Genomic DNA, 57,051 nt, shown 5'->3' on the forward strand with positions numbered 1-57,051 from the left:
TGCGCTTTGGTGGCATCCATGAATATCGACTGGGAGAAGCTCCGCCACAAGTAACGGAGCTAACAGGAGACCAGCAGATCATTTTGGAGGTATTGGGTGAGCGCTATCGGCAAATTTATTCCTAAATCAGGTGCGGAATGTCGGATTCATGCCAAGCTCCCGTGCCACCAGCATGGCGATGAAGGCCACGCTCAGGCTGTGTTGCAGCAGGGTATCCGTGTTCTGGCTGCGGATGAGGTGCAGACCGAGCGGCCCCTGGTGTTCTGCCAGACGGGCGGCGGTGCTGCGCACTATCTGCGCAGTATTGGCCAGGCCTTCGTCCGGTTTGAGGTTGAGGGCGCCAAGGGCGTCGCGAAGATCTGACAGGGATTGACCGAACGCCTTGTCCGCGATGCGAAGGGAGCGCCTGAACGCCTTTTCGTCGAAGGTGGGGCCCTCAGAAGAGGGGGCGGTATCCCCGGTGTCGCTCATCTCAAGAGAGGGAACGGGTTCGGCCCGCAGCAGGGGCTCTACCGGCAGATCGCTCTTGTCGGGATCCACCATCAGCAGGGTCAGGTCGAGGTGGCGGATGATGTCGAGCTGCTGCTGGTCCTTGATTTTGAAGGCGTTGAACATGAAAGGGTGGCTCGTCCATCCCGTGGGAAGATGGATGTAGTGGCCGACTCTCAACTGCTCGATGGAGGCCTGTATCAGCGCCATGGACTAGCTCTTCTGTCGAATTTGCCTATCAACAAGCTAGCAAAATTAAACAGATAGACAAACAAAAAAGCCCGCGCATGTGCGCGGGCTCTTGTCATCCGTGGCGTTTATCAGGCCTTGGATTTTTTCTTGTTGTCCACCTTGGTGTCGACCTTGGCTGCAACCGGGGCGGCAGCAGGGGCTTCCTCGATGAAGGGACGGCCGTAGTAGGTGTCCATCAGGATGGCTTTCAGCTCGGTGATCAGCGGGTAGCGCGGGTTGGCGCCGGTGCACTGGTCATCGAAGGCTTCCAGGGCCAGCTGGTCTACCTTGGCCAGGAAGTCCGCTTCGTTCACGCCGGCTTCGCGGATGGAGGCCGGGATCCCCAGGGTGGCCTTCAGCTCGTCCAGCCAGGTCAGCAGCTTCTCGATCTTGGCGGCGGTACGGTCACCGGCAGCGGTCAGGCCCAGGTGGTCAGCCACTTCGGCGTAGCGACGGCGAGCCTGCGGACGGTCGTACTGGGAGAACGCGGTCTGCTTGGTCGGGTTGTCGTTCGCGTTGTAGCGGATGACGTTGCTGATCAGCAGGGCGTTGGCCAGACCGTGGGGGATGTGGAACTCCGCACCCAGTTTGTGGGCCATGGAGTGGCACACACCCAGGAAGGCGTTGGCAAACGCGATACCAGCGATGGTGGCGGCGTTGTGCACCTTCTCGCGGGCAACCGGGTCGTTGGCGCCGTTGATGTAGCTGGAGGGCAGGTAGTCCTTCAGCAGTTTCAGGGCTTGTAGCGCCTGACCGTCGGAGTATTCGTTGGCCAGCACGGAGACATAGGCTTCCATGGCGTGGGTCACTGCGTCGATACCACCGAAGGCACACAGGGATTTGGGCATGCCCATCACCAGGTTGGCATCCACGATGGCCATGTTCGGGGTCAGCTCGTAGTCGGCCAGCGGGTACTTCATGCCGGTGGCGTCGTCGGTCACGACCGCAAACGGGGTCACTTCAGAACCGGTACCGGACGTGGTGGTGATACAGACCAGTTCGGCCTTCACGCCCATTTTCGGGAACTTGTAGATACGCTTGCGGATGTCCATGAAGCGCATGGCCAGGTCTTCGAACGCGGTGTCCGGGTGCTCGTACATGACCCACATGATCTTGGCGGCATCCATGGGTGAACCACCACCCAGGGCGACGATCACGTCCGGCTTGAAGGAGTTGGCCATCTCGGCGCCCTTGCGGACCACGGACAGGGTGGGGTCGGCTTCCACTTCGTAGAAGATCTCCACTTCCATGTTCAGCTTCTTGAGCAGGCGAACCACTTCATCGGCATAGCCGTTGTTGAACAGGAAGCGGTCGGTCACCACCATGGCGCGCTTCTTGCCTTCCAGGTCGCCCAGGGCGATCGGCAGGGAACCACGACGGAAGTAGATGGATTTCGGAAGTTTGTGCCACAGCATATTTTCTGCCCGTTTTGCGACTGTCTTCTTGTTGATCAAGTGCTTGGGTCCGACGTTCTCGGAGATGGAGTTACCACTCCAGGAGCCGCAACCCAGGGTCAGGGACGGGGCCAGCGCGAAGTTGTACAGGTCACCGATACCACCCTGGGTGGAGGGGGTGTTGATGAGGATACGGGCGGTCTTCATCTTGTCGCCGAAGTACTTGATGCGGTCGGCATTGCGATCCTGGTCGGTATAGAGACCGGAGGTGTGGCCGATACCACCGATGTTGACCATGTCGCAGGCCATTTCGACGGCTTCTTCGAAGTTCTTGGCACGGAACATACCCAGCGTCGGGGAGAGTTTCTCGTGAGCGAACTCGTCTTCTGCGCAGAGTTCCAGACCTTCACCGATGAGGATCTTGGTGGTGGCAGGCACGGTCACACCGGCCATGGCGGCGATCTTGGTGGCCGGCTGGCCCACGATGTCGGCGTTCAGGGCGCCGTTGATCAGCAGCACTTTACGCACCTTGTCCGCTTCGTCCTTGGAGAGGATGTAGCCGGCGTGGGTCGCGAAACGCTCCTTGACCTGGTTGTAGATGGAGTCGACCACGATGACAGCCTGCTCGGAGGCACAGACCACGCCGTTGTCGAAGGTCTTGGACATCAGGATGGAGGCGACGGCACGCTTCACGTCGGCGGTTTCGTCGATGACGATGGGCACGTTGCCCGCACCCACGCCGATGGCGGGTTTGCCGGAGGAGTAGGCGGCCTTCACCATGCCCGGGCCACCAGTGGCCAGGATCAGGTTGATGTCGTCGTGACGCATCAGGGCATTGGAGAGTTCGACGGAGGGTTGATCAATCCAGCCGATGATGTCTTTCGGCGCACCGGCAGCCACGGCTGCATCCAGTACCAGCTTGGCAGCGGTATTGGTGGAGTTCTTGGCGCGGGGGTGCGGGGAGAAGATGATGGCATTGCGGGTCTTCAGGGAGATGAGGGCCTTGAAGATCGCAGTGGAAGTCGGGTTGGTGGTCGGTACGATACCGCAGATGATGCCTACCGGCTCGGCGATGGTGATGGTGCCCATCTCGTCGTCCTGGCTCAGGATGCCGCAGGTCTTTTCATCTTTATAGGCGTTGTAGATGTATTCGGAGGCGAAGTGGTTCTTGATAACCTTGTCTTCGATGATACCCATACCGGATTCAGCCACGGCCATCTGGGCCAGGGGGATACGGGCGTTGCTGGCGGCCAGGGCGGCGGCACGGAAGACCTTGTCTACCTGCTCTTGCGAGAAGCTGGCGAATTGACGCTGTGCTTCTTTGACGCGGGCAACCAGTGCATCCAGTTCAGCCAAATTGGTTACTGCCATGTTTATCTCCTGATGATTTGAAAACTGTTTAGTAAGACCTTGGCAATGCCCGGCAATTATAGCCACCTTGTCAAGGCGAGAATCACCATAACGGGGTATTTACATGCCTTAGTAAACTGTTTTCTGGCTCGATTATAGGGTCGGGATGTGTCAGAAAAGATTGATCTGGATCATATGTAACAAAAGAACAAAAGAAATTTTGTTTCACCCCTTGTCGCACCACTATGTTACGGGAGTGTGTCATCCTTTCTTGGCATCACGAGCTGCTGTCACGCGCCCTTGGAATATCTGCTCTGGGAAGGGGATCCGATGAATTCTCGCCTTGACCGGGATGGGGGGAGGTGGCATTGCCGTGATGGCGGCAGAACGCCCAGCCCCCTGACGTTTCATTTATGTTGAGAAAGGGGTTGTTGTTTTCATCCAGTCGCCCTGGCGAAACAGCACATCTGGCGGTGGCAGGGAGCTTGTCACCTCTTCACAGCCGGCCCCACTGGCGCCGCACCAGGGTGAGAAAGGCCAAAATCGGGGTCACAGGAGCGGGTGGGGGCGGCAAGCAGGCGTGGTGAGAAGCAAGGGTGCCATTTGCCGAAAATATCGTTTCTTGGCTGAGGGTTGATATAACGCGATGCCATGGCACCCGGCGATGTTAATGGCGGCCTCTCTCCCTTAACAACCCGATATGTTGAATTTTGTCGCTACATTAGCGGAACTAACTGAAAAGCCCCGGTAAGGGTGAGATTATTTGATTGGAGAAGGGAAAAGCTATGGTGTAAATTTACGCGCAGTTTGGGGGCTGGCCCCTTGTGGCTCGTATTGGTTCTGGATGGCGCCTATGGCAGCAATAGACTTCTCTTTATACCTGAAATTTTTCGTCGGCCTGTTTGCGATCATCAACCCGCTGGGTCTGTTGCCGGTCTTTGTGAGCCTGACGGGCCACATGTCGCCGGAGGAGCGACGCAAGACCAACACCACCGCCCACATTGCCGTGATGATCATCCTGATGGTCTCCATGTGCATGGGACAGCTCATCCTCGACAGTTTCGGCATCTCCCTGGCATCGTTTCGCATTGCCGGTGGCTCGCTGATCACCCTGATCGCCTGGTCGATGCTGCAGGGCAAGCTGGGGGAGGTGAAGCACAACAAGCAGGAGAAGGGTGAACTGGCTGCGCGTGAATCCATTGCCGTGGTGCCCCTGGCACTGCCGCTGATGGCCGGACCCGGTGCCATCTCCTCTTCCATCGTCTATGCCAGCCAGAAGACCCTGCCCCAGATGGCCGGCATGTTCGTGGTGGTGGTGGCGTTTGCCTGCTGCTCCTGGCTCATCTTCCGCGCCGCTCCCCTGCTGTTCAAGCTGATGGGCAACACCGGCATCAACGTGGTGACCCGTATCATGGGTCTCATCATGATGTCCCTTGGCATCGAGATCATCGTGGCGGGCATCAAGGGAGTCTTCCCCGGTCTGGTGTGAGCCAGGTCCGTTTTTGTCGGAGCCGGTCCTTGTGACCGGCTTTTTATTGTTTCTTTTTTGTTGGTCATTTCCTAGAATCGAGCGGCATTGTACGAAAAATGACCGCTGCGGGATATTTAAATGCTGAATAAATGGTTTTAAGTTGTTTTTTTGACCATGAAAGCGGCCTGTTCCTGATGATATCTATTGCATTATCAGAATTGTCAGGGAATTATGCGGGCAGCGAGGTGTTTGTCTCGTGGATAACAAATGCATGGAATGTTCTTGTTGGAGTATGGAAATGACTCATAGAAAAACAATTATTAATACCCTTTTATTGACTGCACTTTTCGGTGGCGCCACCCTGGCTCACGCCGCCGATGTCCCCGCCGGTACCAAGCTTGCTCCCGAGCAAACCCTGGTGAAAGGCAATGGTTCCGAACCCGCCACCCTGGATCCCCAGAAAGTGGAAGGTACCCCCGAATCCAACGTATTGCGTGACCTGTTCGAAGGTCTCGTCTCCTCCGGCCCCAAGGGCGAAACCCTGCCCGGCGTCGCCGAGTCCTGGGAAACCAAGGACAACAAACACTACGTGTTCCACCTGCGCAAGGATGCCAAGTGGTCCAACGGGGATCCCGTCACCGCTCATGACTTCGTCTTTGCCTTCCAGCGCGCGGTGGATCCCAAGACGGCCTCTCCCTACTCCTGGTACATGGAGATCCCGACCATCATCAATGCCTCCGACATCATCGCGGGCAAGAAGCCGGCCGACACCCTGGGCGTGAAGGCGGTGGACGATCACACCTTCGAGGTGCAGCTGGAGAAGGCGGTGCCTTACTTCGTCAGCATGCTCTCCCACACCACCACCTATCCGGTCCCGAAGAAGGTGATCGAGAAGTTCGGTGACAAGTGGACCCAGCCCGGCAACATGGTATCCAACGGCGCCTACGTGCTGAAGGACTGGGTGGTCAACGAGCGCGTCGACGTCGAGCGCAACCCCAACTACTGGAACAACGGCAAGACCGTCATCAACAAGGTGACCTACCTGCCCATCCAGTCCACCAACGCCGAGCTGAACCGCTATCTGGCTGGCGAAGTGGATCTGACCTACAACATGCCCATCGAACGCTTCAAGCAGATGAAGAAAGAGCTGCCGGACGAAGTAAAGGTCAGCGGCTATGTGGGCACCTACTACTACCAGTACAACTTCAAGCACAAGCCGTTTGACGACGTGCGGGTGCGTACCGCCCTCTCCTATGCCATCGATCGCAACGTGATCGCCGACAAGGTGATGGGCAAGGGTGAAACCCCGGGCTACACGCTCGTGCCTGATTTTGTAGATGGCTTCAAGCCGGTGGCGCCGGCCTGGTCCAAGCTGACCCAGGCAGAGCGCGATACCAAGGCGAAAGAGCTGCTGACCGAAGCCGGTTACGGCCCGGGCAAGCCGCTCAAGTTCGAGCTGCTCTACAACACCGACGACAACCACAAAAAGGTGGCCGTGGCCGTCGCCTCCATGTGGAAGAAGCTCGGCGTGCAGGTGAGCCTGGTGAACCAGGAGTGGAAGACCTACCTGGAGACCAAGAAGCAGGGTAACTTCGACGTGGGCCGCGCCGGCTGGATTGCGGACTACAACGAAGCCTCCTCCATGCTGGATCTGATGCAGACCACCCACGGCAACAACGACGGCAAATACTCCAACCCGACGTTCGACAAGCTGATGAGCGAGTCCCGCAACCAGGTGGATGCCGAGGCGCGCAACAAGCTCTATGTCCAGGCCGAAGAGATCCTGGCCAAGGACATGCCGATCGCCCCCATCTATCAGTACGTGACCTCCCGCATGGTCAAGCCCTACGTGGGCGGCTACCCGGCCAACCCGCTGGACAACATCTACAGCAAAGACATGTACATCGTTGCTCACTGAGTAAAGAAACAAGTCGCATAACAAGCAGGGCCCGCCAGACGGCGGGCCTTTATTACAACCGCGACCCTTTGGAAGCAGTACAGGACAGGAAATGTCTATGTTGAAATTCATCCTTAAACGTCTACTGGAAGCGATCCCGACTCTGCTGGTCTTGATCACCGTCTCCTTCTTCATGATGCGCTTCGCCCCGGGTAACCCCTTCACCAGCGAACGCGCCCTGCCGCCGGAAGTCCTGGCCAACATCGAAGCCAAATATGGCCTGGACAAGCCCATCGGCATGCAATACCTCACTTACCTCGGCAACCTGGTCCAGGGGGATCTGGGGCCTTCCTTCAAATACAAGGACTTCACCGTCAATGATCTGGTGAGCCAGGCCCTGCCTGTCTCCGCCAAGATAGGCTCGGTCGCCTTCCTGCTGGCAGTGACCCTGGGGGTCACCTTCGGCACCATTGCTGCCCTGAAACAGAACACCCTCATCGACTACCTGTTGATGTCGTCGGCCATGGCCGGGGTGGTGATACCCGGCTTCGTGCTGGCACCGCTGCTGGTGCTCTTCTTCAGTATCTATCTGGGCTGGTTCCCGGCGGGAGGCTGGCAGGGGGGCGGCGCCCAGTTCATGGTACTGCCGGTATTCGGCATGATGATGTACTACATCTCGGCCATCTCCCGCATCATGCGCGGCAGCATGATCGAGACCATGAACTCCAACTTCATCCGTACCGCCCGCGCCAAGGGGCTGCCCCTGCGCCACATCATCCTCAAGCACGCGCTGCGCCCGGCCATGCTGCCGGTGGTCTCCTACCTGGGACCGGCCTTCGTGGGCATCATCACCGGCTCCGTGGTCATCGAGACCATCTTCGGCCTGCCGGGGATCGGCCAGCTGTTCGTCAACGGTGCCCTCAACCGTGATTACTCCATGGTGCTCGGTCTGACCATTCTGGTCGGCGCCCTCACCATCACCTTTAACGCCGTGGTCGATATTCTCTATGCCGTCATCGATCCCAAGATCCGTTACTAAGCCGGGAGTTCATCATGGTAGTCACAACTGAAAAGCGCGAAGCCGTCGAGGCGTTCGCCCAGAAAGTGGAAGTGGTGGAAGGACGCTCCCTGTGGAAGGATGCCCGTCGACGTTTCCTGCGCAACAAGGCGGCCCTGACCAGCCTCATCATCCTGACCATCATCGGTCTGGCGGTGATCGTGGGGCCACATCTGTCCCAATACACCTTCGATGACCCGGACTGGGGGGCCATGCAGAGTGCCCCGGACATGGAGACCGGCCACTGGTTCGGCACCGACAGCCTGGGGCGCGACCTGTTCGTGCGTACCCTGCTCGGCGGACGCATCTCCCTGATGGTCGGCATCATGGGGGCCCTGGTGGCCGTCATCATCGGCACCCTCTACGGCGCCGCGTCCGGCTTCATCGGTGGTCGCGTCGACAGCCTGATGATGCGCGTGCTTGAGATCCTCAACGCCTTCCCCTTCATGTTCTTCGTGATCATGCTGGTGACCTTCTTCGGTCGCAACCTGGCCCTCATTTTCCTCGCCATCGGGGCGGTGAGCTGGCTCGACATGGCGCGGATCGTGCGCGGCCAGACCCTGAGTCTCAAGAGCAAGGAGTTCATCGAGGCGGCCCACGTCTGCGGCGTCTCCAAGTGGAAGATCATCACCCGTCATATCGTGCCCAACGTGCTCGGCATAGTGGCGGTTTACGCCACCCTGCTGGTGCCGGGGATGATCATGTTCGAATCCTTCCTGAGCTTCCTGGGTCTGGGCGTGCAAGAGCCCATGACCAGCTGGGGCGCCCTGCTGGATGAAGGCTCCAAGTCGATGGAAGTGGCCATCTGGCAACTCCTGTTCCCCGCCGGTTTCATGGTGGTGACCCTGTTCTGCTTCAACTTCCTCGGGGATGGTCTGCGTGATGCCCTGGATCCCAAGGATCGCTGATACCCAGGGACCGGCAAGACGCCAAGGGGCCATCAGACCCGTTCAGGGAACGCACCGCGTTCACCACGGGCAGGCCCCCATCACGACAGCGCGATAAGGAGTACTGAGATGAAATTACTGGATGTGAAAGATCTGCGGGTCGAGTTCAAGACCCCGGACGGCAATGTGGTGGCCGTCAACGACCTCAACTTTTCTCTTTCTGCCGGCGAAACCCTGGGGATCGTCGGGGAGTCAGGCTCAGGCAAGTCCCAGACTGCCTTTGCCATCATGGGGCTGCTGGCCAAGAACGGTGTCATCACCGGCTCGGCCAAATTTCAGGGGGACGAGATCCTCAATCTGCCGGAGCACAAGCTCAACAAGATCCGCTCCGAGAAGATCGCCATGATCTTCCAGGACCCCATGACGTCGCTGAACCCCTACATGAAGGTCAAGGATCAGCTGATGGAAGTGCTGATGCTGCACAAGGGGATGACCAAGGCTGCCGCCTTCGAGGAGTCGGTGCGCATGCTGGACGCGGTGAAGATCCCCGAGTCGCGCAAGCGGATGAACATGTACCCCCACGAGTTCTCCGGCGGCATGCGCCAGCGGGTGATGATCGCCATGGCGCTCCTGTGCCGGCCGCAGCTACTCATCGCCGACGAGCCGACCACGGCGCTGGACGTGACGGTACAGGCCCAGATCATGACCCTGATGAACGAGCTCAAGCGCGAGTTCAACACCGCCATCATCATGATCACCCATGATCTTGGCGTCGTGGCCGGCATCTGCGACAAGGTGCTGGTGATGTACGCAGGCCGGACCATGGAGTACGGCCGGGTCAACGATATCTTCTATCGCCCGAGCCACCCCTATACCGAAGGCTTGCTGCGCGCCATTCCCCGCCTCGACACCGAGGGGGAAGAGCTACCCACCATTCCGGGCAATCCGCCCAACCTGCTGCGTTTGCCCACCGGCTGCCCCTTCCAGGAGCGTTGCCACCGGGTGAGCGAGATTTGTGGCCAGCAATCGCCGATCCTGACGCCGTTCAACGACGGCCGGGAGCGGGCGTGCCACTGGGTATCGGATGCCATGATCAAGGGAGTGAACTAAATGGGTACTGACAAGAAACTGCTGCTGGAAGTGTCCGACCTCAAGGTTCACTTCCATATCAAGAGTGACAAGGCCTGGCCCTGGGCCAAGCCCTCCGCCCTGAAGGCGGTGGACGGGGTGACCCTGCGCCTCTACGAAGGGGAGACCCTGGGCGTAGTGGGGGAGTCCGGTTGCGGCAAATCCACCTTCGCCCGTGCCCTCATCGGCCTGGTACCGGCCACTGACGGCAAGGTGGTGTGGCTTGGGCAGGACTTGACCAAGCTCGAGCAGAACGCCCTGCGGGAGAAGCGCAAGGAGATCCAGATGATCTTCCAGGACCCGCTGGCCTCCCTGAACCCCCGCATGACCATAGGGGACATCATCGCCGAGCCCCTCATCACCTTCTACCCTACCCTGCCAAGGGAAGAGGTGAAGGAGAAGGTGCGCGCCATGATGACCAAGGTGGGTCTGTTGCCGAACCTGGTGAACCGTTATCCCCATGAGTTCTCCGGCGGCCAGTGCCAGCGCATCGGCATCGCCCGGGCGCTCATCCTCGAGCCCAAGATGATCATCTGTGACGAGCCGGTCTCGGCGCTGGATGTCTCCATCCAGGCTCAGGTGGTGAACCTGCTCAAATCCCTGCAAAAGGAGATGGGTCTCTCCCTCATCTTCATCGCCCACGACCTCTCCGTGGTCAAACACATCTCCGATCGGGTGCTGGTGATGTACCTGGGCAACGCGGTGGAGCTGGGGACCGGCAAGGAGATCTTCGCCAATCCCCTGCACCCCTATACCAAGGCGCTGATGTCGGCGGTCCCCATCCCGGATCCGGATCTGGAGCGCAGCAAGGTCATCCAGATCCTAGAAGGGGACCTGCCATCCCCCATGAATCCGCCCTCCGGTTGCGTGTTCCGTACCCGCTGCCCGGTGGCAGGTCCGGAGTGCGCCAAGACCCGGCCCCAGCTCGAGGGCAACTTCGACCATGCGGTCTCCTGTCTCAAGGTGGATCCGCTCTGAGAACCTGTTAACGATCTTGCTGCGAGGCCGTGATCAAGGCTCATGCGCTGTTCGGAATCCTCATGTATTCATATACCTTCCGGTTCCTGCGCTGCTCTTTACCTTGTTGACGACCTCTCGCGACAGCTCGTAAACAGGTTTTAAGGAGAACCGTATCGAGAAGGGCGCGTGCTGGCGCCCTTTTTATTGCATGGGGGATAAGATGCCTCTTGGCGCCAGCGGTTGTCGCTGCTACTATCCGCCGCACAAGGGGAGTAACTTCTCGCCGGTTTGTCGTCATTACGGTGCACCCATATCCTGCAGTGCACCCGGCAGCCGGGCAGTCGATGTCAATCGGCTGTAAGTGAGACCTTGCCGAGAGGCAAGGTGTATCTGCTCCAAACGCGAACCCACTGCCTCCCGGCCGTGGGTTTTGTCGTTTTGGGAGAAGTGAACATGGGTGAATGGTGGATGTGGACCGGTTTCTTCAGCATAGTGCTGGTCCTGTTGTGGATTGATATCCGCTTTGTCGGTGGCGGCAAGGCGCACAAGGTGTCCCTGAAAGAGGCGGGCATCTGGTCTCTCATCTGGGTCAGCGTGGCGCTCCTGTTCAACCTGGCCATCTGGCTCTGGCTGGATCACAGTGCCGGGCGCGAGATCGCGAACCAGAAGGGGCTGGAGTTTCTCACCGGCTACCTCATCGAAAAGGCACTAGCGGTGGACAACGTCTTCGTCTGGCTGATGCTGTTCGGCTACTTCGCCATCCCGGCGGAGCTGCAGCGCCGGGTCCTGCTCTACGGGGTGCTGGGGGCCATCGTGATGCGCGCCGGCATGGTGTTCGCGGGCAGCTGGCTCATCGAGCAGTTCCACTGGATCCTCTACCTGTTCGGGGCCTTCCTGCTGCTGACCGGTGCCAAGATGCTGTGGGCGGCCGACAAGGAGCCGGATCTCGAGAACAATGCCCTGCTCGGTTGGATGCGTCGTCGCTTCAAGGTGACCGAGACGCTGGAGGGGGAGAAGTTCTTCGTCTGGCGTGACGGTGTGCGCTACGCGACCCCGCTGCTGCTCATCCTGGTGCTGGTGGAGGTGAGCGACCTCATCTTCGCGGTGGACAGTATCCCGGCCATCTTCGCGGTGACCACGGATCCCTTCATCGTGCTCACCTCCAACATCTTCGCCATCATGGGGCTGCGCGCCATGTACTTCCTGCTGGCCGGGGTGGCCGATCGCTTCGCCCTGCTCAAATACGGCCTGGCGCTGATCCTGATGTTCATCGGGGTCAAGATGTTGCTGCTCGATATCTTCAAGATACCGACCGGCATCGCCCTTGGCGTGGTGGCGCTGATCCTGCTGGCCTCCATGGGGCTGAGTCTGCTGATGACCCGCAAAAAGACGGCGTGAACGGCGCAGTAAAAAGGGCTCCCGAGGGAGCCCTTTTTCATGTCAGCAATTTGCTTAGCGCTTGATCTTCTTGGGGTTGGTGTAGCCCCAGACGGTGTACATGTCCGCCAAGAGGGCACCGTTGTACTCCTCCAGATCAGATTGTTTCACTTCGGCATCACCCTGGCGTCCGAACAGGACCACCTCGTCACCGGGTTTGATCCCCTTGATGTCGGTGACGTCCACCATGGTGGTGTTCATGGAAGTCTTGCCCACGACGGGGGCCTTCTGGCCATGGATCAGCACATAGGCCTTGTTGCTCATGGCGCGGCGGTAGCCGTCGGAGTAGCCCATCGGCAGGTTGGCCAGCAGGGAGTCGCGCTTGAGGGTGAAGGTGCGGTCATAGCCGACGGTGTTGCCCGCCGGGTAGTGGTTGACGGAGGCGACCTGGGTCTTGAACGCCATCACCTTCTTGTACTCGGTGTAGGAGGGAATGGTGTCGCCATAGATGATGCCGCCCGGGCGCACCATGTCAAAGTAGGCTTCCGGCACTTCCAGGGTGGCGAAGGAGTTGGCGGCGTGGATGGTGAGCTTGCTGCGATCCAGCTTGCCGGCGTCGATGAGCCACTGGTAGTCCAGCTTGAACTGGGCCAGCCCCAGCTTGACGTCCTCTTTCTCCTCCACCGGGAAGTGGGTCATGATGCCGACCGGGGTGATCCCCTTGAGCTTGAGCATGGCCAGGGCATCGGCCTTGGCATCGTCCTGGCGAAGATCGATGCCGTTGCGGCTCATGCCGGCGGAGTTCAGGCCGATGTGCACCGGGATGTTGGTGTGATGGCGCTGGGCGATGCCGGCGATCCCCTTGGCGCTCTCCAGGCTGCCGATGAGCTCCTCCAGCTTGTAGGGCAGGGCCTGCTCCACTTCATCCGGGGTGGCGGCACGCACCCGCATCAGGCGACCTTCGAAGCCCTTCTCGCGGGCAACACGTGCTTCTTCGTTGCTGGCGATGCCGATGCAGGGGATGCCTGCCTTGACCACCGAGGGGACCAGCAGGTCGATGCCGTGACCGTAGGCGTCCGCCTTCATGATGGCGCAGATCTGCGGGCCCTTGTCACCGAGGCGATTTTTCAGGGTCTGGATGTTGTGCTCGAAGGCACCGAGATCCACTTCCAGCCAGGCGTTGGCGGCGGTCTGTTCCTGACCGTTGCGGTGGTCGTCGGCGAGCGGCAGATAGGGGGCGGCGACCGCCTGGCCGGCCAGCAGGCCAAAGATCAGGGTCGCGAGCAGTGTTTTCTTGTGCATGGGGCAAGTCCTTTCTTATTGTCTTGAGTTGAGGCTGGGCTCATCGCTGAGGCGAGCTGCGGCATGGCTGGTCATAGCATGTTGCTATGCTAATGATATATTTCATTTTTTATCCAGATGCCGACTCTGGGAGTGTATCTCAACGGCGTCAATCGTGGCACGTGTTGCAGGAAGAAAATATGAAGCTGACGTTGCGGATTCCACCGCTGCTGCTGTTCGTCGTCATCGTGCTCGCCATGTGGCTGGGGCGGGGCGAGGGGAGGGCAGCGCCCCTGTGGCTGGTGCTGGTCGCCACGCTGTGGCTGGCGGGAGCCCTGCTGGGAGGCGGTGCGCTTCTGCATTTCTGGCAGCAGCGCACCACCGTGCACCCCCAGCGGCTGGAGAGCAGCCGGGTGCTGGTGACTCGGGGCGTCTATCGCATCAGCCGCAATCCCATGTACCTGGGGCTGCTCTGCTGGACCCTGGCGCTGGCGTGCTATCTGGGAGGCATGGCAGTGTGGCTCGGGCCGCTGCTGCTCTGGGGCTGGCTTACCCGCTTCCAGATCCTGGCTGAGGAGCAGGCGCTGCGGCGACAATTCGGCGATGCCTATGACGACTATTGCCGACAGGTCAGGCGCTGGTGCTGAGGCGGGCGTGCCCCATCAGGCATATGACAACGGCCCGCAGAGGCGGGCCGTTGTCATGGGGGTCAGGGGATCACGCCTTGGCGGTGTCCACCTCGCCGAGGGGGGCGGTCTCCCCCAGGCTGTCTTCGCTCTTGGCCACCACGCTCGCGGCGATGGCGTTGCCCAGCACGTTGGTGGCGGAGCGCCCCATGTCGAGGAAGTGGTCGATGCCGAGCAGCAGCAGGATGCCCGCTTCCGGGATGTGGAACTGGTTGAGGGTGGCGGCAATCACCACCAGGGAGGCGCGGGGCACCCCGGCCATTCCCTTGGAAGTAACCATCAGCAGCAGCAGCATGGTGATCTGCTGGGCCGTGGAGAGCTCGATGCCATAGGCCTGGGCGATGAACATCACCGCGAAGGTGCAGTACATCATGGAGCCGTCCAGGTTGAAGGAGTAGCCCATGGGGAGCACGAAGCTGGCGATGCGCTTGTCACAGCCAAATTTCTCCAGTCTGTCCAGGGTCTTGGGGTAGGCAGCCTCGGAGCTGGCGGTGGAGAAGGCCAGCAGGATGGGCTCGCGGATGAGGGCGAGCAGGGTCAGGATGCGGCGGCGGATGAAGAGGCTGCCCATGGCGATGAGCAGCAGCCAGAGGCAGCCGAGCGCCAGATAGAACTGGGCCATGAAGGTGCCATAGGTGGCGAGGATGCCGAGCCCCTCCTTGGCGACCATGGCGGCGATGGCGCCAAACACCGCGAACGGGGCGAAGTTCATCACGTAGCCGGTCACCTTGAGCATGATCTCGGCGCCGCTGGCCATCAGCTTGACCACGGGCTTGGCGTCGTCCCCCAGGGCGGCGGCGGCCAGCCCGAAGAAGAGGGAGAAGACCACGATCTGCAGGATCTCGTTGGTGGCCATCGCCTCGACCACGCTTTTCGGGATGGCGTGGGTCACGAAATCCTTGAGGGAGATGGCAGTGGCAACCACGCCGGAGCTGGCGCCGTCATCGGGCAGGGAGAGGGAGAGCCCCACCCCAGGTTGCATCAGGTGGACCATGACCAGCCCCAGGGTCAGGGACATCAGGGAGGCGAGCATGAACCAGCCCAGGGTCTTGACGCCGATGCGGCCCACGGTGCGGGTGTCGCCCATCTTGGCGATACCGACCACGAGCGTGGTGAACACCAGGGGGGCGATGATCATCTTGATGAGGCGCAGGAAGATGTCGGTCAGCAGGGTGATGTCATCGGCAAAGCCTGCGGCCTGTGCGGGCGCGAGCAGGCGATAACCCTGCCCGGTCACGATGCCAAGCAACATCGCAATGAGGATGGCAACGGTCAACTTGTTCATTTTCATGGGGGAGTTCCGGTTTCGATAGGTGCAATGCCTGTGCAGGCGGCGAGGGGCCGCCTCAGTCCTTTTTTGTGATCCGGGCGGTGGAATCCAGACAGCCGGTGTGCTGGAGCATGCCTAATCGCGAAGGGGAAATCCAGTGACTTGTTTCGGAGTTTTGCGCTGTTGTTAGCTGCATTTGATATGCATCTTGTGATTTATTTGTATTAATCGCTGTTTATTTTAATTTTTGCGAGATAAACGGCTTCCATGCTCTGTGCGTCCCGGGGGCTGGCCTCCAGGGTGAAGACGAGTAGGGCCGAGGTGCGATGTTCCACCTGCATGTCGTCCATGAAGGTGTCTGGCTCGTACTCGTCGAACCCGAATTGGGGGCGGGTCGGGGTGACCCTGACGGCATCCCGCGACAGGGTCAGCGTCTCGACCCGAATCCAGGGGTATCCCTTTGCCAGTGCCACCTCACCGGCCCGCTTGAGCACGTATTTGCGCGCCGTTTCCCTGTCCACCAGATCGTTGCCCACAAACTCCAGTTGCCAGCGGGCCGGGCCAAGCTGGGTCTGTGAAAAACCGGTCTGGCCATTCCAGAACGATTTTTCACTGTCATAGGCGGTGGCGCAGCCCGCGAGCTGGCCGACCAGCAGGGCGCTGAGGGCAAGGGTGCAGAAAGTACGAAGGGAAGGCAACATGATGCGGGCCGCTTGGCAAAGGGGGTTTTACTACAGCACAAAGGGGTTGGAGAGACAATCGCGGCGGAAGACCATAAAAGAAAAGGCCTTGTCGTCTGACAAGGCCTTTCTCGGGGAATTTGGTCGGTGTGAGAGGATTCGAACCTCCGACCCTCTACACCCCATGCAGATGCGCTACCTGGCTGCGCTACACACCGACGGAGTCAGCTCGGCTGACGGGGAGGGAGTTTATGGAGATGCCCCGACCCTGTCAACAGGGGAAATTCAGGTTCGAGATCGTTTGCCTGCTTTGCGAGCAACTTCGGATCAAAGTGCGACCAGTGGTGCATTTTGTCGGCACCTCACCGCTGTCTTGCAGGAAAAACGGCCACCCGGAGGTGGCCGTTTGGCGTGATGTTCTCAAGCCGAGATCAGCGGTTGAAGGTCAAGCGCTTGCCCAATACCTTGTCGGTGACCTGACCGTTCTGCCAGGCTATTTGCCCGTTGACCTGGGTCATCTCAAGCAGGGCGCGCTGGAAGCGGTCATCATCCAGATCAGCGGTTGAAGGTGAGTCGCTTGCCCAATACCTTGTCGGTGACTTGGCCGTTCTGCCAGGCTATTTGCCCGTTCACCAGGGTCATCTCGATGGTGCTCTGGAAGCGGTAGCCGTTGAACGGGGACCAGCCGCACAGGTAGAGCAGGTTGCTGTCGGTGACCACGTAGGGCTTGCCGAGATCCAGCAGCACCAGGTCGGCGAAGTAGCCTTCCCGAATGTAGCCGCGATCCTGCACCTGGAAGCGCTCGGCCACCGCATGGGAGGTCTTCTTGACGATGGTTTCCAGGCTGAAGACCCCGTTGTGGTAGAGCTCCAGCAGCGCCTGCAGGGAGTGCTGCACCAGGGGCACGCCGGACGGCGCCTTGAAGTAGCTGTTCTGCTTCTCTTCCCAGGTGTGGGGGGCGTGGTCGGTGGCGATGATGTCGAGCACGTCGCTGCGTACCGCATCCAGCAGGGCGTGCTGGTCGGCAGCGCTCTTCACCGCCGGGTTGCACTTGATCTGGCTGCCCAGGGTGTCGTAGTCCGCCTCGTTGAAGAAGAGGTGGTGTACGCACACTTCGGCGGTGATGTTCTTGTCCTTGAGATCCTTCAGATCCGGGGTGGCGGTAAAGAGCGAGAGCTCTTTCGCCGTGGTCAGGTGCAGCACGTGCAGCTTGGCGCCGTACTGCTTGGCCAGGGAGACCGCCATGCTGGAGGATTTGTAGCAGGCGTCCGCGCTGCGGATGCGGCCGTGCTCGCGCATGGGCACGTCTTCGCCCCACTTGGCGCGAGCTTCGTCTTCCAGCACCTTGATGGACGGGGTGTCCTCGCAGTGGGTGACGATCATTACCGGGCTCTCGCGGAAGATGGCTGCCAGGGTCTCCTGGTTGTCCACCAGCATGTTGCCGGTGGAGGCCCCCATGAAGATCTTGATGCCGCAGGACTGCTTGGGATCGAGTTTCTTGATCTCTTCCAGGTTGTCGTTGGTGGCACCCAGGTAGAAGCTGTAGTTGGCGGCGGCGGAGTTGGCGGCGATCTGGTATTTGGCTTCGAGGGCGTCGATGGTGGTGGTCTGGGGATTGACGTTGGGCATTTCCATGAAGCTGGTGGTGCCACCGGCCACGGCGGCCCGGGATTCACTGGCGATGGTTCCCTTGTGGGTCAGGCCGGGTTCCCGGAAGTGGACCTGATCGTCGATCATCCCGGGGATGAGGTGACGGCCTGCGGCATCGATCACCACGGCATCGGGGGCGCTGATGTCCGGGGCGATGCGGGCGATCCGCTCACCCTCAATCAGGACGTCGGAGGCATAGATGCGGCCTTCGTTGACCAGGGTGGCATTCTTGATAAGCAATTTGTTCATGGGGGGTTCCAGTTCCTTTGCCGATAATCCGGGGTCATAATATCGCAAACTGCACTTTCTCTGTAGCAAGGCCTGAGTAATGAAGTTATTTGTTAGAGATTTGACTGTGATCGATTCCAGCTATTTATGCGAGCGCCGCGGCATGGTGGGCGAGAGCTGGCTGGTGGACATCGAGATGAGTGGCGAGCTCAACGAGATGAGCATGTTGCTGGACTTCGGTCGGGTGAAGAAGCTCATCAAGTCGATCATCGATGAAGAGGTGGATCACAAGCTGCTGGTGCCGACGGAATGTCCCCTGGTCCATGTCAACGCGCTGGACAACGACGAGAGCACCGTGGATCTGCTGCGTCCGGGTCGCGCCATTCACCTGCGTTGCCCGACCCAGGGCTTTGCCTTCATTCCCGCCCCCCAGGTGGATAAAGAGTCGGTGACCCGCTATCTGCTGGGGGTACTGGCCAAGCGCCTGCCCAGCAACATCAAGGATCTCTCCCTGACGTTGCGCCAGGAGCGCATCGAGGGCGCCTTCTACCACTACAGCCACGGCCTCAAGAAGCACGACGGCAACTGCCAGCGCATCGCCCACGGCCACCGCTCTCCCGTCGAGATCCTGGTGGACGGGGAGCGTGACGAGGAGCTGGAGTTCAACTGGGCCGAGCGCTGGGCCGACATCTACCTGGGCACCGAAGAGGACAGGGTGGCCCTTGGCGAACTCGCCCTGAGCGAGCGGGCCGAGGCGTCACTGAAAGAAGGGGACGCTCACTACATCGGCTTCAAGTACGTGGCGCCCCAGGGGCTGTTCCAGCTCGCCATGCCGGCGGCGGAGGTGGAGATGATCGACACCGATACCACCATCGAGTTGCTGGCCCACTACATCGCCCGCGAGGTGAAGAAGCAGGTAGGGGACAAGTTCGTCAAGATTGTCGCCTATGAAGGGGTCGGCAAGGGCGCCATCGCCTACGCCTGATCCCGCGCCGCATGCCAGTAAAAAGCAAGGCCCCGCCAATGCGGGGCCTTGTCGTATCGGGTCGTGGCCATCAGGCACTGAGGCGGAAGCGCTGGACCAGCCCCTCCTGCTGCTCGGCAAGGGAGTCGAGCTGCTGGCTGGTCTCGGCGACCCGTTCTATGCCCTGATAATTGAGATCCGAGATGTCGGAGATGCGGTTGAGGTTGGTGGCGATGTCGGCGCTGGTGGCCTGCTGCTGCTCGGCGGCGGAGGCTATCTGGCTCGACATGTCGCTGATGAGCACCACGATGCCCTGCACCTCTTCCATGGCGTTGTTGGCCTGGGAGCTCTGATCCACGCAACTGTCCATCTCGCGGGAGCACTCCTGCATCACGTTGACCGCCCGGGCGACGCCTTGCTGCAGGTTCTCGATCATGGTCTGGATTTCGCTGGTGGACTGGGCGGTGCGACCGGCCAGGTTGCGCACCTCGTCGGCCACCACCGCAAACCCGCGTCCCTGCTCGCCGGCACGGGCCGCCTCGATGGCGGCGTTGAGGGCCAGCAGGTTGGTCTGCTCGGCGATGCCGCGGATGACGTCGAGGATGTTGCCAATCTGGCCGCTCATGGCGCTCACGTCGCCAATCACCTTGCCGGTCTGCTGCAGCTTGCCCGCGAGCTGATGGGTGGTGGTGATGTTGCCTGCCATTACCTTGCGCCCCATCTCGGAGGCCTTCTCCACATCCTGCACCCGCTCCAGGGTCTGGTTGGCGGCCTGGGCCACCTCCCGCACCGAGGCCTCCATCTGGGTCATGGCGGCGGCGACCGAGGCGGTCTCCTGACGCTGTTTTTCCAGATCCGCCCGCACCGATTCGGTGGTGTGGCGGTTGTCGTGGGCGGCGCTGTTGAGCTGGGTCGACGCCTGGGAGAGCTGCTTGAGCACATCCCCCATCTGGTGGATCAGCAGGTTGATCTGGCTGGCGAGCTGGCCGAATTCGTTCTGGCTCTTGAAGCCGACGCGCTGGGTCATGTCACCCTGGGTCACCTCGGTCAGCACCCGCAGCAGCTCTTTCAGGGGGCGGCGGATGGCCTTGCCCAGGGTGAAGGCCACCAGGATGGCGACGAAGATGGCGATGGCGATGCTGATCCCCTGGGTCAGGGTACTCTGGGTCTGCACCCGATCGGAGGCCTGGATGCTGGCGTTCATCAGCTGCTGGCTCTGGGCGGTGATCCCCTCCAGCTTGTTCTGGATGCTGAGGATGAGCTGGCTCGCCTGCTTGCTCTGCTCGCGCATGGCCTGCTGTTGCTTCATCAGGGCCAGGTATTGGGAGAGCACGCCGTCATTACCCGTGGTGTCGCGCACGAAGCCATGGACGTAGTGGCCCATGTTGTTGTCGAAGTCCTTGAGCTCCCCCTGGAGATCCTTGATGGTGCTGTTGAAGCCCTCGATCTGCATCTTGTTGCGCTTGAGCGCCGCCTCGATGGGGGCGGGGATGCTCTGGTTGAGGGCATCCATGGTGGAGAGCTCGATGGCGGAGAGCTTGGTGGTCAGGGTCTCGGAGAGCATCTTGATGAAGCTGTCGTCGATGGTGACCATCATGTCCCCCAGGTTCTTCTTGAACTGGGGCAGGCTGACCTGGAACTGGCCCTTGGCCTGATTGACCTTGTGCAGCCGGGTGAGCAGGGCCTCGTGTTCGCCGGGCAGGGTCTGGGTCAGTTGCAGGTAGTCATCCACCAGCTTGACGAGGGCAGTCATGTCCGCCTGCAACTGGGGATGAACCGCCACCTGCTGCTTGAGGCTGGCGACCATCTTGTCGACCTGGCCCTTGGCCTGTTGCAACTCGGCCACTTCCGCAGGCAGTTGCTTGAGATCCTGCTCGGTCAGCACGTCGGTGAGCCATTTGTTGGCGCTGAGCAGGCTTATCTGGGTCTGGCTGCTGGCGAGTACCAGCGGCATGGACTCCTGGGTCACCTGATCCAGGGCGCCGCTGAGTTCGCTCTGGCCGCGAAAGGTCAGTACCGCACTGGCGACCATGACGGCGACCAGGATGGCAAAGCCCAGATAGACTCTCTGTAGGATCGAGAGGTCTGACATTGTTTGTTTCATTATTGTCCCGCTGTCTGTGCAAAAGTCCCTTGCCTGAGTACCCCGTCCCTTTGATACCCTGCATGCCCCGAAGGGGATGCCGTTGTGGTTCGCGGGACGTCTCCTCGCTATCGGTATTCTTCACAATAACTGAAGCAATTGGGACAACGGCTGTGCCAAATGTCGGCTTGTGTCACACTTGGCGCGTTGCGGCGGCCTGTTTGGGAGCCGCTTGAGCTTTGTATTGAATTTTCTTTTTCCTATAAAGGAGTTACCCATGGCGCAAGAAACCATTTTCAGCAAAATCATCCGCAAGGAGATCCCCGCCGACATCCTTTATCAAGACGATCTGGTGACCGCGTTTCGCGACATCCAGCCCAAGGCCAAGACCCATATTCTGATCATTCCCAACGTGCTCATCCCCACCGTCAACGACGTGGAGCCGGATCACGAGCTGGCGCTGGGCCGGATGTTCACCGTGGCCCGCAAGCTCGCCAGCGACGCGGGCATCGCCGAGGACGGCTACCGCCTCATCATGAACTGCAACCGCCACGGCGGGCAGGAGGTCTATCACATCCACCTGCACCTGGTCGGTGGCGAGCCCCTGGGACCCCTGCTGAGCCTGTGATGCGCCTCGTCCCGTCGACCGGCCTGCTGTTGGCCGGTCTGCTGCTGGGGGGCTGTGCTTCCCAGTGGAAAGACATGTTCGTCTCCTACTCGGATCAGATGGTGCCCCTGCGCAACCAGCTGCTGCTGGGCCATGCCGCCGAGGCCCTACCCGAGGTGCGCGAATCGACCCCGGGGGACGACACCTTCGTGCTCGACCAGCTGGAGAAGGGGCGCATCGCCTGGCTGGCGGGTCAGGACGGCCCCAGCAAGCAGGCCTTTGCCGCCGCCGACAGCCGGCTTGCGTGGGAAGACAGTCAGGCCGAGTACCGCCTGAGCCAGGGACTGGCCCAGGCGGGCAGCCTGCTCACCAACGATCAGACCCTGGCTTACCAGGCGCCCGATTACGAGCGCACCATGCTGCACCACTATCTGGCGCTCAACTACTTGCAGCGCGGGGATGCCGACGGCGCCCTGGTAGAGGTGCGCCGTGCCAACCAGGTGCAGGAGCAGGCCCTTAAACGGCGGGCCGACGAGGTGCGCAAGGCCGCGCAGGAGGGGGAGCAGGAGGACGAAGCCGGGGAGATGCGCCAGCTGATGTCGCGCGGCGCCCCCGAGCTCGATCGCCTGATAGGCCAGGTGAAAAACGGTTTCCAGAACGCCTACACCTTCTATTTCTCCGGCGTGCTCTACGAGGCGGCCGGGGATCTCAACGACGCCTGGGTCGATTACCAGCGCGGCTATCAGATAGCGCCGGACAACCAGAGCCTGCAGGATGCCCTGCTGCGCCTGGCCCGGCTTCGCGGCTCTCCCGAGGAGCTCAAGGAGACCGAGCAACGGATGGGCCGCAAGGCGCCGCCCTTGGCCAAGGATCAGGGCCAGCTGGTGGTGCTGTTTGAAGATGGCCTCATCCCGGCGCGCCGTGAGCTCTTCCTGCCGCTGCCCATCTCCACCTCCAGCGGCGATTTTCGTACCTTTACCGTGGCGGTGCCCTATTACGACAATCGGGCCAGCGACGGCGCCCCGCTCACCCTGTCGGTGGGCAAGGGGGTGGCGCAGACCAGCGAGCTGGTGAGGCTGGAGGCGCTGGCGGCCAAGGATCTGCAGGAGCGGCTGCCTGGCATGCTGACCCGGCAGGCCCTGCGGCTGGTGGCCAAGGAGCAGGTACGGCGCACCGCCGCCAAGGAGGGGGGGGATGTGGGCAACATCCTGGTGGGGATCTTCAACACCCTCTCGGAGCGGGCGGATACCCGCAGCTGGCTGACGCTGCCCGCCAAGGCCTCGAGCTGGCAGGGGATGGTCCCGGCCGGGAACGTCACCCTGACCCTGGGGGCGGGCAGCGCCATGCGCACCCTGCCACTCAGCGTCCACGCCGGGCGCACCACCCTGGTGTGGGTACAGCGCCTGGGGAGCGGTCTCACGACCCGGGTGATGCCCCTCTAGGGGGAACCGGATATGGCAACTCAGATGAATGACCGGTCAGGCCGACGGCCACCGGCAAGGAGAACAAGATGAAAGCACAAGAGTTGGCCCTGGGCCTGGTTCTGCTGCTGACGGGCTGTGCCACCAATACTTCCGGCGTGGCGCTCTATGGCGCGGCCGGTGCGGCGGCGGTGGCCGAGCAGCATCAAAACGTCAACGTCACCCTGACCGAACTCAGCCGGCGCCAGCAGAACGGCCTGTTGCAGGTCAACGTGGCGGCGGCCAGCACCCAGCGTGGTGACCACACGCTGCAATATCTCTTCTACTGGTATGACGACGCGGGGCAGGAGGTGGCCAGCGATGGCCGCGGCTGGACCCCCATCAAGCTGCATGGCTACCAGACCCGCACCTTGTCCGCCCTGGCGCCGAGCCCGGCTGCACGGGGTTACCGGATTTACGTTCGCGAAGTGATGGAGGAATCCTACTGATGAAAATGAATCATGCCCTGCTGATCCTGACCGGCGCCCTGCTGCTGGGCGGCTGCTCCAGCACCACCGTCAGCTATGGCGATCCCACCGAGACCGAGACGGTGACCGTCGATTACGGCTCCTCCGACTTGCAGGCCATCGCCGACAAGATGGCGGATTCCATGCTGGCGTCCCCGGCCACCAGCGAGATCACCGCCGGGGGCCGCCCCGTGATGTTCATGGACTCCATCCGCAACAAGACCTCGGAGCACATCGACACCGAGGCCATCACCGACACCATCCGCACCAAGCTGCTGCGCTCGGGCAAGTTCCGCTTCGTGGACATGAGCAAGGTGGCGGCGGTCAAGCAGCAGCTCGAATACCAGCAGGGCAGCGGCATGGTGGATCCCGCCACCATGGTGCGGCTCGGCAAGCAGACCGGTGCCCGCTACATGGTCTATGGCAACCTCGCCAGCATCGTCAAGGACAACGGCAAGGTGAAGGACGTCTACTACCAGATGACCATGAACCTGATGGATGTGGAGAACGGCGAACTGCTGTGGGCCGATCAGAAAGAGATCCGCAAACAGGCCAAGAAGTCCACCTTTGGCTGGTGAGGACCCGCGGGGGGAGGGGGATCTGGCGGAGCTGGCGCTCCTCGCCAGCCTGCCGGCGCCTTGGGATCAGGGGCGCCTTGAGCCGCTGGGTCAGGGCCTGACCAACGGCAACTACCGGCTTTGCCTCCCCACTGGCGAGCAGGCCTTCCTGCGCCGCGGTCATCCTGATCCGGTGCGCCTTGGCATCGACCGGGCCACCGAGTGGCAGCTCTACCAGGGGGCGGTGGGGCAGGGGCTGGCGTTGCCCTGTCATCACGGCGATCCCGCCACCGGCCTGATGCTGCTGGCGTGGTGCGACGAACCCAACTGGGCCGAGCAGGCGCCACCTCTCGCCGCGCAGCCCCGCCTGATGGCGGAGGTGCTGGTGCGGCTGCACCGCCTGCCGGTGCCGACCGTGGTGATGGCGGTGCGGGCCCACAGCGGCGGTTATCGGCAGCGTCTGGCCCATATCCCTCCCTGGCTGCCCGCCCTGGAGCGGGCCCTGCTCGCGAGCCGGGAGCCGGACGACTGCTGGCTCCCTTGCCATCACGATCTCAATCCGGCTAACTTGTTGGGGTCGCGACCCTGGGTCATCGACTGGGAGTACGGCGCCGCCGGTCATCCTGGGTTCGAGGTCGCCAGCATCCAGCGCACCCACGGCTGGAGCGAAGAGCAGCGGTGCCAGTTGGAGAGCTGCTATCTTGAAGCCATGGACGGGGCACCGACGGGGCTGGGGCCCCGGGGATTCCAGGCCGATGCCTTCCTGCCCTGGGTCGATTACATCGGCCTGCTGTGGGCGCTGCTGATGGCCGAACAGCAACCCGGGCCCGAGTATCAGGCCCTGATCGATATCAACCGCCAGCGCTTGGAGTGATGCCCGGCAACGGCCCGCGCGACGCGTGTATTCAATGAATGGGAGGCATGCATGGTGACCACATTCTCATGGCGTCAACCGCGTAGCTGGAGCCTGCTGCTGCTCTGCCTGCTGCTGACGGGTTGCGCCACCCGGGTGATCTACTACTGGCTCGACTCGGCCATCGTCTGGCAACTGGACGACTACTTCTCCCTGGACCGCAGCCAGAAGAAGCTGCTGGACCAGGAGGTGAAGGGGCTGATGGCCTGGCACCGGCAGCATGAGCTGCCCATCTATGCCCGGGATCTCGACGCCCTGGCCAAGGCGGTGGCCAGCCCCATGAGCCCGGCCCAGGTGACCCTGCATCTGGACAGAACCCAGGCGAGCCTGACCCGTACCCTGGAGAACGCCATTCCCCGCACGGTGCGCCTTGCCAAGACCCTGACTGACGAGCAGGTGGCTCGCTTCATGGCCGATCGGGTGAAGCGCCAGCAGGAGCGCCAGCACGATTTTGCCACCCAGTCGAAGGCCGAGATGATCAAGGGCTTTCGGGAGAAGATGAACGAGCGCCTGGTGTTCTGGATTGGCAAGGTGAAGCCGGCCCAGGAGCCCCTCATCACGCAGTGGGCCGAGTGGCAATACGAGATGATGGCCCCCTGGCTCGACTTCCAGGAGGCCTGGACCAAGGAGCTGGATCGGCTGATGAAACAGCGCCAGAGTCCGGATTTCGGCCAGGAACTGACTCGCTTGCTCCAGCAGGGGGACGGCCTGATGGATGGCCGCTTCACCGGCTACACGGACCAGTCCCGCCAGCGCACCATCCAGTGGCTGAGCGATCTCAGCCACTCCATGGATCTCTCCCAGCGGGCCCACCTCTACACCCTGCTCAAGGACTATGCCGAGGACTTCGAGGGCATGACCCGCAAGCGCTGAGGACGCGGTGAGACAACACAAGGGCGGCGGGCCCCGGGCCTGCCGCCCTTGTTCTTGTGGGGCAGGCTGTGGTAGCTTGCCCTTTCTATTGTGTGGGAATTAACTTTTGAACCTGACCGACAACGTGAAACTGGCGGCGATGACCCTGCTCATCACCCTCGCACTGTTGTTCTCTACCCTCTCGGTGGAGGGGGTCAAGGTACCCGCGTTCCAGCCCTCGGCCCAGCAGGCCCACTCGCTGGCGGAGGGGGCGGCACCTGCCGACGCAAGCCCGGCGGCCCACGGCGTCAGCGGCAGTGACGATGGCATCGTCAAGTTCGTCGGCTCCCACCAGAATCACCTGCTGCGCCTCGAGCACTCCCTGAGCCGCGATCATCAGCCCGGCAGCGTGGTCTACGAGCTGGTGATGAGCTGGTCCCAGCAGGCCATCTTGCTGCTGCTGTGCGGCCTGCTGTTCTATGCCGCCCTCTTCTACCCGGGGACGAGCTTTCGCGATCACTTCGCCGGCATTCACAGGCGCCGCCTGCAGCGCCGGCATCTGCAGTACCGCTTCGCCCAGAGCTTCCTCGCCTGACCCCGATGGGGTCAGCTTGCCACCTGTTGCCTCATCTTCTCTCTGTTGCTGTTCACTTTTAGTGAACGGCTAGGCTGTCTTGTTTCATTTTTTTGCACGGCGCGACCCCGGTGTCGCCCCTTGCCATTGCCTGACAGAGGCCGATTACATGAGAAAAAAGAGTCATACCGTGTTGAACCGCATGAGCCTGTGGCAGTACGCCCTGTTGCTGCTGATGCTGGTCACGTTCGCGTTCTATTCCCTGCCCACCTTCTTCGGTGAGCAGCCCTCCCTCGGTCTGCACGGCCAGTCGCGCCTGAGCGACGCGCAGCGCACCCTGCTGGCCGAGAACCACATCGACCCCCTCAAGCAGATCGCCCAGGGCGACCGGATGGCGCTGGTGTTCGCCAGCCAGGGGGAGCAGCAACTGGCCAAGCAGTTGCTGGAGCAGCAGGGGCTGGACAGCGCCGCCCTGACCCTGGAGTTCTACTCCAACGCCCCGGCCTGGATCAGCCGGCTCGGCGCCGACCCCATCAAGCTCGGGCTGGACCTGCGCGGCGGCTCTCAGCTGCTGATCGGGGTGGACGTGGATTTCGTCATCGACAACCAGACCAAGAACCTGGTGGATACTCTGCGCACCCGTTTTCGCGAGGCCAACCTGCGGGGGGCCAGCGTGATGCGCACCGCCCAGGGGAGCGTGGCCGTCACCCTGCCCGACGTGGCGGGGCAGGAGGCCTGGCTCTCCATCATCAAGGAGAGTGCCGGTACCCGCCAGGATCAGTGGACACTGAGCCGCTCCGGCAATGCACTGACCCTGGTGTTGAGCGACGCCGAGCGCACCCTGCTGGTGAACAACGCCGTGACCCAGAACTTGTCGATCCTGAAAAAGCGGATCAACGAGCTCGGCATCGTCGAGGCCTCGGTGGTGCGTCAGGGGCAGGACGGCATCCGCATCGAGCTGCCGGGGGTGCACAACCCCAAGCAGGCGAAAGAGGTGATCGGCGCCACCGCGTCCCTGGCCTTCTATGAAGCCAAGGCCGACAGCCGCTTCTTCATGGCGGATCGCAGCGGCCAGGCGGTGGGGCTGGCCCGCCAGCCGGTGCTGAGCGGCGAGCACATCGTCGATGCCCGCGCCAACATGGGGGAGATGGGGCAGCCCCAGGTCAACATCGTGCTCGACACCCTGGGGGGGAGCAAGATGAACCAGTTCAGCCGCCAGCACGTGGGCAAGCCCATGGCCACCGTCTTCACCGAGTACAAGACCAACGCCGAAGGCAAGCTGCGCGCCCGAAGCGAGGTGATCAACGTCGCCACCATCCAGACCGCCCTTGGCAACCAGTTCCGCATCACCGGGATTGGCAGCCTGCCCGAGGCCCAGGAGCTCGCCATGCTGCTGCGGGCCGGGGCCCTCACCGCGCCGCTGAAGATCCTGGAAGAGCGCAGCATAGGCCCGACCCTGGGTCTGCAGAACATCGAGGCGGGCTTCACCGCCCTGGCGTTCGGCATGGCGGGCATGATGCTGTTCATGATGGCCTGGTATCGCAAGTTCGGCTGGGTCGCCATCACGGCGCTGGTCGCCAACCTGCTGATGCAGGTGGGGATGCTGGCGGTGCTGCCGGGGGCCGTGCTGACCCTGCCGGGGATCGCCGGTCTGGTGCTCACCGTCGGCATGGCGGTGGATACCCATGTGCTGATTTTTGAGCGGATCAAGGACCGGCTGCGGGAGGGGGGGAGCCTTGCCAACGCCATCGACTTTGGCTATCGCTCGGCGTTTCGCACCATCTTCGATGCCAACATCACCACCCTCATCTGCGCCATGGTGCTCTATGCCATCGGTTCCGGGCCGCTGCAGGGCTTCTCCATCACCCTGATCCTGGGGCTCATCTCCAGCATGGTGACCGGCATCTGGGGCACCCGCGCCATCATCAACCCCCTGTGGGGCAACAGCCGCGCCAAGCTGCTGAGGGTATGACCATGAACCGACTTCATCACCATGACGCCGCGCCCGTGAGTCTGTATGGCCTGCGCACCGACCACTTCCTGCCGGGAAGTCTGAACCACCTGACGTCGAGGGAAGAACAATGCTGAGAATGATCCTGGCCATGGGGCTGACCCGCTGGCGCTATATCGGGCTGTGGGCCTCCGTGCTGCTGACCCTGGCCTGTGTGGCCGTCCTTGCGACAAAAGGGCTCGCCCTCGGGCTCGATTTCACCGGCGGGATCCTGCTGGAGTTTCGCATCCAGACCCTGAAGGAGGCCCATGAGCTCAACGCCCTGCTGACGGCGCCCCTGGCGGGGGTGGTGGAGCTGCACGGCGCCGGTGTGCCCGGCGAGTGGCTCATCAAGCTGCCCCCCCACGCGCTGCCCTGGGCGGCGGAAGATCTGGCGACCATGCTGGGGCAGCAACTCGCCCTGCCGGTGGAGCTCTTGCGCACCACCATCGTCGGGCCCCAGGTGGGCGCGGAGCTGTTCCAGCAGGGGATGTTGGCGGTGCTGGTGGCCTCGCTCGCCATCTCCGCCTACCTGGCGGTGCGCTTCGAGTGGCGCCAGGCCATCGGCATCCTGGTGTCGGTGCTGCACGACGGTCTGGTGGCCATCGGGCTGCTCGCGCTCTTTGACATCGAGTTCGACCTCAACGTCATCGCGGGCCTGATGGCGGTGATAGGCTACTCCCTCAACGACAGCATCGTCATCTCGGACCGGTTGCGGGACTTGCTGGGGTCGCGTACCCGCATGGGGATCCACGAGTGCTCGGACGTGGCCATCAAGGCCACCTTCAGCCGCACCATGATCACCTCGGGCACCACCCTCTTTACCGTGGGGGCCCTGCTCCTGTTCGGCGGCGACGCCCTCTACGGCTTCTCCTTCACCCTGTTCGCCGGCATCCTGGTGGGGACGCTCTCCTCCATCACGGTGGCCTCCACCGTGCAGGAGCTGCTGGGGCTCTCCCCCCAGGCCTACCAGAAAAAAGAGGAGGAGCTGGCCGAGGCGGCGTGACCGCCGAGCGCCCCGTCACGGGGCTCATGGGCGGCCAGTGCGGCCGCCCCGGGCAAAAAAGGAAGGCGAATGCCTTCCTTTTTCCATTCTGCCAGAGGGGGCGGCGGCCCCGAAGGCCGGGTTGGGGCGGCGGGTGTGATGCGGCCGAGCAGAAGTTGAAAAGTGTAATGAAATGCATGTTTTAGGCGCTATTTTCGGGGCCCGCATCGGCTACACTGGCAGGGAGTCTATGGATGGAGTAAGCACTCATGAATATCGCTCGTCGGCTTCAACTCATTGCCCTGCTGGTCATGCTGGCCCTGGGGTGTCTCAGCTGGTTCAGTATCAGCAGACTCTCCTCCGCCCATGCGGATCTCAGCTATGTAACAGACAACACAGTCCCCAGCATTTCCACGATCAAGGAGATACAGACAGACTTCTACGCCCTGCATTCATTGATCCAGGCGCACGTGCTCAACACCGACGACGGCAAGATGAGTCAGATAGAGCATTGCATCCCTTCACACCAAGATGGACGCCCTGCTGAGCCAGTATGAAAGCGGGATGATCTCCAATGAGGAGGACAGGCAGCTCGTCGCCGATGATCGGCGCCTGGTTGCCCAGTACGGCAAGGCCTCGGAAGACGTCCTGCGCCTGTCCCGCGAGAACAAGAATGTGGAGGCCAGAGAGGCGATCGACACGGAGCTTGCCCCCTTGTTTGAGCAGCTTTCCCAGGCCATCGACAAGCACGTCCACTTCAACATCCAGCAAGGTGACGCCGTCAAGCTGCGAGGCGAGCAGAATGCCGATAGCAGCATGCAGGCCCTGTTGTTCATCTCGGTGGGCACGGGTGCCCTGACGCTGGTGCTCTTTCTCTGGCTGTTCAGGCAGGTCGCCAATCCCCTCCGTCTGGCCATGGCGACCCTGTCCGAGATCCAGCGCGACCTGAACTTTACCCTGCGGGCCAATGTGAGCCAGCAGGACGAGATCGGCCAGACGCTGACGGCGGTCAACCGCCTGCTGGACACCTTGCAGCAGACCTTCACCGAGTTCTCGGTGGGCAGCCTGCAGATCAAGAGCACGGCAGAGTCCCTCTCCCAGGCGGCCCAGCACATGGCGGAGTCGGCGAGTCAGGCCAATGACGCCACCAGCCTTATCGCCGCCGGGGTGGAGGAGATGAGCGTGAGCATCACGGACATCTCCCAGCGCACCCAGGAGACCAGCCGCATCACCAATGAATCCGGCAAGCTCGCCAGTGACGGCGGGGCCACCATAGAGCGCACTGTGCTCGCCATCAACGACATCGCCGACGCCATTCGTCAGGCCTCCCGCGATGTGACGGCGTTGGGGGAGGGGATCTCCCGCATCGGTGGGGTGGTGAACGTCATCAACGATGTGGCGGGGCAGACCAACCTGCTGGCGCTCAACGCCGCCATCGAGGCGGCGCGGGCCGGTGAGCAGGGACGCGGCTTTGCGGTGGTCGCCGACGAGGTGCGCAAGCTGGCGGAGCGGACGGCCCAGTCGACCCAGGAGATCTCAAGGACGGTGGAGGCTATCCAGCAAGGGTCCGAGGCCACGGTGGCCAGAATGGTCCTGGTGGAGGAGAAGGTGGCGCAAGGGGTGGCCATGGCGACGGAAAGCGGGGCCATCATCACCCAGATCCGCCAGGCCTCCCATCGCGTCATGGATCAGGTCGGCGAGATCACCCTGGCCATCCGCGAGCAGACCTCGGCGGCGGAATCCATCGCCCTCCAGGTCGAGCAGATAGCCCAGGTGGTGCAGCAGACCAGCAGCACGGCGGAGGAGACCTCCGCCGCCGCAGAGGAGCTGAACGTGACCACGGAGAATATCCACCAGCAGATCTCCCGCTATCGCATCCAGTGAGGTGCGGATCGGTTGTTCTCTCCCCGCCATGCCCATGGCGGGGATTTTTTTATGTCAGAACCCCGAACCGGGCTGTTGCAGGAAGGCGGCCTCTTCCTCCGTGCTCGCCCTGCTCAGGATGGCGTTGCGGTGGGGGAAGCGGCCAAAGCGATCGACGATCACCTGGTGGCGCCGGGCAAAGTCGGCAAAGCCTTCGAAGGTGGCCCGGGCCGGGCCTGTGGCCTGCTCGTCGGCCAGCGCCTCGAACAGGGCGACGCTTCTGGCCTGCTGCTCTTTGGACTCCGCGTGCTCGAGGGGCAGATAGAAGAAGACCCGGGCCAGCGGCGAGAGCCCCTTGTCGACCCCGAGGGTGAGCCCCTTGAGGCACAGCGCCCTGGCCTTGTCGTCCTGGGCGAAGGCGGCGGGGGTGTGGCGGTGAAGGTTTCGCGGCAGCTGGTCCAGCAGCAGGATGAGGGCCAGGCGCCCTGCGGGATCGTCCTCCCAACGGGCGAGCTCGCCCGCTGCGGCACGGGCCGCCAGTTCGCCGAAGCGTGAGGCCAGCAGGGCATCGGTCTCGCTGCTCTTGCCCCACCAGAGGGAGGCCTGACGGGCGGCACGGGGAGCGTCGTCTGCGTCATCGCCAAACCAGAAATCGAGCAGAGGTTGCCAGGGTTGCATGGGAACTCCTTGGGCCGGTGGCCGTGAGGTGAAAACGGAGCAGGGGATCTGCCATGGGGGGCTGCCGCCGTGGCGGCTTCCCGTTACACTGTGCCATCTTTTGCCCCAAAGGGTGATCCCCGGATGGGCCCGTGGTCCCCTGACCCCCTCATCACCCTGACCGGGGCAGCCCGGATGTGTCCCACTCAATAGAAGGAATGCCAGATATGGCCGGAGCCAGTTTGTTGACCCTGCTCGATGATATTGCCAGCGTGCTCGATGATGTCGCCCTGATGACCAAGGTGGCGGCGAAGAAGACGGCCGGGGTGCTGGGGGACGATCTCGCCCTCAATGCAGAGCAAGTCTCCGGGGTGCGGGCCGAGCGTGAGCTGCCGGTGGTGTGGGCGGTGGCCAAGGGGTCGTTTCGCAACAAGCTCATCCTGGTGCCTGCCGCCATCGCCATCAGTGCTCTTATCCCCTGGCTCATCACCCCGCTCCTGATGCTGGGGGGGGCCTACCTCTGTTTCGAGGGGGCGGAGAAGCTGGTCCACAAGTTCCTGCCCCACGAGGAAGAGGCGCATCAGACGGCGCCGGTGCCCGAGGATCTGGCGGCCTATGAGCGCCAGAAGGTAAAGGGGGCCATTCGCACCGATTTCATCCTCTCGGCGGAGATCATCGTCATCGCCCTCGGCACCGTGCAGGGGTCGAGCCTGGGCCTGCAGATCGCCGTGGTGGCGGGCATCGCCCTGCTGATGACCGTCGGGGTCTATGGCCTGGTGGGGCTCATCGTCAAGCTCGACGACATCGGTCTGCACCTGCTGCAAAAGCCCGATGGCGGCGCCGTGCGCCGGGCGGTGGGGCAGGGGCTGCTGGTGACGGCGCCCCGTCTGATGCACCTGCTTGCCCTGGTGGGCACCATCGCCATGTTCATGGTCGGCGGCGGCATTCTGGTCCATGGCTGGCCCTTCCTCCATCATCTCATCGAAGGGACGGCGGACACGGTGGCCGCCCTGCCCGGGGTCGGCGGGGTACTGGCCGTGGTGACGCCCACCCTGCTGAGCGCCTTGGCCGGCGTGGTGGCAGGGCTGGTGCTGGTGGTGGCCATGACCCTGGTGAGCAAGCTTCAGCCCGCCAAATAGGTCGCTTGTCGGGGGAGGGCCGACAGGGGCCGTCGCACCCGGGGGCGCTCTTCTGCCGGTTGCCTCGAATGGGGGCTAGGCAAGTGCCTGGCCCCCTTCGTACTATCCGGTTTCACCCGCCCGCAGAGGCGGGGTGACCCGATATGGACGCAAACAGACAAGGACAACCATGAAACCACCCGTTTGGCGAGATGATCACATCTATGCCGCCCCCGACGATCCTGCCATCGAGGCCGCCTTCCAGGAGGCTGCCCGCGCCCTCACCCGACTTGACGCCCTCCTGGCGGACCTGCCGGATCCCGCCCATCCCGTTGCGGATGCCAATGCCCTGCGCCACCTGTTGCGGGCCATCCGCCGCGAGGCCAACGGGGTGAAGACCCTGGCCTGGAACAGCCAGGTCTATGGTTACAACCGGCTGAGCCAGAACGGGCGCGACGAGGAGGCCCGGGTACTGCTCTCCCGGGGCCAGCAGCTGGAGGCGACCTTGGCCCAGCGCAGCAAGCCGGTGGACCTGTTCTGGGTTCGCGCCCCCGAGTCACTGGTGCGCACCCTGCTGCAAGACCCCGAGCTCTTCGAGCTGGCCTACCAGATCCATCACGACAGAGCGCTGCAGGATCAGTGGCTTTCGCTCGAGAGCGAGCAGCTCATCGAGGGGTTGGCGGTGGACGGCCTGCAGGGGTGGGGGGATCTCTACGACAACCTGGTGGGGCGGCTGCTGCCGGTGGTGGAGGGGGTGCCCATGGGGCTTGCCCAGGCGGACAACCTGCTCGCCCACCCGGACAGGGCGCGGCGCGCCAGTGCCTGGTACGCCATCCAGGGCGCCTGGGAGGCGGAGCAGGAGACGGTGGCCGCCATTCTCAACGCCATCAACGGCTGGCGCAACGAGCTCGGCCGCCAGCGCGGCAAGGAGCGCAGGCTGGATGCCCTCGAGCTCACCTGCCATCAGGAACACATCACGGACGCGACCCTGGAGACCCTGATGGCGGCGGCCGGGGAGCACAGGGAGCTCGGGCGCCGCGCCTTGCGGGCCATGGCCTGTGCCCAGCAGATCACCGACTTCGCCCCCTGGGATCTCTTTGCCCCGGCGCCCCAGGCCGTGCACGGCAAGTTCGGCTTCGAGCAGGCGCTGAATCTGGTGATGGAGGCCTTTGCCGCCTTCGATCCCGAGATGGGGGCGTTTGTCCGCATGATGGCCGACAAGGGGTGGATCGATGCCGCCCCGAGCGAGCACAGGCGAAGTGGCGCCTATTGCACCGAGTATGCCGATCCGCCCGAGCCAAGGGTCTTCCTCACCTTCGAGGGGACCATGGACAACGTCATCACCCTGGCCCATGAGCTCGGCCACGCCTGGCACAGCTGGTTGCTGCGGGATCTTCCCTTCGAACAGCGGGGCTACCCCAAGACGCTGGCGGAGACCGCCTCCCTCTTTGCCGAGATCCTGGTGCGCGATGCCCTGCTGGCCGCCACCGACAAGGTGGAGCAGCGCCGGGCCATCGCCTGGCTGGACGGGGAGCGGGCCGCGAGCCTGCTTCTCGACATCCCCGCCCGCTTTGCCTTCGAGCGCGCCCTGGTGACGGCGCGAGAGGCGGGTTACGTGGGGGCGAGCCAGATGCGGGAGATGATGAAATCGGCGCAGCAGCAGTGCTATGGTGACGCCCTCAGCCAGTATGACGAGCTGTTCTGGGCCAGCAAGGGTCACTTCTCCATCGCCGAGTCCGGGTTCTACAACTACCCCTATCTGTTTGGCTATCTCTTCAGCCTGGGGCTCTATGCCCAGCATGCGCGGGCCGGGGGCGAGTTTGTGCCCGCCTATCGCGCCCTGCTGCGAGATACCGGCCGCATGAGCGCCGAGGCGCTGGTGGAGAAGCACCTGGGGGTCGACATCCGCGAACCCGGGTTCTGGCAGGAGAGCCTGCGCTATGTGGAAGAGGCGGTGGTGCGCCTCGAGCGGCTGGTGTGAAGCCTGCCCGCGAAGGTGGTGGCTCTGGCCTCCTGGATTTCACGACGGGCGATGCCCGTCCCTGACGATGAGCGTTCGATGCAACAACGAGTCTATCCACAGCAGTGGCAAAATGATCACATCTACCCCTCCCTCGACAGCTGTGTCCTCGAGGCGGACATGAGCCTGGCCCGCGCCAGCCTGGCCGAGCTGAGCGGTTTTATCGAGGGACTGGCCCAGGTTCCGCGCACCCCAGGCGCCTTGCAGGACTTCCTCAGGGAGGTACGCCTGCGGGCCCGGCGCATTCGCGACATCGGCTGGAACATCGCCGTGCTGGCCGCCTGCAAGGGGAGCCAGGACGCCCGGGATCCCCTCGCCAAGCAGGTTGCCTCCCGGGCCCGTGCCCTCAATGCGGACCTGTTCAAGACGCTTGCCCCCATCGAAGATCTGATGCTGGGGTTGCCTGCGCCCGAGTTTGAGCAACTGATGGCCGACCCCCTGCTCGGGGAGGAGGGGTACCGGCTGCGCCACGAGCGCCGCCTGCAGGATCAGCGGCTGCCGGTGGAGGCGGAGCAGCTGGTCATCGGCCTTGGCACCGACGGCCTGCACGCCTGGGGCAACCTCTACAACGATCTGGTGGGCAAGATAAGGCTGGTGATCGCGGGTCGCGAGATGGGGCTGGCGGAGGCGAGCAACCTGCTCTCCAGCCCGGATCGGGCCCTGCGCAAAGAGGCCTTCGATGCCATCAGCGCCGGCTGGGAAGGGGAGCAGGAGACGGTGGCAGCCATCCTCAACGCCCTCAACGGCTGGCGCCTGGAGCTCTCGCGCCAGCGCGGCAAACACCGGCGCCTCGATGCCCTGGACGTTTCCTGCCACCAGAGCCACATCGAGCGGGCGACCCTGGATACCCTGATGGCGGAGACCTGGCAGGCCCGCCATCTGGGCCAGCGAGCCCTGGGGCTGATGGCCGGTCACCTCGGCCTCGAGGTGCTGGGGCCGGAGGATCTCTTTGCGCCGCCCCCTGCCGCCAGCCGCCGGGAGATCCCCTTCGAGGAGGCGGTCGACATCATCGCCCAGGCCTTCGCGCGCTTTGACCCCGAGATGGGGGACTTTGCCCGCATGATGGCCGAGCGCGGCTGGATTGATGCCGCCCCCACCCCCAACCGGCGCACCGGGGCCTATTGCACCAAGTTTGCCGAGCCGGTGGAGCCGCGGGTCTTCATCACCTATGCGGGCACCATGGACAACGTCATCACGCTGGCCCACGAGCTCGGTCACGCCTGGCACAACTGGCTCATCCGCGACTTGCCCATGAGCCAGCGCAGCTACCCCATGACGCTGGCGGAGACCGCCTCCATCTTCGCCGAGACCCTGGTGCGCAGCGCCCTCTACGAGCAGGCCCGAAGCGCCGAGGAGCGTCTGGCCATCGCCTGGGCGGATGCCGATGGCGCCGCCACCTTCCTGGTCAACATCCCGGCCCGCTTCGACTTCGAGCGGGCCCTAGTGGCCGAGCGCGAGCAGGGCTATGTGTCGTCGGCCCGGCTCAAGGGGCTCACCGACGAGGCCTGGGGGCGCTGGTACGAGCAGAGCCTCGACCGCTATCACCCCCTGTTCTGGGCCGCCAAGGCGCACTTCTCCATCGCGGGCTTCGGTTTTTACAACTACCCCTACCTCTTTGGCTATCTGTTCAGCCTCGGGGTCTATCAGCAGCTGATGAGCCGCCAGGCCGCAGGGGAGGCGGGGGTGGCGAAGGCCTACCGCGCCCTGCTGCGAGACACAGGTCGCATGAGCGCCGAAGAACTGGTCGAACGGCATTTGGGGCAGGACATTCGAAAACCCGCCTTCTGGCAGGGGAGCCTGGCCCTGGTGGAAGCGGCGGTGGCGCGCTTCGCCCAGTGCGGCAGTTAACCTCGCCAGACCCGGTTTGCGCCATGTCCCGCCGGGGCATGGCGCTGCCACAGCGGCCCCGACGCGCGGTTTGGTGGCCCGAAGGGGCGTGATCCAAAGCAAGAAAGTGGGATGTTTTGGTGGCGCAAGGCCCTGTCGCTGGGGTAGTTTCGATAGAACCGACACAGTTTTTGAGGTCTTGTCCATGATCATCTATCTGCATGGCTTTGATGCCACCAGCCCCGGCAATCATGAAAAAGTGCTGCAGTTGCAGTTTATCGATGATGATGTGCGTTTCGTGCACTACAGCACGGTTCACCCCCGCCACGACATGAGCCATCTGCTCAAGGAAGTGAAGAAGCAGCTCGACATGAGCACCGATCCCAAACCTCTCATCTGCGGCGTGGGCTTGGGTGGCTACTGGAGCGAGCGGATCGGGTTTCTGTGCGGCATCAAGCAGGTGGTCTTCAACCCCAATCTGCACCCGGAAGAGAACATGCAGGGCAAGATCGACAGGCCGGAGGAGTACGAGGACATCGGCACCAAGTGTGTAACCGAATTTCGTAATAAAAATTCAGGAAACTGCCTGTGCATCCTTTCCGTTCAGGATGAAATCCGCGATAATCGGGACACTGAACGTGAATTGAAGAACTATTACGACATCGTATGGGATGAGCGCGAGACCCATAAGTTCAAGAACATCTCGCACCATCTGCAACGGATGAAGGCCTTCAAAGAAGCCTGAGCCATCACGTCAACCGATTTCGTTTTAGGGAGCCAATGGCTCCCTTTCGTTTTGAGGAACCAAGGAAAATCATCATGATGAATATTGTCGTTGTAGGCGGTGGCGCCGGTGGTCTCGAGCTTGCGACCAGCCTGGGCCGCAAGCTGGGCAAGAAGAACAAGGCCAGGATCACCTTGGTGGATCGCAATCGCACCCACCTGTGGAAACCCCTGCTGCACGAAGTGGCCACCGGCTCCATGGATGCGGGCATCGACGCCCTGAGCTACCAGTCCCACGCCAAGAACCACGGCTTCGAATTCCAGCTCGGCAGCCTGACCGACATCAAGCGCGACGAGAAACGCATCGTGCTGGCCCCCATCCACGACGAGAGCGGCGCCCTGGTGGTCAACGAGCGGGAAGTGGCTTACGACATCCTGGTGATGGCCATCGGCTCCGTCTCCAACGACTTCAACACCAAGGGTATCAAGGATCACTGCATCTTCCTGGACAGCCCCTCCCAGGCACACCGCTTCTACAACAGCATGATGAACCGCTTCCTGCAGTTCGCCACCGAATACCAGCCCGGTGACAAGGTGAAGATCGCCATCGTCGGCGGCGGCGCCACCGGCGTCGAACTCTCCGCCGAGCTCTACAACGCGGTGGAGCAGCTCTACGCCTACGGCTTCAAGAACCTCACCACCGACAGCCTCAAGGTGACCCTGGTGGAAGCGGGCCCCCGCATCTTGCCGGCCCTGCCGGAGCGCATCAGCGGCTCCGCCCATCAGGAGCTGGTGAAGCTGGGCGTGGACGTGCGCACCGCCACCATGATCACCGAGGCCACCGCCGAGGGCCTGCACACCAAGGATGGGGAGCTGATTGAAGCAGACCTCATGGTGTGGGCCGCGGGCATCAAGGCGCCGGACTTCATGAAGGAGATCGCGGGCCTGGAAACCAACCGCATCAACCAGCTGGTGGTCCACGAGACCCTGCAGACCACCCGGGACGAGAACATCTTCGTCATCGGCGACTGCGCCGCCTGCCCGCAGCCGGACGGCAAGTTCGTGCCGCCCCGCGCCCAGTCCGCCCACCAGATGGCGACCCAGGCGTTCAAGAACATCCTGGCCAAGATGAACGGCGGCGAGATGAAGCCCTACCGCTACCACGACCACGGCTCCCTGGTCTCCTTGAGCCGCTTCTCCACCGTGGGCAGCCTGATGGGCAACCTGATGCGGGGCTCCATGATGGTGGAGGGCTACATCGCGCGCCTGGTCTACATCTCCCTCTACCGGATGCACCAGGTCGCCCTGCACGGCTACATCAAGACCGGCCTCATCATGCTGGTGGGCCGCATCAACCGGGTGCTGCGCCCGAGCATGAAGCTGCACTGAGTGCATGGCGGCTGCCGCTGCGAACATCAGAAAGGAGAGGCTTGCCTCTCCTTTTTTTATGGCCGACGCGGGGCGCTCCTGGCAGCGCCTGCCGCCGTTCAGGGCGAAGACGCAGAGGGCCGGTGCAGCTGCCGTCGTGTCTGCATCATCAAGGCCCCGCTTTCATCGTGGCCCGGAAGCCCTCTCCCCAGCACCGGAGCCCAAGGTCGCTGTGCGGGGGAAAGTGGCACGACACAGGCCCTATGGATGGCTCCTTGATGAACCTGGCGGACGCTGTGCTTGAAGCCCCTGACCACGCCGGGCTTATGCTTTGGCCAGCGCCTTGCTACCATGACGGCAACGGTGCTTCGCGCACCCAGCCCAACTCACAGGAGACCTCATGATCCTCTCAACCACCCCCACCCTGGAAGGCAAGACCATTCGCGAGTACCGTGGCATCGTCGTGGGCGAAGCCATCCTCGGCGCCAACATCTTCAAGGATCTGTTCGCCGGCATCCGCGACATCATCGGCGGTCGCTCCGGCGCCTACGAAAAAGAGCTGGCCCGGGCCCGGGAGATCGCCTTCGAGGAGCTCAAAGAGCGTGCCCAGGCGCTGGGGGCCAACGCCGTGGTGGGCATCGACATCGACTACGAGGTGGTGGGCCAGAACGGCAGCATGCTGATGGTCAGCATCAGCGGCACCGCCGTGGTGATCTAGCCCGCCAGTGCCCGGCCCTGCATGGCCAAACGCCCCGTCACAAGCCGACCCCGAGGTCGGCTTTTTGCTGGGTGTGACGCGCAAAGGTGGGCGCAAGTGAGTGGGGCTCAAGGCCTGAACGTATCGAACGCTCCGATGGCTCTGGGCTGGCCGGGAATGAGGGAGAAAATGGCCCGGCCCGGAGAAGGTGCGGGAACATGGGGGGGCACAGGGCCTGAAGGTCGGCAAAGTTGTTCAATTTTGCTATTCGATAATGAGTTATCGTTTGATATATCTAAACAAAAAATGACCTGTCAGGGGTCGCAGAGCCCAGGTCGGGACCAACATGGCGAGGTGCAGGCGGCACTGTACTCGCATCCCGCCCATAAATAGAGGTCGCCCGGGCGACCTCTTTGTCGCCTGCTAGTTCGCTGCGGATCAGGGCAGGGCATCGGCCCGGAAGGTGTTGCAAGGATCTGTGTCCCTCGTGTCTCAATCGATCAGGGCAATGCATCGGGCCGGAAGCTGGCGCGGATCTGCGGCACCAGGGGGGAGGGGTCGAAGCCTTTCTCCTCCCCGAGCACCGGGTGGAGCAGGGGTTGGTCACGGATGGGGGTGAGGTCCCCCGCCAGCAGTTGCCTTGTGGCCTGCCCCATCTGGTAGAGCTGGCGCACCGGGCCGAACTGGCGGGCGAGATCCAGCCCGTCCCCGGCCCGGGTGAAGGCCATCATGGGGATCTGGTAGCTGGCATCCCGTGGCGGTTTGGTGCCGTGGATACCCTTGCCCGCCGACATCAGGAAGGGCTGGTGATCCCCGAAGGCCACCACCAGGTAGCGCTTGCCGGAGTTGTCCAGGGTCTTGAGCAGCCGCTCCAGGGAGGCCATGGCATCCACCACCCCGGTGTAGTAGGTGTTGAGCAACTGGGTATCCGCCGGGCTCTGATCCGGGCAGGCGCCGCTGCGCTGCTGGGCCCGGTAGCGATCCCCGTCGAAGGGGCCGTGCCCCTGCATGGTGACCGCGTAGGCGAACAGGGGCTGATCGTCCTGGTTGCTGCGTTTGAGCAGGTGATCGATGAGGGCATCGTCGGAGATGTAGAGCCCCTTGTGCTCGAGGGCGGTGAAGCGGGTATCGAACCAGCGCTCCTGATAGCCGAGGGCCGGGATCGCCTTGGCGCGGCCCCAGAACTTCTCCACATAGGGGTGGGCGAACAGGGTCTGGTAGCCGCTTTGGGCTGCGCTGCGCGCAAGGCCGGGCACCTTGTCCGAGAGGTAGTAGTAGGGCACCACCCCCTGTTTGAGCAGGCCCACCGGCAGGCCGGTGTTCATCTCGAACTCCGCCAGCACCGTCATGCCCCCCGTGGTGGGGGAGTGGATGGTCTTGCGCCATTGGGCCACGCTGGCGGGCAGGCTCAAGATGGGGGCGGGGGCGCAGAGACGGCCCTGCCAGTCAAGCCAGAGCGACTCGTATTGCAGCACGATCACCAGATCGAAGCTGGGAGCCCTGGGCTGGGCGGGCAGGCTCAGCTCCGGGGTGCGCTCGTTGATCTGCAAGGGGTAGCGAAACACGTTGCCGCTTTGCAGCATCTCGTCCACCAGGTTGAACAGGTAGAGGCCGGGGCCGGCGCGGATGATGTCCCTGTGGTAGTTCACCGCCCTGTCCACGTAGCGGATGTTGGCCCCGAGCAGCTTGTTGCCGGTCTGGGTGGCGAACACGCAGAGGGCGAAGAAGGCGGCGGTGGCGGCGGTGGTGCGCAGCAAGCCCCGCAGGATCCAGCGGGAGAGGGCTAAGCGCCACACCAGAAAGAGGAGCCCCAGCACGACGAGCACCGGCACCACAGGGTGCTGATCGAGCAGGATGTGCAGCAGGGCCAGCAGGTTGCCCAGATCGTCCCCCCCCAGCGGCACCCCGTAGATGGCGATCTTCATGAAGTTGGCGAGCAGCCCGATGCCCGAGAGGGCGGTGAAGAGCAGCCCCATATAGAGGCTGAAGCCTGCGAGGGCGCAGAGGCTCCAGCCCAGCACCATGCTGCCCCAGGCGAGGTAGTAGTGCTCGGGCCGAAAGCCCGACCAGAACAGGAATTCCCCCAGCTTGAACACCACGAAGCCGTGGAGCAGCACGAAGGTGAGGTTGCCGAGCAGCAGGCTGCCTGCCACCCGGGCGCGGTAGCTTCGGCGCAGCCGCGGCAGCAGGGTCTTGAGCACGGCGGCGCTCACCAGCAGCACCAGCAGCAGGCTGGTCATCAGGTAGAGGAGGTTGAAACCGCGCTCCGGCAGGGTCTGGAGGATCTGGCTGTATTCGGCGCTCTCCGGCCTGTCTGCCAGCAGCAGCCCGATGCGCAGCTGGTAGCGGCTGTCCAGGGCGTCGTCGGGGGCGCGCAGGGCGCTGTTGAGGCTCAGGGTGCAGCGCTCCTTGCGGCACTTCTGGCGCTTGTCCACCGCCTGGCTCAGCTGATCGATGCGCACCCCTTTGTCGTTGAGCAGCTCCACCCGCACCTTGTCTCCCTCCTGCAGGGGTTTGAGCAGTTGCCACTGGCTGCGCACCACCAGATAGAAGCCCCGGTTGTCACTTTTGTAGAGCAGGCTGTAGCGATTGAGGGTCGCGATGGGCTGATCCGCCGGGCCCAGAATGAGGGGGGCGGCACGCCCGAGCCAGCTGACGGGGTTGAGCAGCGGCAGGGCGAGGGTCAGCAGCAGCAGGGCGGTCAGCAGACCCAGCAACAGCCCGGCCAGGGGCTGGGAGGCGGGGCGGTGGCCGGTGACGGGGGCATTCATAAGGGCTCATCCTTGGAGCGGTCATGGCAGCGACGACTGCCTCTATTTTGACCCGATGGTGCGTGGCTTGTTCCTTGATGTCAATTTGATGACAACAAGATGAATATTCCGTGATGAGCACTGTGAAGCAATTTGTGATCCCGATCCGCCAGGGGCACTCATTCTGTGATGAAAGCGTCATCATGAGCCTTTGCTGCTGGTCTGGGAGGGGGGCGCTGTTTAGTCTCTCAGTAACGGTTGGAGGTACATGTATGAATCCCAAAGTTGCGGCGCGTCAGGCCAGATTGCTCCAGATGCTGGAGAGCAAAGAAGAGATCCGGATCGGGCGGGAGCGGGACTGCCCCCTGCCGCTGCCCCAGCTCGTCCGGCTGACCGAGGATCACCCGGACGTCGTCAAGGTCTACGGTCACGGGCTCACCGCCGAGGTGTTCCATCTCAAGGTGGAGGGGCACCACTGGTGCCTGAAACGCTGCCGCCAGGACTCTCTGGTGGCCAATGTGGACGGCAAGACCGCCTTTCTCACCGAGCTGGAGCGGCGTCGGGAGATAGAGAGCCTGCGGGAGCTGCACCCCACCATCCTCTCCAACGTGGTCTGTACCAGTTTCGGCTCCGCCCGGGCCGGGGTGCTGGTCTCCCCCTGGTTGCGGGGGGAGCCGGTGCGCACGCTCTGCGAGCGCAACCTGGCGCAGATGCTGGCGGTGGAGGCGGAGCTGGCCCGCTGGGGCTGGTTTGACTGGGATCCGAGCCCGGGCAACCTGCTGGATGACGGCCAGCATATCTCGGTGTTCGATTTTGGCTACATGTGGCCCTTCGATCCCCTGCACGAGTTCAACTCCAACGGCCTCACCGATCCCGACTTCCACGTGCCTGAGCGGCTGGAAACCCGCACCCTCTCCGGGCTCTGGCTGGACGAGGCGGATCCCTTGCCGCTGTTTCGCCGCTGGCGCGAGCTCTGCCTCGCCTGGGCCAGGGGAGAGCTGCAATACCTGTCGCGGGAGGGGGCGAGCGCCCCCGTGCTGGCGCGGATGCAGGGACTGGTGGGGGAGTGGAGTGCGGCGCTGGCAAGCGACGAGGCGCTGGCGGCCAACTGGTGGCGCGACATGTACCGCAGCCATCGGCTCGACATCCTGGACGACCTCAGCGGCAAGAGCTGCGGCCCGCTCACCTTGCGCCGTCTCGACTGGCTGGAGCAGGCGGTACGGGAGCACTTCCCGGCCCTGGTGGACAATCTGGCCCCTGACGAAGCGGGGCTCGGTCAGGCCGGGTTGCTGCAACGGCTGGGAGGGCTGCGCGAGCAGAGCCGGGCCAATCTGCTGCCCACCCGGGCCACCCTGGTCACCAGCTGATGGTGAAAGAAGAGTGACAAGAGGGGCGCCGCGGCGCCCCTCTTTGCTGAGTGGGGAAGGCCGCCCCGGGTGATGGGGCGGACGAGGCTTGTGGTGTGCCAGCGCCGGGGCGACTCAGTCGAGCAGTTCCCGGTGCAGGCAGTTGACGATGTGGCCCGCCTCGTCCTCTTTGACCAGGAAGCAGAGGTTGTGGGCGCTGGCGCCGTAGCAGATCATCCGGATGTTGTGCTCGCGGATGGCGTCGAACACCTGGCTGCCCACCCCGGCCGCTTCGCTCATGCGGTTGCCGATGAGCGCCACCAGGGCGAAACCGGTCTCCACTTCCACCTTGCACAGCTGGCCGAGCTCCGCCAGCACCTTGTCGTTCAGGATGGGTTCGCCGTTGCTCTGGCTGCCGGTGTGATCCAGGGTCAGGGAGACGCTCACCTCGGAGGTGGTGATGAGATCCACCGAGATGCGGTGACGGGCCAGGACGCCGAACACCTCGGCCAGGAAGCCGTAGGCGTGGAACATGTTGAGGCTGTGCAGGGTCACCAGCACCTGCTGGCGGCGCAGGGCCACGGCCCGGAACAGCGGGTTGCTGCGGGTGGTGGCGCGGATCCAGGTGCCACCGGCGGCGGGATCCTTGGCGGAGCCCACGAACACCGGGATGTCCTGGCGCAGCGCGGGTTGCAGGGTAGCCGGGTGCAGCACCTTGGCGCCGAAGGTGGCCATCTCCGCCGCCTCCACGAAGCTGATTTCGGGGATGGGGCGGGCGCGGGTAACCAGGCGGGGATCCGTGGTGTAGATGCCGGGCACGTCGGTCCAGATCTCGATGCTGCCAGCGTCCAGTGCCTCGGCCAGGAGGGCCGCGCTGTAGTCGGAGCCGCCACGGCCGAGGGTGGTAGTGCGGCCATCGCCGTCGGCACCGATGAAGCCCTGGGTGATGACCAGGCTGTCACCCAGCAACGGGCCCACCGCCTGCTGGCAGAGGGCGCGAGTCGCCGCGAGATCCACGGTGGCCTTGCCAAAGCGGCTGTCGGTGCGCAGCAGTTGGCGCGCATCCTGCCACTGGGCCTTGACCCCGCGCTGGTGCAGGAGTTCGGTGAAGAGACGGGTGGACATCAGCTCGCCGCAGGCGATGAGGCGATCGGCGAGTTCGGCGTCGGTGTGCTGACTGGCCTGACGGGCCATGGTGCGAATGTCGCCGAGCTGGGCATGGATGAGGGCGCTCACGTCGCTCGGGTTGCCAAGGGCGGCCAGAATGGCCAGCTGGATGTCGGCAAGCCTGGCAAGCTGGGCATCCTGTCCGGCTTCGTCCAGTTCACCCTGAGCCAGGCTCACCAGCAGGTTGGTGACGCCGGCGCTGGCGCTCAGCACCACCACCCGGGTCGCCGGATTGGCCAGCACCACGTCGGCGCAGTGGTTCATGGCCGCGGCATTGGCGACGCTGGTTCCGCCAAACTTGGCGACATTGATCGGGTTCATTGCATACTCCTGTCTCAAGGTGAAAATCCGGTTTCATCGGGCAAATAGAGAGGAGGAGGCAAAAAATGGCAGGAAAACGCGAGGATCCCGGCCAGAAGCACTCCACCTGCAGAGCCCATCCCGTACCCGCCCCAAGTGGGGCGCGGTGTGGGATGACCACTACCGATGACAACCCGGGGGATTCAGCCCCCGCAGCCGACGTGGCGGTGTCCAGTCACTCGCCTCGTCTCGGCGCTGCTCCCCCTGACCCAAGTTCACCGGACACTGGTGTCCTCCCCTGGGCTGCCTGGGCAGCGCTCCTCTTCTGGTGCCACCTGTGACAGGTGGCGTGCATGTACAAATACCTTGGTCTGGATTGCACTGTCAATCGAGTTCGTAAAAAAGAACAAAATTGACGGTAACCAGGCACAAGATCAATCAGTTACGAAATGGTCTTGGACAAAACCTTGGAGCGACGCTGCCAGTTGTAGAAGCGCTGGCGCTCCACCGGCAGATCTTCGACTTCCAGGGGATCGAAGCCCCGCTCCCGGAACCAGTGGATGGAGCGGGTGGTGAGCACGAACAGGCGACGGATGCCGAGCCGCCTGGCCCGTTCGGCCACCTTGGCGATCAGGGTGTCTCCCCGGTTGGAGTTGCGATACTCCGGGTGGATGGCGACGCAGGCCATCTCGGCCATGGCTTCTTCCATGAAGCAATAGAGCGCGGCGCAGCCGATGATGAGGCCGTCCCGCTCGATGATGGTGAACTTGTCTATCTCCATCTCCAGCTGCTCCCGGGAGCGGCGCACCAGGATCCCTTCCTCTTCCAGCGGACGGATGAGATCCAGGATGCCGCCGATGTCCTCAATGGTGGCGGCCCGGGCCCGCTCGGCGCTTTCGCGCACGATCTGGGTACCCAGCCCCTCGCGGCTGAACAGCTCCTGCAGCATGGCGCCGTCGTCCTGATAGCTCACCAGGTGGGAGCGGGGTACGCCACCCCGGCAGGAGGCGATGGCCGCGCGCAGGTAGCGGGCGGTGCCTGACATCTCTTCCCCCGCCTGCTCCAGCGCCACCAGCAGCTCTTCGGCCTGCTCGGGGAAGAGCTCGGAGATGGCCTCCCCGTGCCTGTCCATTACCCCCTGGGTGCTGCTGAAGCAGATGAGCTTGTCGGCTTTGAGATCCACCGCCACCCGGCGGGCTACCTCTTCCGAGCTCAGGTTGAAGCTCTCGCCGGTGACCGAGCAGCCAATGGGGGAGATGAGCACCAGGCCGTGCTGATCCAGCTGGCGGGTGATCCCCTCCACATCGATGCGACGCACCCGGCCGCTGTGGCAGAAGTCGATGCCGTCATCCACACCCAGCGGCTGGGCGGTGACGAAGTTGCCGCTCACCACGCTGATGCGGGCCCCCTGCATGGGTGTGTTGGCGAGCCCCATGGAGAGCTGGGCGGTGATGTCGTATTGCAGACCGCCGCACACCTGCTTGATGATGGCGAAACTGGCATCGTCGGTGACCCGGATCCGCTTGTGATACTGGGCCTGGATGCCGGCGCGGGCCAGGGCCTCGTCATTTTGCGGACGCGAACCAAACACCAGTACCAGGCGGATCCCCAAGGTCTGCAGCAGGGCGATGTCGCTGACGATGTTGGCGAAATTGGGGTGACAAATGGCTTCCCCGCCGATCATCAGGACGAAGGTGGCACCCCGGTGCACATTGACATAAGGGGTGGATTGCCGAAAGGCATGGACCAAGCTGGGTTCGCGTTCACGCACGTGTTTCATTCCATAAAAAAGCAGCAATTTGCCCAATATATGAAAATAAATTCACAAATCAAGACTAAATATCGACTTGGTGTTTTTTTGTCGCCATTTTGACCAGTGCGGGCGGGGAGGGGAAGACGCAGGCGAGGGCGGGAGGGTCGCCCCGGGGGCCGCTCCCTGGTTGATCCGGGCTAATAACCTGATATCTTCGGTGTTCCTTTTCGTCAGCCGCATTGCGCGGGGTTTTATACAAGGACAGGGCATATGGAGCAGATTATTTCACCGGCAGAGGCGCTGCCGGGACGGCGGGAAGCGCTGGAGATTGGCCAGGTGCACGCAGTAAACGGCCACCCGACCCAGGGGCCCTGGCCCGAGGGGATGGAGCTTGCCTGGTTCGGCATGGGCTGTTTCTGGGGTGTGGAGCGTCTGTTCTGGCAGCAGCCCGGGGTCTATTCCACCGCCGCCGGGTATCAGGGGGGGCTGACCCCCAATCCCACCTACAAGGAGGTGTGCAGCGGCCTGACCGGCCACGCCGAGACGGTGCAGGTGGTGTTCGATCCCAAGGTCATCAGCTATGGGGATCTCGTGAAGCTGTTCTGGGAACACCATGATCCGGCCCAGGGGATGCGCCAGGGTGGCGACATCGGCACCCAGTATCGCTCCGTCATCTTCGTCGGGGACGACACCCAGGAGGCGATTGCCCAGCAGAGCCTGGCCGCCTACCAGCAGGCCATGACGGCGAGCGGTGACGGGCGCACCATCACCACCCGCATCCTGCCGCTGGCCCCCTTCTATTACGCCGAGGATTATCACCAGCAATATCTGGAGAAGAATCCCGAGGGGTATTGCGGCCTGGGGGGCATCGGCGTCTGCCTGCCTCCCAGCCTGAATCGCTGAGGCGTCATTGCATACCACGGGGGCCATCAGGCCCCCGTGTCATTGTGATGAAAAATAATTGAAAAAAATGCGTCAGGTGGGGAACTAAACTGAACCCTGGCTGACCAACAGGGTAGCGACCACGGATGGTTGCCAAGACCAGACACATTTTTTTGCCCCGAAATTCATTACTCTGACAAGCGCGATGAATTGACAATGCTAGCAAGCAGGGCTGCCCGATGAGGCGGCCCTTTTCATTGGGCGTCCCGCCTCACTCCTCGCCTCATTGCATCTCGTCCCCTTGCCGTCACGGCAGGGGGGGGTCAGCTGATGGTGCTGTCGAACAGGTTCTTGATGAGGTCGATGAACTCGATGAGGAAGGCTTGCTGGGCTTCGCTGGGGGCGGACAACCAGACGGCGGAGAGCACCTCTTCCAGGTCGGCGACCACGGCATCGGCCTCCTGCATGATCAGGAAGCGCACCTTGGGGTCGAGCTGGGGGTTCTGCTCGCAGATGGCCATCAGGTTGTCGGCCACCCGGCTGCTCACCAGATCCTCGATGGTCTGGGCGCCGCCGCCTTGTTGCTGGCTCTCGAACAGACCCAGACTCTCTACCAGATACTCGATCAGCGCAATGTAACCGTCGCTCTCTACCACCATGATGGCTGCCCTTTCTTCATTGCCTTGGGGAAATGGTGCGTATTTTAGTGGCTGAACCCGTCATGGCAAGCGGCAGTGGAGCCGATGGCGGATAAATTGGACACCGCCGCGCTCCACCGTCTCCAATCCGGTCAGCAGGAAGCCGTGACGCAGGAAGAGAGCGAGGCTGAAGGCGCTCGCCTCCGTGGTGAGGCTGCCAAGTCCCATCTGGCTGGCGGCTGCCAGCACCCGCTCCAGCAGCAGGGTGCCGAGCCCCTGGCGCGGATGATCCGCGCTCACGTAGAGCAGGCTGAGATGACCGTCATCGCTCAGGGTGGCAAAGCCAAGGGGCACATCGTCTTGCTCGATGACCCAGCCATGGTGCTCGCGCAACTGGCTGGCAAGCCCCGGGTGATGGGCGCCCCTGGCCCACTGCTCCACCTGCTCCGGGCTATAGTGTGCAGGCCCCAGGCGGCGTACCGACTGCTCGAACAGATCCAAAAGCCTTGGTATGTGCGCCTCCTCGAGGGGGACGATGCGAGGAGAAGAAAGAGACGGCATGGATCAACCCTCCCTGATGGTCGCGCGGGGGGCCTGGGGCCGCTTCGCCCTGGGCAGACCCGCCACCACCCGCTCATAGGAGTGGACTATCCAGCCCTGCCAGAGATCGTCAGACAGGCCTTCACTCAGGGTCACCGTGTTCCAGTGCTGCTTGTTCATGTGCCAGCCCGGTTTCACCTCGGGGTGGATCTCCCGCAGCAGCAGGGCGAGCTCGGGTTCGCACTTCAGGTTGATGGAGAGGGGCTCCGCCTGCCAGTCCACCAGGGCAAACATCTTGCCGGCGATGCGGTAGACCAGGATCTCCGGGCCGAAGGGGGTGTCCTCGGTGGCGCCGGGCTGGCTGAGCAAAAATTCACGCAATTGAACGAGGGTCATGGGGACTCCAGGCTGGTCCGATCATGGTGGAAGCATGTTCACCGGGGTGAGCCTTCTGTTAATATGCGCGCCGAGTATACCCCCCATCACCCCGGGAGCCCATGAGATGTTGTACCACAAGACCTTTGAACTGGGTCCCGATCGGGATTGGGTGGTGTTCGTGCACGGTGCGGGCGGCAGCTCCTCCATCTGGTTCAAGCAGTTGCGGGCCTACCGGGAGCACTTCAACGTGCTGCTGCTGGACCTTCGCGGTCACGGCCAGTCCAACCAGCTGCAGCAGGTGGTAAAGGGGCACTACAGCTTTCGGGCCGTGACCGAGGATATCCTGCGCCTGCTGGATCACCTGCGCATCCCCCACGCCCATTTTGTCGGCATCTCTCTTGGCACCATCCTCATCCGCCACCTGGCGGAGCTTCGCCCCGAGCGGGTCAAGAGCATGGTGCTCGGCGGCGCCATCCTGCGTCTCGACATCCGCTCCCGGGTGCTGGTGCAGCTTGGTCGCCTCGGCCAGCACTTCCTGCCCTACATGTGGCTCTACCGCCTGTTCGCCTTCATCATCATGCCGCGCCAGCACCATCAGGAGTCCCGCAACCTCTTCGTGCGCGAGGCCAGAAAGCTGTGCCAGAAGGAGTTCAAGCGCTGGTTCCGTCTCGCCACCGAGGTGAACCCCCTGATGCGCTACTTTCGCGAGCGGGCCCTGCCCATTCCCACCCTCTACGTGATGGGGGAGGAGGATCACATGTTCCTCGCCCCGGTGCGCGAGCAGGTGGCCCGCGACCCTTACAGCCGCCTCGAAATCATCGAAAAGTGCGGCCACGTCTGCAACGTGGAGCAGCCGGATCACTTCAACCGCCAGTCCCTGGCGTTTCTCTCCCGTCAGGCGGCGTCATCCGCCCTCTGAGGCCCGACAAGGGCCTCAGAGGAAGTAGTGGCCAATCTCCAGATAGCGCTGGCGGATGTGCTCGATGAGCAGCCTTATCTTGCGCGGCGGCTGGCGGGTGAAGGGGTAGACGGCGTAGATGCCGAGCTTCTTGCCCACCCGGTCGGGAAACAAGTCCACCAGATCCCCCTGCATCAGGTCGTGATAGACCAGACAGCGCGGCACATAGACGATGCCGCGCCCCCCCAGCGCCGCCTTGCGCAGGGCGCCGGCGTTGTCGGTTGAAAAGCTCCCCGACACCGACACCAGATAGTTGCCCTCTTCCCCCTTGAAGGCCCACTCCGAGGCCCCCGTGCTCTGGTAGGCGTAGCGCAGGCAGTTGTGGGCGAGCAAGTCTGACGGCTCCCGCGGCGCCCCGAAGCGGCGCACATAGGCGGGGGCGGCGCAGATGACCCACTGGGAGTCGAGAATGTGGCGGGCAATCAGGCTCGAGTCATCCAGATAGCCGGTGCGAATGACCAGATCGAACCCCTCTTCCACCAGGTTGACGAAGCGGTTGTCCAGCGACATCTCCACCGTGAGCCCCGGGTGCTGCTGGCAAAAATCGGCCACCGCATCGGCGAGCAAGAGCTCCCCCGAGATGGTGGGCACCGACATCCGCACATGACCGCTCACCTTTTCACCAAATCCCGCCACCGCGTCGAAGGCGTCCAGTGCGGCGGCCTTCACATTTTTGGCACCTTGATAGAGCGCCTTGCCCGCCTCGCTCAGGGTGAGCCGGCGGGTGGTGCGATAGAGGAGCTGGACCCCGAGCTCCTCCTCAAGACGCCCGATCCGCTTGCTAACCACTGAATTTGTCAGGGAATTTTGTTCCGCTACCTTGCTGAAGGATCCGGCCTCCACCACCTGGGCGAAGAGGATGAGGTCGTCGGTACTGGCCATATTGATCAACTTTTGGAACGAATGTTGTTCATTATTTCCATATATCGCGAAAAAGGAACAGGGTAAGGTCACGTCCGCTTAACAAAACAACAACAAGGTGCGCCTCTGCACCCCTCTGGACAAGGACGCAATGATGACAGACACCCTGCTGGCCCTGGTGGCCTTCTCGCCGATCCTGGTGGCCGCCGTGCTGCTGGTCGGCCTCAACTGGCCCGCCAAGCGCGCCATGCCCGTCGCCTTCCTGTTGACCGTGTTCATCGCCCTCTGGGGCTGGCAGATGAGCCCAACCCGGGTCTTCGCCTCCACCCTGCAGGGGCTGGTGATCACGGTGACCGTGCTCTGGATCGTGTTCGGCGCCATCCTGATGCTCAACACCCTCAAACACACCGGCGCCATCACCGCCATTCGCGGCGGTTTTACCAACATCTCGCCGGACAGGCGCATCCAGGCCATCATCATCGCCTGGTGCTTCGGCGCCTTTATCGAAGGGGCCTCGGGTTTTGGCACCCCGGCCGCCATCGCCGCGCCGCTGCTGGTGGCCATCGGTTTTCCGGCGCTGGCCGCCGTGCTGCTCGGCATGATGATCCAGTCCACCCCGGTGTCGTTCGGCGCGGTGGGCACCCCCATCCTGGTGGGCATCAACAAGGGGCTGGATAACCAGGCCATCGGCCAGACCCTGAGCGCCGGTGGCAGCAGCTGGGACATCTATTTGCAGCAGGTGACCACCAACGTGGCCCTCATTCACGCCACCGTCGGCACCCTGATGCCGGTGCTGATGGTGATGATGCTGACCCGCTTCTTCGGCCGCAACCGCAGCTGGACAGAGGGGCTCTCCATCCTGCCCTTCGCGATATTCGCCGGGCTCGCCTTCACCGTCCCCTATGCCCTCACCGGCATGCTGCTCGGCCCCGAGTTCCCGTCCCTCATCGGCGGTCTGGTGGGGCTGGCCCTGGTGGTGACGGCGGCGCGAGCCGGTTTTCTGGTGCCCAAGAACTCCTGGGATTTCGCCCCCGAGAACGAGTGGCCCGCCGAGTGGCTGGGTTCCCTCAAGCTCGATCTCAAAGAGGCCGCTGGTCGCCCCATGTCGCTCATGCTGGCCTGGCTCCCCTATGTGGCGCTGGCGCTCCTGCTGGTGGCGAGCCGGGTGAGCCCGGAGTTCAAGGCAAGCCTCTTGTCGGTGAGCCTCGCCTTCACAGACCTCTTGGGGGAGAAGGGGGTCAGCTCCTCCATTGAGCCGCTCTACCTGCCGGGGGGCCTGCTGGTACTTTGCGCCCTGCTCGCCACCTGGCTGCAGTCGCGCTCCCTCGCCCCCTTCGGTCGGGCATTGGGGGAGTCCAGCCGCACCCTGATCGGCGCCGGTTTCGTGCTCATCTTCACCGTGCCCATGGTGCGCATCTTCATCAACTCCGGCGTCAACGGGGCGGATCTCGCCAGCATGCCGGTGACCACCGCGAATTTTGCCGCCGGGCTGGTGGGGGAGTTCTTCCCTGCGCTCAGCGCCACCATCGGCGCGCTGGGGGCCTTTATCGCCGGCTCCAACACGGTATCGAACATGATGTTCAGCCAGTTCCAGTTCGAGGTGGCCCAGACCCTGGGGGTCTCCACCGCCGCCATGCTGGCCCTGCAGGCAGTCGGCGCGGCTGCGGGCAACATGATCGCCATTCACAACGTGGTGGCGGCCTCGGCCACCGTGGGGCTGCTCGGCCGTGAGGGGGCGACGCTGCGCAAGACGGCGCTGCCGACCCTCTACTACCTGCTGGTCACCGGCCTTATCGGGCTGGTGCTCATGTACAGCTTCCACATCTCGGACGCACTGCTGCAGCTCAAGTAAGGAGAGCAAGTGATGAAGGTAATGCGGGTCTACCCGGCCAAGCCGGCCGATGTCTATCTCTACGCCACCTGTCTGGTGGACCTGTTCGACCCGGTGGCGGGGCTCGATGCCATCGCCCTGATCGAGCGGGAAGGGATAAGGGTGCACTTTGTCGAGAAACAGACCTGCTGCGGGCAGCCGGCCTACACCTCGGGTCACGAGGAGGAGGCGCGCAAGGTGGCGCAAAGCCAGATGGCGCTCTTCCCCGAGCCCTGGCCGGTGGTGGTGCTGTCGGGCTCCTGCGGCGGCATGATGCACCACCACTACCGCCGCCTCTTCCCCGAGAGCCCCGAGGTGGCCGATTTTTGCGATCGGGTGTTCGAGCTCACCGAGTTTCTGGCCCGGGTCTGCCGGGTGCGCTGGCACGGGGTGGGGGAGGCGAGCATCGTCATGCACACCTCCTGCTCGGCCCGGCGCGAGATGCAGGTACACACCACGGCCCGCAGCCTGCTGGGGCAGCTCGATGGCGTCACCTTGCATGAACAGGCCTACGAGAGCGAGTGCTGCGGTTTTGGCGGCACCTTCTCGGTGCGCCACCCCCACATCAGCCAGGCCATGGTGGAGGACAAGACCCGCCACCTGCTGGCCACCGGCGCCGACACCTTGGTGAGCGCCGACTGGGGGTGCCTCTTGAACATCAAGGGATCCCTGGCCTATCAGGGCAGGATCTTGCCTGCCACCCACCTGGCGAGCTTCCTGCTCGCCCACAGCCGCCCCGACAGTGACGAAATAGCTCATAACGGCGCCGCTGTTAGCGATTTGGCTCATACCAAAGAGGCCCAGCCCCATGTCTGATCACGCCAAGTATTCGCCGCGCCGCTTCCATCCCCAGGCCGAGGCGGCCCTGGCCGACCCCGTGCTGCGCCAGAATTTTCGCGGCGCCATGGATTACCTGCGCGCCAAGCGCCGGGATGCCTTCGCCGACCCGCAGGAAGAAGCGGCGGTGCGCGATGCGGCGGAGCAAATTCGCCAGCGCTGTCTCTCGCGCCTGCCGGACCTTTTGGAGCAGCTCGAAGCCAACTGTGAGCGCAACGGCATCCGGGTGCACTGGGCCCAGACGCCGGCCGAGGCCAACGCCATCATCCTCGGTATCGCCCAAAAAAACGGGGTGAGCAGCATCGTCAAGGGCAAGTCCATGGTGAGCGAGGAGGTAGGCTTCAACCACGAGATGGCGCGCCACGGCATCCGCTGCCTTGAGAGCGACATGGGGGAGTTTATCGTCCAGCTCGACGGCGACACCCCGTCCCACATCATCATGCCCGCCATCCACAAGAACAAGCAGGAGGTGAGCGACACCTTCGCAAGCAACCTGGAAGGCTTCACCCCCACCACGGACGTGGACGCCCTGATCCAGACCGGGCGGCGGGCCCTGCGCGAAGAGTTTCGCCGCGCCGGCATGGGGCTCTCCGGCGTCAACTTCGCGGTGGCCGAGACCGGCAGCCTGTGTCTCGTCGAGAACGAGGGCAACGGGCGTATGTGCACCACGGTGCCGAAAGTGCACGTGGCCATCACCGGCATCGAGAAGGTGGTGGAGTGCTTATCCGACGTGCCGCCCCTCTACAGCGCCCTGACCCGCTCGGCCACCGGTCAGGCCATCACCACCTACTTCAACGTCATCAGCGGCCCGCGCCGGGCAGGGGAGCTGGACGGCCCGGACGAGGTACACCTGGTGCTGCTGGACAACGGCCGCAGCCAGGCTTACCGGGATGAGGAGCTGCGCAAGACATTGCAGTGCATCCGCTGCGGCGCCTGCATGAACCACTGCCCGGTCTACACCCGCATCGGCGGCCACGCCTACGGCACCATCTACCCGGGGCCCATCGGCAAAATCATCTCCCCCCACCTGCTGGGGCTGGAAAGCACGAGCGATCTGGTGACGGCCTCGAGCCTGTGCGGTGCCTGCGGCGAGGTGTGCCCGGTGCGCATCCCCATTCCCGACATGTTGCAGCGCCTGCGCCGGGAGGCCAAGCACAACGCACAGCCCGGTCACGAACCGCTGGCGGGGCAGGGGGCGGCCAAAAGCCGGCTCGAGACCCTTGCCATGCAGGGCTTTGCCTTTGCCGCCACCCACCCGCGCCTCTACCACGCCGCAACCGGGGTGGCCGGTCGCCTGCGGGGCTTGATGCCCAAACACCTGGGCCCCTGGACCCAGTGCCGCGAGGCCCCCAAACCCGCCCCCCAGAGCCTGCACGCCCTGCTGCGCCAGAAGAAGAAGGAGTCCTGAGATGTCGAGCAAAGAGGCTATCTTGAACCGCCTGCGCGGCGCCGCCACCCCCATTGCCCACGCACCGCACGCCTGGCAGCCCTGGCGCGGGGTAGATGACAACGCACGGCGCGAGCGCTTTGTTGCCGGGATCTGCGCCAGCCACGCTGAGATCCTCACCGTCAAGGAGGCAAGCCTGGCCCGGGAGCTGACCGCCTGGCTGGATGAAGAGGGCGTGACGAGTCTGGCCTGTGGCCAGGGCGGCCGCTGGCAAGTCGAAATCGCGGCCGCTTGCGCCGGGCGATCTGTGTTGACCCCCTCTGGCGAGTTCGCAAGCTGGAAGGACGATTTGTTCGATGCCTGTCAGGCGGGCATCACCCACTGCGCGGGGGCCATCGCCGATACCGGGACGCTCGTGTTGCTGCCCGATGGCGGCGAGCCGCGCACCTTGTCCCTGGTGCCACCCTGCCATATCGCCCTGCTGGCGGCCTCCACCATCGCCGACAACCTGGCGGGGCTGGTAGAGGCCGGGCGCTGGCAGCAGGCCATGCCCACCAATCTGTTGCTGGTCTCCGGCCCCTCCAAGACCGCCGACATCCAGCAGACCCTGGCCTACGGCGCCCACGGCCCGAGCCGCCTCTTGGTCGTGCTGGTGGAGGATTGCTGATGCGCTGGAATGAATTTGACGCCGCCATGCTTGAGCGCATCCCGCCGGAGCGGCTGGTGAGCGACCCGGACTTGCGCCTCGCCCACGGCACGGACGCCAGCTTCTACCGGCTGGTGCCCGAGCGCATCGTGCGCCTCGACTCCCTCGATGAAGTGCGCTTTGTGCTGGCGGTGTGCCGCAAATTGCACCTGCCGTGCACCTTTCGCGCCGCCGGCACCAGCCTCTCGGGCCAGGCCCTGAGTGATTCGGTGCTCATCACCCTGACCGACAGCTGGCGCGGCCACCGCATTCTGGACGAGGGGGCGCGCATCGCCCTGCAACCCGGGGTGATCGGCGCCGATGCCAACCGCTATCTGGCGCCTCTGGGGCGCAAGATTGGGCCGGACCCCGCCTCCATCAACGCCTGCAAGCTCGGCGGCATCGCCGCCAACAACGCGAGCGGCATGTGCTGCGGCACCGCCCACAACAGCTATCACACATTGCACGCCATGACCTTGCTGCTGGCCGATGGCACCGTGCTGGAGAGCGGCGACCCTCACAGTCGCGCCGCCTTTGCGGCCAAGCGCCCGGAGTTGCTGGACGGGCTCGCCGCCCTGCGTGCCGAAGTGCTGGCGAATGCCGAGCTTGCCGCCAAGATCCGCCACAAGTACCGGCTCAAGAACACCACCGGCTACGCCATCAACGCCCTGCTCGATCATGAGGATCCCGTCGATATCCTCACCCACCTGATGATCGGCTCGGAGGGAACCCTCGGCTTTATCGCCGAGGTGGTGCTCGATACCGTGCCCGAATACCCCCACAAGGCCTCGGCCCTGCTGGTGTTCCGGGACGCCGAGCAGGCGTGTCTGGCCACCTCGCGCCTGAAAAGTGCGCCGGTGGCGGCGGTGGAGCTGATGGATGGGCGATCCCTTCGCTCGGTGGCGGGCAAGCCCGGTCTGCCGGACTTTATCAAGACG

Annotated in this window: 47 protein-coding genes, 1 tRNA gene, 2 pseudogenes and 1 riboswitch (1 of these 51 only partly in view); of the genes and pseudogenes, 34 read left to right on the plus strand and 16 right to left on the minus strand. The window is 63.4% G+C overall.

Annotated elements, in window-relative coordinates; all coding sequences use genetic code 11:
- Positions 1-141 precede the first annotated feature (141 nt).
- Both J9893_RS13600 and adhE read right to left on the minus strand, forming a co-directional pair.
- A pseudogene (locus J9893_RS13600) lies at positions 142-699 on the minus strand (DUF3391 domain-containing protein); the annotation flags it as partial.
- A 110-nt stretch (positions 700-809) separates the two neighbouring features.
- Complete coding sequence (gene adhE, locus J9893_RS13605) at positions 810-3,485, minus strand: bifunctional acetaldehyde-CoA/alcohol dehydrogenase (RefSeq protein WP_041215422.1); 2,676 nt, start codon at positions 3,483-3,485, stop codon at positions 810-812.
- Between the two features lie 832 nt (positions 3,486-4,317).
- Here adhE and J9893_RS13610 point away from each other — a divergent pair.
- The 7 genes from J9893_RS13610 (at position 4,318) to J9893_RS13640 (ending at position 12,262) form a co-directional block, all read left to right on the plus strand.
- The gene (locus J9893_RS13610) at positions 4,318-4,953 is read left to right on the plus strand and encodes a YchE family NAAT transporter (RefSeq protein ID WP_010674328.1); all 636 of its coding nucleotides are present in this window, start codon (positions 4,318-4,320) and stop codon (positions 4,951-4,953) included.
- A gap of 280 nt (positions 4,954-5,233) precedes the next feature.
- Entirely contained in the window at positions 5,234-6,853 is a 1,620-nt protein-coding gene (locus J9893_RS13615; protein WP_103259898.1) for an ABC transporter substrate-binding protein, read from the plus strand.
- 97 nt (positions 6,854-6,950) lie between these two features.
- Positions 6,951-7,871: an oligopeptide ABC transporter permease OppB gene (gene oppB / locus J9893_RS13620; protein ID WP_010674330.1), complete on the plus strand. Its 921-nt coding sequence runs from the start codon at positions 6,951-6,953 to the stop codon at positions 7,869-7,871.
- Positions 7,872-7,885: 14 nt separating this feature from the next.
- Positions 7,886-8,797: an oligopeptide ABC transporter permease OppC gene (gene oppC, locus J9893_RS13625; RefSeq protein WP_010674331.1), complete on the plus strand. Its 912-nt coding sequence runs from the start codon at positions 7,886-7,888 to the stop codon at positions 8,795-8,797.
- Between the two features lie 108 nt (positions 8,798-8,905).
- Positions 8,906-9,886: an ABC transporter ATP-binding protein gene (locus tag J9893_RS13630; RefSeq protein ID WP_039038983.1), complete on the plus strand. Its 981-nt coding sequence runs from the start codon at positions 8,906-8,908 to the stop codon at positions 9,884-9,886.
- Positions 9,887-10,882: a murein tripeptide/oligopeptide ABC transporter ATP binding protein OppF gene (gene oppF, locus J9893_RS13635; protein ID WP_010674333.1), complete on the plus strand. Its 996-nt coding sequence runs from the start codon at positions 9,887-9,889 to the stop codon at positions 10,880-10,882. It begins immediately after the preceding gene.
- Between the two features lie 435 nt (positions 10,883-11,317).
- Entirely contained in the window at positions 11,318-12,262 is a 945-nt protein-coding gene (locus tag J9893_RS13640; RefSeq protein WP_041212841.1) for a TerC family protein, read from the plus strand.
- 54 nt (positions 12,263-12,316) lie between these two features.
- Here J9893_RS13640 and alr read toward each other — a convergent pair whose 3' ends face one another.
- Positions 12,317-13,543: an alanine racemase gene (gene alr, locus J9893_RS13645; RefSeq protein WP_041212842.1), complete on the minus strand. Its 1,227-nt coding sequence runs from the start codon at positions 13,541-13,543 to the stop codon at positions 12,317-12,319.
- Between the two features lie 179 nt (positions 13,544-13,722).
- Here alr and J9893_RS13650 point away from each other — a divergent pair, with 179 nt between their 5' ends.
- On the plus strand, positions 13,723-14,169 hold the full coding sequence (locus tag J9893_RS13650; protein WP_010674336.1) for an isoprenylcysteine carboxylmethyltransferase family protein: 447 nt from the start codon (positions 13,723-13,725) through the stop codon (positions 14,167-14,169).
- 70 nt (positions 14,170-14,239) lie between these two features.
- On the opposite strand, the gene J9893_RS13655 is transcribed toward J9893_RS13650, so the two are convergent.
- From J9893_RS13655 to J9893_RS13665, 3 genes are all read right to left on the minus strand, one after another.
- The gene (locus J9893_RS13655; protein ID WP_041215419.1) at positions 14,240-15,499 is read right to left on the minus strand and encodes a dicarboxylate/amino acid:cation symporter; all 1,260 of its coding nucleotides are present in this window, start codon (positions 15,497-15,499) and stop codon (positions 14,240-14,242) included.
- Between the two features lie 203 nt (positions 15,500-15,702).
- Complete coding sequence (locus J9893_RS13660) at positions 15,703-16,179, minus strand: hypothetical protein (RefSeq protein ID WP_041212844.1); 477 nt, start codon at positions 16,177-16,179, stop codon at positions 15,703-15,705.
- Positions 16,180-16,299: 120 nt separating this feature from the next.
- Positions 16,300-16,376: transfer RNA gene (locus J9893_RS13665), tRNA-Pro, on the minus strand.
- A 33-nt stretch (positions 16,377-16,409) separates the two neighbouring features.
- Between J9893_RS13665 and J9893_RS13670 the strand changes: the two genes are divergently transcribed.
- Positions 16,410-16,724 (plus strand): hypothetical protein, encoded by a 315-nt coding sequence (locus tag J9893_RS13670; RefSeq protein ID WP_139700317.1) that lies wholly within the window; start codon positions 16,410-16,412, stop codon positions 16,722-16,724.
- Here J9893_RS13670 and J9893_RS13675 read toward each other — a convergent pair.
- Complete coding sequence (locus J9893_RS13675) at positions 16,714-18,057, minus strand: dihydroorotase (protein ID WP_139700315.1); 1,344 nt, start codon at positions 18,055-18,057, stop codon at positions 16,714-16,716. The genes J9893_RS13670 and J9893_RS13675 overlap by 11 nt on opposite strands.
- 79 nt (positions 18,058-18,136) lie before the next feature.
- On the opposite strand from J9893_RS13675, the gene J9893_RS13680 reads away from it, so the two are divergent.
- Positions 18,137-19,021, plus strand: coding sequence for a 6-carboxytetrahydropterin synthase (locus J9893_RS13680; RefSeq protein ID WP_210599975.1), 885 nt, complete (start codon positions 18,137-18,139; stop codon positions 19,019-19,021).
- A gap of 70 nt (positions 19,022-19,091) precedes the next feature.
- Here the strand turns inward: J9893_RS13680 and J9893_RS13685 are convergent, their stop codons facing one another.
- Positions 19,092-21,104 (minus strand): methyl-accepting chemotaxis protein, encoded by a 2,013-nt coding sequence (locus J9893_RS13685; RefSeq protein WP_041215416.1) that lies wholly within the window; start codon positions 21,102-21,104, stop codon positions 19,092-19,094.
- Positions 21,105-21,360: 256 nt separating this feature from the next.
- On the opposite strand from J9893_RS13685, the gene hinT reads away from it, so the two are divergent.
- The 10 genes and pseudogenes from hinT to J9893_RS22080 all read left to right on the plus strand — a co-directional run bounded on the left by hinT (position 21,361) and on the right by J9893_RS22080 (position 31,372).
- Positions 21,361-21,711 carry a purine nucleoside phosphoramidase gene (hinT, locus tag J9893_RS13690; protein ID WP_010674343.1) on the plus strand — a complete coding sequence of 117 codons (351 nt, stop codon included), beginning with the start codon at positions 21,361-21,363 and terminating at the stop codon, positions 21,709-21,711.
- Positions 21,711-23,132: a hypothetical protein gene (locus tag J9893_RS13695; protein WP_069785669.1), complete on the plus strand. Its 1,422-nt coding sequence runs from the start codon at positions 21,711-21,713 to the stop codon at positions 23,130-23,132. Before hinT ends, J9893_RS13695 begins: the two co-directional genes overlap by 1 nt.
- Before the next feature lie 68 nt (positions 23,133-23,200).
- Positions 23,201-23,599 (plus strand): YcfL family protein, encoded by a 399-nt coding sequence (locus tag J9893_RS13700; protein WP_139700313.1) that lies wholly within the window; start codon positions 23,201-23,203, stop codon positions 23,597-23,599.
- Complete coding sequence (lpoB, locus tag J9893_RS13705) at positions 23,599-24,195, plus strand: penicillin-binding protein activator LpoB (RefSeq protein WP_010674346.1); 597 nt, start codon at positions 23,599-23,601, stop codon at positions 24,193-24,195. The genes J9893_RS13700 and lpoB overlap by 1 nt, the downstream gene beginning before the upstream one ends.
- Complete coding sequence (locus J9893_RS13710; protein WP_210599976.1) at positions 24,185-25,048, plus strand: phosphotransferase; 864 nt, start codon at positions 24,185-24,187, stop codon at positions 25,046-25,048. The genes lpoB and J9893_RS13710 overlap by 11 nt, the downstream gene beginning before the upstream one ends.
- Positions 25,049-25,099: 51 nt before the next feature.
- On the plus strand, positions 25,100-25,960 hold the full coding sequence (locus J9893_RS13715) for a DUF6279 family lipoprotein (RefSeq protein WP_210599977.1): 861 nt from the start codon (positions 25,100-25,102) through the stop codon (positions 25,958-25,960).
- 106 nt (positions 25,961-26,066) lie between these two features.
- Entirely contained in the window at positions 26,067-26,534 is a 468-nt protein-coding gene (locus J9893_RS13720) for a hypothetical protein (protein ID WP_041212852.1), read from the plus strand.
- Positions 26,535-26,682: 148 nt separating this feature from the next.
- Positions 26,683-28,485, plus strand: a complete 1,803-nt coding sequence (gene secD / locus J9893_RS13725; protein ID WP_210599978.1) for a protein translocase subunit SecD — start codon at positions 26,683-26,685, stop codon at positions 28,483-28,485.
- Between the two features lie 109 nt (positions 28,486-28,594).
- The gene (gene secF / locus J9893_RS13730) at positions 28,595-29,509 is read left to right on the plus strand and encodes a protein translocase subunit SecF (protein WP_029314368.1); all 915 of its coding nucleotides are present in this window, start codon (positions 28,595-28,597) and stop codon (positions 29,507-29,509) included.
- 248 nt (positions 29,510-29,757) lie between these two features.
- Positions 29,758-31,372, plus strand: a pseudogene (locus J9893_RS22080) (methyl-accepting chemotaxis protein).
- A gap of 54 nt (positions 31,373-31,426) precedes the next feature.
- Here J9893_RS22080 and J9893_RS13740 read toward each other — a convergent pair.
- Positions 31,427-32,029, minus strand: coding sequence for a DUF924 family protein (locus tag J9893_RS13740; protein WP_210599979.1), 603 nt, complete (start codon positions 32,027-32,029; stop codon positions 31,427-31,429).
- Between the two features lie 206 nt (positions 32,030-32,235).
- Here J9893_RS13740 and J9893_RS13745 point away from each other — a divergent pair, with 206 nt between their 5' ends.
- The 6 genes from J9893_RS13745 (at position 32,236) to J9893_RS13770 (ending at position 39,782) form a co-directional block, all read left to right on the plus strand.
- Positions 32,236-33,147 (plus strand): DUF808 domain-containing protein, encoded by a 912-nt coding sequence (locus J9893_RS13745; protein ID WP_210599980.1) that lies wholly within the window; start codon positions 32,236-32,238, stop codon positions 33,145-33,147.
- A 169-nt stretch (positions 33,148-33,316) separates the two neighbouring features.
- Positions 33,317-35,107, plus strand: a complete 1,791-nt coding sequence (locus J9893_RS13750) for a M3 family oligoendopeptidase (RefSeq protein ID WP_052814904.1) — start codon at positions 33,317-33,319, stop codon at positions 35,105-35,107.
- A gap of 78 nt (positions 35,108-35,185) precedes the next feature.
- Complete coding sequence (locus J9893_RS13755) at positions 35,186-36,994, plus strand: M3 family oligoendopeptidase (RefSeq protein ID WP_111896732.1); 1,809 nt, start codon at positions 35,186-35,188, stop codon at positions 36,992-36,994.
- A 184-nt stretch (positions 36,995-37,178) separates the two neighbouring features.
- On the plus strand, positions 37,179-37,718 hold the full coding sequence (gene ycfP / locus J9893_RS13760) for an alpha/beta hydrolase YcfP (RefSeq protein WP_005331594.1): 540 nt from the start codon (positions 37,179-37,181) through the stop codon (positions 37,716-37,718).
- A gap of 74 nt (positions 37,719-37,792) precedes the next feature.
- Positions 37,793-39,085: an NAD(P)/FAD-dependent oxidoreductase gene (locus J9893_RS13765; protein ID WP_041215407.1), complete on the plus strand. Its 1,293-nt coding sequence runs from the start codon at positions 37,793-37,795 to the stop codon at positions 39,083-39,085.
- 379 nt (positions 39,086-39,464) lie between these two features.
- A complete protein-coding gene (locus tag J9893_RS13770; RefSeq protein ID WP_010674360.1) occupies positions 39,465-39,782 on the plus strand; it encodes a heavy metal-binding domain-containing protein in 318 nt (105 codons plus the stop codon).
- A 479-nt stretch (positions 39,783-40,261) separates the two neighbouring features.
- On the opposite strand, the gene J9893_RS13775 is transcribed toward J9893_RS13770, so the two are convergent.
- Positions 40,262-42,532, minus strand: coding sequence for an LTA synthase family protein (locus J9893_RS13775; RefSeq protein WP_052814902.1), 2,271 nt, complete (start codon positions 42,530-42,532; stop codon positions 40,262-40,264).
- Between the two features lie 251 nt (positions 42,533-42,783).
- Between J9893_RS13775 and J9893_RS13780 the strand changes: the two genes are divergently transcribed.
- The gene (locus tag J9893_RS13780; RefSeq protein WP_210599981.1) at positions 42,784-43,878 is read left to right on the plus strand and encodes a hypothetical protein; all 1,095 of its coding nucleotides are present in this window, start codon (positions 42,784-42,786) and stop codon (positions 43,876-43,878) included.
- Positions 43,879-43,992: 114 nt separating this feature from the next.
- Here J9893_RS13780 and lysC read toward each other — a convergent pair whose 3' ends face one another.
- Positions 43,993-45,345, minus strand: a complete 1,353-nt coding sequence (gene lysC / locus J9893_RS13785; RefSeq protein WP_052814901.1) for a lysine-sensitive aspartokinase 3 — start codon at positions 45,343-45,345, stop codon at positions 43,993-43,995.
- An 87-nt stretch (positions 45,346-45,432) separates the two neighbouring features.
- Positions 45,433-45,657: riboswitch (Lysine riboswitch) on the minus strand.
- Between the two features lie 109 nt (positions 45,658-45,766).
- Positions 45,767-47,095 carry an amino-acid N-acetyltransferase gene (gene argA, locus J9893_RS13790; RefSeq protein ID WP_010674364.1) on the minus strand — a complete coding sequence of 443 codons (1,329 nt, stop codon included), beginning with the start codon at positions 47,093-47,095 and terminating at the stop codon, positions 45,767-45,769.
- 252 nt (positions 47,096-47,347) lie between these two features.
- Between argA and msrA the strand changes: the two genes are divergently transcribed.
- Positions 47,348-47,980, plus strand: coding sequence for a peptide-methionine (S)-S-oxide reductase MsrA (gene msrA / locus J9893_RS13795; RefSeq protein ID WP_010674365.1), 633 nt, complete (start codon positions 47,348-47,350; stop codon positions 47,978-47,980).
- A 302-nt stretch (positions 47,981-48,282) separates the two neighbouring features.
- On the opposite strand, the gene J9893_RS13800 is transcribed toward msrA, so the two are convergent.
- Genes J9893_RS13800 through J9893_RS13810 form a run of 3 tightly spaced genes read right to left on the minus strand, consistent with a single transcriptional unit; the run spans position 48,283 to position 49,533 of the window.
- On the minus strand, positions 48,283-48,618 hold the full coding sequence (locus J9893_RS13800) for a DUF3802 family protein (protein WP_010674366.1): 336 nt from the start codon (positions 48,616-48,618) through the stop codon (positions 48,283-48,285).
- Positions 48,619-48,678: 60 nt separating this feature from the next.
- A complete protein-coding gene (locus tag J9893_RS13805) occupies positions 48,679-49,158 on the minus strand; it encodes a GNAT family N-acetyltransferase (RefSeq protein WP_029314371.1) in 480 nt (159 codons plus the stop codon).
- A gap of 3 nt (positions 49,159-49,161) precedes the next feature.
- Positions 49,162-49,533 carry an MmcQ/YjbR family DNA-binding protein gene (locus J9893_RS13810; RefSeq protein WP_039038958.1) on the minus strand — a complete coding sequence of 124 codons (372 nt, stop codon included), beginning with the start codon at positions 49,531-49,533 and terminating at the stop codon, positions 49,162-49,164.
- A 106-nt stretch (positions 49,534-49,639) separates the two neighbouring features.
- Here J9893_RS13810 and J9893_RS13815 point away from each other — a divergent pair, with 106 nt between their 5' ends.
- Positions 49,640-50,434, plus strand: coding sequence for an alpha/beta fold hydrolase (locus J9893_RS13815; RefSeq protein ID WP_010674369.1), 795 nt, complete (start codon positions 49,640-49,642; stop codon positions 50,432-50,434).
- A gap of 15 nt (positions 50,435-50,449) precedes the next feature.
- Here J9893_RS13815 and J9893_RS13820 read toward each other — a convergent pair whose 3' ends face one another.
- Complete coding sequence (locus tag J9893_RS13820) at positions 50,450-51,427, minus strand: LysR family transcriptional regulator (protein ID WP_080989993.1); 978 nt, start codon at positions 51,425-51,427, stop codon at positions 50,450-50,452.
- A 61-nt stretch (positions 51,428-51,488) separates the two neighbouring features.
- Between J9893_RS13820 and J9893_RS13825 the strand changes: the two genes are divergently transcribed.
- The 5 genes in view from J9893_RS13825 to J9893_RS13845 are tightly spaced (at most 12 nt apart) and all read left to right on the plus strand, a layout consistent with a single transcriptional unit that may run on beyond the window.
- The gene (locus tag J9893_RS13825) at positions 51,489-53,186 is read left to right on the plus strand and encodes an L-lactate permease (protein ID WP_052815658.1); all 1,698 of its coding nucleotides are present in this window, start codon (positions 51,489-51,491) and stop codon (positions 53,184-53,186) included.
- A gap of 12 nt (positions 53,187-53,198) precedes the next feature.
- Complete coding sequence (locus J9893_RS13830; protein WP_080989992.1) at positions 53,199-54,020, plus strand: (Fe-S)-binding protein; 822 nt, start codon at positions 53,199-53,201, stop codon at positions 54,018-54,020.
- Positions 54,013-55,449, plus strand: coding sequence for a LutB/LldF family L-lactate oxidation iron-sulfur protein (locus tag J9893_RS13835; RefSeq protein ID WP_041212864.1), 1,437 nt, complete (start codon positions 54,013-54,015; stop codon positions 55,447-55,449). The genes J9893_RS13830 and J9893_RS13835 overlap by 8 nt, the downstream gene beginning before the upstream one ends.
- Before the next feature lies 1 nt (position 55,450).
- The gene (locus tag J9893_RS13840) at positions 55,451-56,095 is read left to right on the plus strand and encodes an LUD domain-containing protein (protein ID WP_041212865.1); all 645 of its coding nucleotides are present in this window, start codon (positions 55,451-55,453) and stop codon (positions 56,093-56,095) included.
- A protein-coding gene (locus tag J9893_RS13845; RefSeq protein WP_041212866.1) for an FAD-binding and (Fe-S)-binding domain-containing protein crosses the window boundary here: on the plus strand, positions 56,095-57,051 show its 5' end (the start). Its footprint extends 1,851 nt past the window's final position; the window shows 957 of its 2,808 coding nt (coding positions 1-957); its start codon is at positions 56,095-56,097; the stop codon falls past the right edge of the window. The genes J9893_RS13840 and J9893_RS13845 overlap by 1 nt, the downstream gene beginning before the upstream one ends.

This window comes from Aeromonas sp. MaB10011B (assembly GCF_017939325.1).
Taxonomy (GTDB): Bacteria; Pseudomonadota; Gammaproteobacteria; order Enterobacterales; family Aeromonadaceae; genus Aeromonas; species Aeromonas caviae.

What these genes read in the sequence shown, in the direction of transcription:
- secF (WP_029314368.1), top strand. Translation starts at nt 28,595, where the DNA reads ATGCTGAGAATGATCCTGGCCATGGGGCTGACCCGCTGGCGCTATATC.
- J9893_RS13650 (WP_010674336.1), top strand. Translation starts at nt 13,723, where the DNA reads ATGAAGCTGACGTTGCGGATTCCACCGCTGCTGCTGTTCGTCGTCATC.
- J9893_RS13805 (WP_029314371.1), bottom strand. Translation starts at nt 49,158, where the DNA reads ATGCCGTCTCTTTCTTCTCCTCGCATCGTCCCCCTCGAGGAGGCGCAC.
- J9893_RS13675 (WP_139700315.1), bottom strand. Translation starts at nt 18,057, where the DNA reads ATGAACAAATTGCTTATCAAGAATGCCACCCTGGTCAACGAAGGCCGC.
- J9893_RS13670 (WP_139700317.1), top strand. Translation starts at nt 16,410, where the DNA reads ATGGAGATGCCCCGACCCTGTCAACAGGGGAAATTCAGGTTCGAGATC.
- J9893_RS13700 (WP_139700313.1), top strand. Translation starts at nt 23,201, where the DNA reads ATGAAAGCACAAGAGTTGGCCCTGGGCCTGGTTCTGCTGCTGACGGGC.
- J9893_RS13680 (WP_210599975.1), top strand. Translation starts at nt 18,137, where the DNA reads ATGAAGTTATTTGTTAGAGATTTGACTGTGATCGATTCCAGCTATTTA.
- J9893_RS13745 (WP_210599980.1), top strand. Translation starts at nt 32,236, where the DNA reads ATGGCCGGAGCCAGTTTGTTGACCCTGCTCGATGATATTGCCAGCGTG.
- J9893_RS13770 (WP_010674360.1), top strand. Translation starts at nt 39,465, where the DNA reads ATGATCCTCTCAACCACCCCCACCCTGGAAGGCAAGACCATTCGCGAG.
- J9893_RS13755 (WP_111896732.1), top strand. Translation starts at nt 35,186, where the DNA reads ATGCAACAACGAGTCTATCCACAGCAGTGGCAAAATGATCACATCTAC.
- J9893_RS13655 (WP_041215419.1), bottom strand. Translation starts at nt 15,499, where the DNA reads ATGAAAATGAACAAGTTGACCGTTGCCATCCTCATTGCGATGTTGCTT.
- J9893_RS13800 (WP_010674366.1), bottom strand. Translation starts at nt 48,618, where the DNA reads ATGGTGGTAGAGAGCGACGGTTACATTGCGCTGATCGAGTATCTGGTA.
- lysC (WP_052814901.1), bottom strand. Translation starts at nt 45,345, where the DNA reads ATGAACCCGATCAATGTCGCCAAGTTTGGCGGAACCAGCGTCGCCAAT.
- J9893_RS13740 (WP_210599979.1), bottom strand. Translation starts at nt 32,029, where the DNA reads ATGCAACCCTGGCAACCTCTGCTCGATTTCTGGTTTGGCGATGACGCA.
- oppF (WP_010674333.1), top strand. Translation starts at nt 9,887, where the DNA reads ATGGGTACTGACAAGAAACTGCTGCTGGAAGTGTCCGACCTCAAGGTT.
- alr (WP_041212842.1), bottom strand. Translation starts at nt 13,543, where the DNA reads ATGCACAAGAAAACACTGCTCGCGACCCTGATCTTTGGCCTGCTGGCC.
- J9893_RS13715 (WP_210599977.1), top strand. Translation starts at nt 25,100, where the DNA reads ATGGTGACCACATTCTCATGGCGTCAACCGCGTAGCTGGAGCCTGCTG.
- J9893_RS13825 (WP_052815658.1), top strand. Translation starts at nt 51,489, where the DNA reads ATGACAGACACCCTGCTGGCCCTGGTGGCCTTCTCGCCGATCCTGGTG.
- lpoB (WP_010674346.1), top strand. Translation starts at nt 23,599, where the DNA reads ATGAAAATGAATCATGCCCTGCTGATCCTGACCGGCGCCCTGCTGCTG.
- msrA (WP_010674365.1), top strand. Translation starts at nt 47,348, where the DNA reads ATGGAGCAGATTATTTCACCGGCAGAGGCGCTGCCGGGACGGCGGGAA.
- J9893_RS13830 (WP_080989992.1), top strand. Translation starts at nt 53,199, where the DNA reads ATGAAGGTAATGCGGGTCTACCCGGCCAAGCCGGCCGATGTCTATCTC.
- J9893_RS13810 (WP_039038958.1), bottom strand. Translation starts at nt 49,533, where the DNA reads ATGACCCTCGTTCAATTGCGTGAATTTTTGCTCAGCCAGCCCGGCGCC.
- J9893_RS13640 (WP_041212841.1), top strand. Translation starts at nt 11,318, where the DNA reads ATGGGTGAATGGTGGATGTGGACCGGTTTCTTCAGCATAGTGCTGGTC.
- J9893_RS13765 (WP_041215407.1), top strand. Translation starts at nt 37,793, where the DNA reads ATGATGAATATTGTCGTTGTAGGCGGTGGCGCCGGTGGTCTCGAGCTT.
- J9893_RS13780 (WP_210599981.1), top strand. Translation starts at nt 42,784, where the DNA reads ATGAATCCCAAAGTTGCGGCGCGTCAGGCCAGATTGCTCCAGATGCTG.
- secD (WP_210599978.1), top strand. Translation starts at nt 26,683, where the DNA reads ATGAGAAAAAAGAGTCATACCGTGTTGAACCGCATGAGCCTGTGGCAG.
- J9893_RS13835 (WP_041212864.1), top strand. Translation starts at nt 54,013, where the DNA reads ATGTCTGATCACGCCAAGTATTCGCCGCGCCGCTTCCATCCCCAGGCC.
- oppB (WP_010674330.1), top strand. Translation starts at nt 6,951, where the DNA reads ATGTTGAAATTCATCCTTAAACGTCTACTGGAAGCGATCCCGACTCTG.
- J9893_RS13840 (WP_041212865.1), top strand. Translation starts at nt 55,451, where the DNA reads ATGTCGAGCAAAGAGGCTATCTTGAACCGCCTGCGCGGCGCCGCCACC.
- J9893_RS13750 (WP_052814904.1), top strand. Translation starts at nt 33,317, where the DNA reads ATGAAACCACCCGTTTGGCGAGATGATCACATCTATGCCGCCCCCGAC.
- J9893_RS13630 (WP_039038983.1), top strand. Translation starts at nt 8,906, where the DNA reads ATGAAATTACTGGATGTGAAAGATCTGCGGGTCGAGTTCAAGACCCCG.
- J9893_RS13695 (WP_069785669.1), top strand. Translation starts at nt 21,711, where the DNA reads ATGCGCCTCGTCCCGTCGACCGGCCTGCTGTTGGCCGGTCTGCTGCTG.
- oppC (WP_010674331.1), top strand. Translation starts at nt 7,886, where the DNA reads ATGGTAGTCACAACTGAAAAGCGCGAAGCCGTCGAGGCGTTCGCCCAG.
- adhE (WP_041215422.1), bottom strand. Translation starts at nt 3,485, where the DNA reads ATGGCAGTAACCAATTTGGCTGAACTGGATGCACTGGTTGCCCGCGTC.
- hinT (WP_010674343.1), top strand. Translation starts at nt 21,361, where the DNA reads ATGGCGCAAGAAACCATTTTCAGCAAAATCATCCGCAAGGAGATCCCC.
- ycfP (WP_005331594.1), top strand. Translation starts at nt 37,179, where the DNA reads ATGATCATCTATCTGCATGGCTTTGATGCCACCAGCCCCGGCAATCAT.
- J9893_RS13775 (WP_052814902.1), bottom strand. Translation starts at nt 42,532, where the DNA reads ATGAATGCCCCCGTCACCGGCCACCGCCCCGCCTCCCAGCCCCTGGCC.
- J9893_RS13615 (WP_103259898.1), top strand. Translation starts at nt 5,234, where the DNA reads ATGACTCATAGAAAAACAATTATTAATACCCTTTTATTGACTGCACTT.
- J9893_RS13660 (WP_041212844.1), bottom strand. Translation starts at nt 16,179, where the DNA reads ATGTTGCCTTCCCTTCGTACTTTCTGCACCCTTGCCCTCAGCGCCCTG.
- J9893_RS13610 (WP_010674328.1), top strand. Translation starts at nt 4,318, where the DNA reads ATGGCAGCAATAGACTTCTCTTTATACCTGAAATTTTTCGTCGGCCTG.
- J9893_RS13685 (WP_041215416.1), bottom strand. Translation starts at nt 21,104, where the DNA reads ATGAAACAAACAATGTCAGACCTCTCGATCCTACAGAGAGTCTATCTG.
- J9893_RS13815 (WP_010674369.1), top strand. Translation starts at nt 49,640, where the DNA reads ATGTTGTACCACAAGACCTTTGAACTGGGTCCCGATCGGGATTGGGTG.